The following is a 55,301-nucleotide window of genomic DNA, read 5'->3' on the forward strand; positions in this document are numbered from 1 at the left end:
GTCGACGGCCGCGGCTTCGACACGGAGCAGAACCGGCCGACCAATCTGCAGATCCCGTTGGTCCGCAAGTAACCCTGATATCAGGAACGAAGCGATGAACGCGTCGAACCAAGATCGCCGCGTCCAGTTCGTGCTGGACGCGTTCGATACCCTGTTCAACAAGCGCGACTATGCGGCCGCTGAGCGGCTCTGGTCGCCGCGCTACATCCAGCACAGCGCGCACATCGCGCCCGGCCGGGACGGGCTGTTCGATCTCGTCAAGGGCTTGCCCGCGACGCTGCGCTATGAGAACCATGTCGGCGCGGCGAGCGGCGATTTCGTCATTCTGCACGGCCGGTTCAGCGGTCATGGACTGCCGGCGGCATGGGTCGTCGCCGACATCGTGCGCATGGAGGGTGATGTGCTCGCCGAGCACTGGGACGTCATCCAGGATGAGGCGACGCGCGAACAGTCGCGCAGCGGACTGCCGATGTTCGGCGATCGCTTTCCCGGCTGAGCCGGTCCAGCGAGCGTGCACGGCGGCTGGGGAGACCGGACATGCAACTCGCGAAGAATGTGATCGACGTCGGCCTTTCCACCAACAATCTGGAGCCGATGCTGCGGTTCTGGCAGCAGGATGCCGGCGTTCGCTTCGACCACATGTTGCCGATCCGGCGCGGACAGAAGCAGTACCGGTACGACGCGCATGGGTCGGTCATCAAGCTCAACCACCATGTCGAGCCGCTGCCGGATGCGGCGCCGAGCGGCTATCGCGAACTGATCGTTGCGCGGGACGGCGTTGGAGCGCCGCAGCGGATGGCCGATCCCGACGGCAACGGCGTTTGCCTGGTGGCGCCCGGACATGACGGCATCACCCAAATTGCGGTATCCATGGCCGTGCGCGACCTCGCCGCGCATCGCAATTTCTACGGCGACATTCTCGGCTTCGCCGAGCAATCCTGGTCGGGCGGTCCGGCGTTTCGCCTCGGCGAGAGCCTGATCCTGCTCAGGGAAGATCGGGCCGCGACCGTCGATCCGGTTCGGGGCGCGCGCGGCTGGCGCTACATCACGCTGCAAGTCGCCGATATCGACGCCGTGCACAACGGACTGCGCGCCAAGGGCGTGCGCGAGGGCCTCGCGCCGGTGACGCTTGGCGAGGTCGCGCGGATTTCCATGATCCTCGATCCGGACGGCAACTGGATCGAACTGTCCCGCCGCGCATCGATCGTCGGCAGCCTGTCCGATCACTAGACGTCAATGCATCCGACCCCCGGGGCGACGCGGCGGAACGGCACCTCCGGGCGCTTCGCAGTCCAGCCCGGGCCATGAGATGCAAAATTCGAAGAGCAGCACCGGGCCCGGCGCGTCTGAATACAGCCCCCGGGATCGTATGCATGACAAAGGCACGGTAGGCCGGGCAAAGGGCGCATCTGAATATACGCCGGGCGATCGCATGAACGACAAGCGCAAGTAGAGGATCAAGCCTGCATCGAAGTCGCCGGTCTACCCGGCGACTTCAAGATTTGGCCCCTTGGTCGCAACTCCCCGACAGCTTCAGTGACGGTGCTTCCAGTTGCCCCGGCCGCGGTACCATCCGTAGTGATGACCGCGATTGCCGTGCCAACCGCCATGTCCGTGGCCGTGTCCATGGCCGCCCCTTACCTGAATGACGGCTGCGTCCTGGGCCGCAATCGGCGCTATTCCCAACCTCGCGGACGCAGGGCTGACAAACGCCAAAATCAATAACGACACCCCTGCAGTAATCCACTGAACATATCTCACCGAGATATTCCTCCTGCGCGGAATTGCGCGAACTCACAAGGCGAGCATAGCTCCGTTTGTTCCATCTACCTGCCGAAAATGTTCCGGATTTAGGTCAAGACAACCCCGACGAGGTCCGCATCCCAGATTTCTGCCTGCTAGGCGGTGCTGATGCTATGATCGGGTGAACAGATACTCCCTTTGATGATCGCTTTCATGCAGTCGATTTTCAGGCCGCAGCTGGTTCATCGATTTCCACGAGCGGCGATCGGCTCGGTCTGCCTTCTGCTGTTCGTCCGCTTGGCAAGCGCCGAACCCGTCGGCGACCCAGCCGTGACGCCGGCCGCGCAAGACGCAGGGCCAGCGCAAGCGGAAACGTCTCGTCCGAATACGAATATCGGAGAGCACAATGGTCAGGCCGATCGGTCGGCGTCGGACCATCAATCCTCATCCGTTCCGTCGCCACCGCCTTCGAAGCTCGACGGGCCGCAACAATACTGCAAGGCGTTGGAGCAGGCCGCATTGGAGAACGGCTTGCCGCCGGATTTCTTCGTCCGGCTGATCTGGCAGGAAAGCAATTTCGATCCCGGTTCGGTCAGTCCGGCCGGCGCCCAGGGTATTGCCCAATTCATGCCCGGCACCGCGCGCTGGCGCGGCCTCGCGGACCCGTTCGAGCCGTTGCCTGCCTTGCAGGAATCCGCCCGCTGGCTCCGCGAGCTGCGCGCGCAATTCGGCAATCTCGGCCTTGCGGCGGCTGCCTATAATGGCGGCCCGCGGCGCGTTCAGGATTGGTTGGCGGGACGTGGCAACCTGCCGGGCGAAACACGCGCTTATGTCAGGATCATTACCGGCAAGTCTGCCGAGGAATGGGCGCAGGGTTCAGTAGAGGACAGGGTCCACACGGACGCCGCCATGGCCTGCGGTGACATCGTGCGCGGCATGCTGATCAGGGCGCTGCCTGCGGCCCCAAGAGAGCCCGTGACAATTGCACAGCAAGCGGCGTGGGGACCCTGGGGCCTCCAATTGGCCGGCGGTCCGTCGCAATCCAGGGTTCTCGCCGATTACCAGCAGCTCCAGAAACGCTTCGCGCCCGTGCTGGGCGATCGCGCGCCGCTCATTCTGAGATCGCATATGGCCGGGCCAGGCTCGGCCACCTGGTATCTGCTCCGGGTCGCCGAGACGACCCGTGAGCGAGCCAACCAGCTTTGCGCGCGACTTGAGGCAATCGGCGGGCGCTGCCTCGTGTTTCGAAACTAGTGCCTCGTTATGCCCCGGTTGAGGCTGACCTGAAACAATGGCCCTTCGTCGGTGCGGACCTCGAACGCCAGCAAACTGTGTTTGTCCGAGGGCGGGTTGTCTTTCGCCATGCTGAGCAACGACTGCATTGCTTCGTGAGCGGCGGTTTCCTCGTCGCGCAGCTCGATACCCTGCCTGTCGGCATAGAGTTCCTCGCCGTTGCGGATGTCGAAATAATAGCGGGTTGCCAATTGCGGCTCCCTCTTTGCGATGGGAGCTGCCCAGGCTCTCGAGTGCCGGCGCGCTGAAATCACCCGGCAGCGCCGCACTCTGCGTCAGGAGGTCCGAATTTGCTACTCAACAATGATATCGATTCAAGGAACCGCTCACGCGCTCGCTCGGGCGGCCCGCCTATCGTCTTCCGGCAACGATCTCGAACGCTTGAAGCGCGGCAGATAAATCCCGGAACTGGCAATTGCACCTTGCATAGCTGAGATAAGTGTATACTTGTGTTGCATCGACTGGCCTTGAGCCTTGTAGATCGGTCCCAGAGGACCCTTTTCCAAAGACATCGTCGGATGAAAGGGCAGGCGCAGTGCTATCAGCATTGCAGCCGAAGCTTTCGTCACCTTGTTGATCGGCTGCCGTTTCACGGATGTACTGGAATGGCAGTGCGGCCCGCTCTGTCACCGATAGAGCGGGCATTCGTATTTGTGCGCTTGACGTGTCTTCTACCGCGAGAGGTGATCTGTTGCAGGTTCTTGTCAGGGACAACAATATCGACCAGGCACTGCGCGTCCTAAAGAAGAAGATGCAGCGCGAAGGCGTCTTCAGGGAGATGAAGCGCCGTCGCTCGTTCGAAAAGCCTTCGGAAAGAAAGATTCGGGAGAAAGCCGAGGCCGCGCGGCGAGCCCGCAAGCTTGCCCGCAAGCAGGCGATACGGGACGGATTGATTGCGGCTCCGCCGAAGAAGCCCAGATTGCTGGCGCCGAAATTCCCGGCACTCAGTCAATTGGCACCGCGAACCAGCGGCCCCCGAGAGAGTTAGTCCTCCGTACCGCAATCCTGTTGGAGGGAGCGTGCAAGATGAAGCAGCGACCTTATCGAGGCGATGGATGTCTCCAGGAACGCATCTCTGACGAACTCTGTCGTCGGCGAGCCGTAGACCGGGATGTTCGATCGAAGGACGAGATGCGACGGCAGCGTGCGCAGAATCTCGCCGGCACGGCCATCAACGCCATGACGGATCATTCGGCCAGCCGGATCGATCAGTCTGCCCGCAAGCATGATCTGCTGGACGGTCCCAGGGAGTTTCGCTCGTCTCGCCGGGATCGTTGACAATACGGCCGTGCGGCGGGTCGTGCGGCTATTTGCCGTGGCTGCGAAACCGGTTGGCAGGCGACGGGAGTCCTGGTCGGTGTCGACGGGATGGCGGAAGCCCGATCACTGATTTGCCCGACGGCGCAAGCCCCCGTCCTCATCTTCAGCTGTCATCGCCGGGCTTGCCGCCTCCGCTAAAGCTTCGGCACGCCACGGATCTGTGGCCTCGTCGAAGCCTTGGCGTAGACGGGACCGGGCGATCCAGTACGCGAGATCCTACCCCGCCAGCACCGCATCCGCGCCGGTCACGGCCTCGGCGCTCTCCGTCACGGTCTTCTCCAGCGACGGCGCCTGTACCGAGATGTTCTCGGCGAAGAAGCGCGCCAGTGCGACGTAGCGCTGCGGCTCGGCTTCGCCGTTCGCCTTGGCGGCCAGCGCCTCGCCGGCAAGCATGCAGCCGCCGAGCGTGGCGCCGAACAGCCGCAAATAGGGCGTCGCGCCGGCCAGCGCCTCGTTCGGCGCGGAGGCCAGCCGCTCGAGCAGCCATTTGCTGGTGCGTCCGAGCGCGGCATGGGCGTCGCGCAGCTTGGTGCCGGTGGTGCCGAATGCCGGATCATTGGAGGTTTCGACCTGCTTGATGGTGGCGGCGAGCTCGTCGAGCAGCGCCCATACCGAAGCGCCGCCATTGGCGCCGAGCTTGCGGGTGACGAGGTCGATCGACTGGATGCCGTTGGTGCCCTCATAGATCGAGGTGATGCGGGCGTCGCGGTAATGCTGCGCGGCGCCGGTCTCCTCGATGAAGCCCATGCCGCCGTGGACCTGCACGCCGAGATAGGCGACCTCGTTGCCGATGTCGGTGGAGAAAGCCTTGGCGATCGGGGTCAGCAATGCGCCGCGTGCTGCGGCGTCCGCGCGCACCTTGGCGTCCTTGGCGCGCACCGAGACATCGAGCGCGACCGCGGTGGCGTAGCAGATCGTGCGTGCCGCCGCCGTCATGCTGCGCATCTGCATCAGCATGCGCTTGACGTCGGGATGCACGATGATCGGATCCATCCCGTCGCCCTTGTGGTCGATCGCTTTGCCGATAGCTTTTCCTTGGCGACGCTCCTGCGCATAGGCCAGCGCCTGCTGATAGGCGCGGTCGGCAATGCCGACGCCCTCGAGGCCGACGCCGAGCCGGGCCTGGTTCATCATCGTGAACATGCAGCGCATGCCCGCGTTTTCCTCGCCGATCAGAAAGCCGATCGCGCCGCCCTTGTCGCCCATGGTCATGGTGCAGGTCGGCGAGGCGTGCATGCCGAGCTTGTGCTCGACGCCGCTCGCATGGATGTCGTTGCGCTCGCCGAGCGAGCCGTCGGCATTGACCATGAATTTCGGAACCAGGAACAGCGAGATCCCCTTGGTGCCGGCGGGCGCATCGGGCAATCGTGCGAGCACGAAATGCACGATGTTGTCGGTCATGTCGTGCTCGCCATAGGTGATGAAGATCTTGGTGCCCTTGATGCGGTAGGTGCCGTCACCCGCGCGTTCGGCGCGGGTGCGCAGCGCGCCGACGTCGGAGCCGGCGTTGGGCTCGGTGAGCTGCATGGTGCCGGTCCATTCGCCGGTGACGAGCTTCTCGAGATAGACCTTCTTCAACTCGGCGCTGCCATGGGCGTCGAGCGCCTCGATCGCCGACAGCGTCAGCAGCGGGCAGAGGCCGAAGGCGACGTTCGATGCGCTCCAGATCTCGGTGCAGGCGGCGTTGATCGCGAGCGGCAGGCCCTGGCCGCCGAATGCCTCCGGCCCGGACACCGCGTTCCATCCCGCGGCGGTCCAGCGCTGATAGGCGTCGGGCCAGCCGGGCGCAGTCGTCACCTGGCCGTTGTCGAGCTTGATGCCGTGCTCGTCGCCGACCTTGTTCAGCGGCGCCAGCACATCGGAGGCGAACTTGCCGGCTTCTTCCAGCACGGCAGCGGTGATGTCGCCGTCGAAATCGCCGTAGTGGCCGGCCGCCACGGCGGCAGCGAGCCCCGCGCCATGATTGAGGGACAGCAGGATATCGTTGATCGGCGCACGGTAGGTCATGGCGTTACTCCCGACGAGGCGTTTGGAAATTGTCTTCCCATGAAACCGGCGGCCTCTCAACTGTCCGAGCGGACATCGCCCGGTCTGTTTCGGCCACCGCAGCGTCGCCCTCTATAATAAGAGGTGCCGGTATCAACCTGCGGCTTTCGCGTCTTTTCGCGCGCCGCCCTGTTGAAAAGGCCGGACTCACCCTATAGACCGGCGTGGCCTTCGATCGGCGCGTTGGGGCGTAGCCAAGCGGTAAGGCAGCGGATTTTGATTCCGCCATTCGGAGGTTCGATCCCTCCCGCCCCAGCCATTCTAACGCGTTGATTTATCAGATCGTTCTTCCTTTGTTCGGTCCGGCATTCTGAATGCGGTCCGCCCCTTATTCTGAACATCTGTTTCCGCTTGGTTCGCAAGCATGTGCGCGTGACGTTTCCGAGTCGCCGACAGCATCCGGGCTTCGGTTCGTTTGGCATACCCGGCGTAGCTTTCTCGGGTTCGGTGTGCCGATAGGGCGCGGCCTTGTCCCTCGGTAAGTTCCGCCTCCTCGAGCTCAGTCATGCCGCCGTGCCGGCAAGCGTCCAGGGTGAACTCTTCGGGTAGGCCTATCTCTTTCCGCATGCGCTGGACGATCTTCTGCATGCCAGAGAACGAGTAGGGCTTGAAGACGGTCTTCTTACCCTCGTCCGAACCGCGGCGTTTGGGGACTATCTCCCGCAGGATCATCGGCACGCCACGGCGCGTCAGCTTGGCGAGCACTGACTCGGCCTCCTCATAGAATTTGACGATCTCCCCGGAGGGCAGTTGGTCCTCCAGGGGATGGTCGATTACGGCGCCGGTCTTGTGGTGCTCGATCCGGATCGTCGGTTTCGGGCCCGTCCGGTAGTCGGTCCATTTGATGTGGCCGGCAATCACGTTCTCTGGGCGCTGCAGCCACTCGAAGCAGATGACCGCCGCAGCGCCACACTCCGGCTCGCCGCGCTCCACGCAGCCGTGTGCGAACTTGTAGGCCTGTTCCCGCGTGACGGCATGCTTCACCAACTTGACCCGGGTCGCCATCGTGACGCCCAGCCAAGGGTTCGGGATGTCTGATGGAAACTCGGCCGGGTGCAGCCGATGCACCACACGCCAGGCTTTGCGGCAGAGTACGACCAGCTTTTCGGCGGTGCGCAGTCGATTGCCTTTGCGGCCCTTGACGAACGTATCGTACAGCTTGTCCGCGCCAAGCGGCGTCACAGACTTAATCGGCCAGGCGCCGACACGGTCGCCACGCTTGGTCAACGTGTCGCAGATCTCGCGCATGTTCCATTCGTAATTCCGGCGCGATCGCGGCTTGACCTTCTCGAGGTAGGCGCGGCTCTGTCTGTATTCTCGGAAGAGCCAATCGATCGTGCCGATCCGGGGTGCGGCTTCGCTCGACACGGGGAGTCCCTTGAGGGCGTCCATCCATTCATCGAACAGACCGTTCAGCGTCGCCGCCCGGCCCTCTGCGCCGCACGCTTTGGCGTAGTCGGAACCCAACGGTTCGTTCGGCACCGGACAGTCCATCTTCCGATATCGCGTGGGAAGGTTGTAGTAGAACGCTGTCTTTCCGGACGCCAGTTTCTTCGGGATGACGTGGCGGGGCAGCTCTACGTTCACAAATCCGCGGCGATGTCGGTTGCGAGGGCCATTTCCCGCGGCAGAATTGCCGCGTCCAGATCGTCCCTGAGCCATAGCTGCCGGCGCCCTTCCTTTACGCGGGGCAAAGGATACTCCTTCCCGACACGCTTGAGGAAGGCCTCAGCGGTTGGTTCGCCGCAATACCCGGCTGCGACTGCAGCTGACATACGACGTGGCCAGGAACCAGCAGGAATTACCGCAAAACGTGGCATGAACCGTCGAGACTTGAGCTACTGGAACGGCGTCCAGTCGTGTGGTGCCGATGCATCTTGCAGATCGCCGCCGACGCTCGAAACCGCGATGGCAGCGAGATCGCGCAACAAGATAGTAGATCGTATTAAAGGGATGGATTGCCGAGCCGCGTCGGGGTCGCAGCAAGCGCTTATGAGCTTATGATAAGTATTCCTGTGGCTGCGCGCCGCCAGCGAACAAAGCGTTTGTCTCAAGTAGGGTAGGGACCAAACCCTTTCGAGAGACTGTACCAAAGCACTCCGGATCACGACATCTAGAAAGTTCCATCGAGGACATGAACGTCGTTAGACAGGATGCAAGACGTTGCTCATCATGCGGACGTGGTTGTCGATTCTCCCGAGCACGGAAGCTGGCACGACGCTTCGCTCGGGCAGCTTCCACCAATGCTCGTTTACGGAAGTTACGACCTCTTCTACAGCCATCAGTACGACTTTTTCCGGAAGCCGCGCGCGGTTGCTGAATTTACGCCAGACGATCGGAGTGAGCGCCTTGAATGGCTTCTCGCCACCCAAGGAAAGCGCCATTTGGTCTTTCGGAAGATATGGCACTGAGGACAGCACGTCATATACGGGCGCGAGCGCAGGGGTTCGCCCGTCACCCGGATAGATTGTCGACCAATTCTTAAGGTGCATGTCGCCGTTTCCGATGAGTGCGGTAAATGCCAAGCGACGTACGAATTCAATCGCAGCGTCCATGGAGACTGCTGCGTTCAATGCACTAGCGATATCGTGGTACGAAGCTCCGTCGTACTTCCGTGAAGGCGGGAGACCGAAAATTTGAGCGAAGTCTTCAATGTGGATGCGTGCGCCTTCGGAGCCTCGGTCGAAGCGTTTGACGAGAAGCACTCGGCCGGTAGAGAGGGTATTGAACTCTTCGGGAATTCCCTCGAAAGCGGATTTCTCGACCAGCTCGCGTTCTGGCACGCTCATTCCTAGCGCCTCAGAAAGAGCCAGCATCGCAAATTCGTTTTCCGACAGCCCTATGTGATTGGTGGACGGGAATTTCGCGATGTATTGTGATCTTCCCCCGAAAAAGTGGACAGGGTTAAGTTGCTTTTAGCTCCATCTCGATCGGGGCGGTATATCCGATGGCGGAATGGAGTCGGGTTCGATTGTAGAAGCCCTCGATGAAGGCGAAGATATCGCGCAGGGCTTCGGCACGGGTCTTGTAGTTGCAATGATGAACGAGCTCGGTCTTCAAGGTATGGAAGAAGCTCTCCATCGGGGCGTTGTCGTAGCAGTCGGCCTTGCGGCTCATCGATGCGGTGATGCCGGCGGCCGACAGGATCGCGCGATAGTCCTGTGAGGCGTACTGCACGCCGCGATCGGAGTGATGGATCAATCTGCCTTCCGGATGCTGCTGCTGGATTGCCATCTTCAAGGCGGACGAGGCGAGTTCGGCCTGCATGTGATCCCGCATCGCCCAACCGACGATCTTGCGGCTGAAGAGGTCCATGATGGCCGCCAGATAGAGCCAGCCCTCCGCAGTCGGAATGTAGGTAATATCAGCGAGCCAGATCCGGTTTGGGGCCGCGGCTGCAAAATGACGTTCGACGAGGTTCGGCGCGATCGGCAGGCCGTGGCGGCTGTCGGTGGTCCGAACGCGACGCGGTGATGCCATGATGGCGCGGATGCCATGCCGATGCATCAAGCGTTCGATCCGGCCACGGCTGGCGCCACGTCCCTGTATCCGCAGAGCGGCATGGACCCGCGGACTGCCATAGCGTCCGCCACTGTCTTGATAGACCTGTCGGATCGCAACCAGGAGCGCGGCATTGGTGGTTGCGCGTGCGCTCGCTGGGCGTTCACGCCAAGCGTAATAGCCGGCCGCCGAGACCCCGAGCACGGTGCACATCAGCCGCACCGGATAGGCGTCGCGATGGTCCTCAATGAAACAGAAGCTCATGTCCGGGTTCCGGCAAAGATCGCGATCGACTTTTTTAAAATGTCCCGCTCCATGCGCAGCCGCTCGTTCTCCTCGCGCAGCCGGGCGATCTCAGCAGCCTGGTCCGCCGGCATCGGCGTCGCTTGCGTCGTGGGGCGCCGCGCCGCCGCTGCCGGCTCCTGCCGGAGCTTCTCCACCCAGCGCCGCAGCACCGAGTCACGCAGACCGAGTTCCTTGCCGACCGACGTGATCGACCGGCCACTCGACACCACGAGTTCAGCGGCCTGCCGCTTGTACTCCTCGGTAAACGACCGACGTTGACGCTCTTGCATCCGACACCTCCGGGCTCTCTGAGCCTACTACAGGTGTCCACTCATTCGGAGGAGGTTCAATTGACCCTGCCCGTCGCCGATGGACAGCGTCAGTCCTCCCTCCTTACCGGTGTTTTTCATTACGGAGAGTTTCATTTGGACGCCGGCTAGGGAGAAGCGTGCTTTGGCGGCGTCTGCGGCACCTGGAGGTGGCGACGTGACGCTCCCATCGCTCGGCAGTACGCGCACTGCACCCGGCAGATCGCCGCCGAGTGCCGTCAGCAAATCAAAATCGTTCCCCGATCGGACTTTGCCGGCGTGGTGCTTCTCCATCGCTTCGCGGAGCCTTTCTTCGGGGAGCATATTCGCGAAGAATGCGGGGAGGGCGTGTAGTGTGGGTTTGGGATCGCTGCGGAGCCCGCCGTTTGCGGACCTGAAGGATAGGCTCACGATGGGTGGCCTCGCGAGCTTTCGATATCCCGCCTCGAGGCTGAATGCGTTGAAGTCACCAGGAGTTCGGACGATCGTGCCGACCTTCAGGTCCTGCAAGAATACGTCCAGCGATTGAATTTCGTTCGGGGCACGGACTTTAGGCATGATCGTCGTCGTCAGGTTCAGCAGTGAATGCAGGGCGGTCGTCGTCTTCAGAAGGGCGGAGTAGCGCTTGCACTCCAGGCACCATCGCTTGCGGGATCAGCATCAATTCCATGCCTAACGCGCGCGCGACGTTGATAAGTGTTGTTGCGCGAGCCGCAGCTCCCCCCTTCTCGATGTCGCGATAACTGGGGCGGGAAATGCCCGCGCGCTTGGCCACCTGCTCCTGGGTCAGTTTCGACTGCCGTCTCGCATCGTGCAGGAGCTTTCCTAGATCACGAAGAGCATCGGGGGATTTCATGGTTGGTTTTCTTATCTTTTTGGAATTAATGATATTCAAAGTTACCATTATCTGGGACGATCAAGGATAAGGTAAGTTTACCTATCTTAAAGTCAATAATGATATCTAAACTTATCAAAACGTCTCGGCGCCGGAAGCGGTACATTGCCCCATTCGGCCCTAGGGGATTAGGTTCAAGGAACGGATTCTGGCGCGCACCGATCTAGACGGAGGCCGGATGGCGATGCCGGAGCTTGACGCGCATTGGCGCGAACTTGCAGCGGCTGGGCGAAGAGAACCTCACCTCTTTGAAGATTTTGGGACGCGTTTGCCAGCCAATCGTCGCGGGCACCGACGATCCCGACGCTGCACCAGAGTCGCGGCCCGCTGGATCACACCGGCGGGCTCAACGCGGGTTAGCCTACAGGGGGCGTGAGCCCAGACGACGGTGACGAAGGATCCTGCAAAATCCTGACATGTGGGAGTCAGCACAAAGCGTACCGTGGTTCATATCTCAAGCGGATGACTAGCTCGGGATTACGTCTGGGCGCCTTTATGCGAACAGATGATCTGTCGCGGGCGTTTCTCCGCGACTCATAAACTTGAGCATCTCGATCGCGAAACGCTCTTCGGATAGGCGCCGTTCGATGAAGTGAGTCTCGACGTCGCTAAGTTTGGTACGCAGCAACCCTTGGTAACGCTCGATGTTTTGCTCGTGCACGCGCAGCATCGCAATCTTTCGCTCTTCCATGTACGCCCCCTATGTTATCGGAGGTGCTTTCGCGCCGGTACCGTCACCGATTACATGCAAGAATCTACGCCACGATGACGGTCACTTCGCCGCGACCGTCAAATTCGGAGTATGTCTTTCGCCAAATGAGGCGGCCCCAACGACCTTGTGTGTGGGGGACCTGTAAGGTCGGTCACCGGGGCCACCTGGCCAGTCCCGCGTCAGTCGAGATTGGTCGACCTAATCGCACACCCGAACCGCAGCTAAGGCAAGCGCGAACTGAACAACATCGGGAAGAAATGGCAATTTGTTTGGACGCGATTCACTTATGCTCGCTGACGGGCGCGTGCCTCAGCGGGGTGATACTCAGTCGCCGTTTTTCTGTTGCGGGAGCAAGTGGCAATTCACGCCGCGCTGGGGCCGTTTATTTTTGAGCGGGCACTTTCTGCAGATATCAAGGACGTTTGTGGGGCGATCAATTTCTAACAGGAACGAAGGGCGTTCGGAGGCGCTTGTTGCATATCCGGTGCACATCAAACCCTCCCGTTCACCAAGGCGGAAGCGCGCAGCGCCTCTCAGTCACCGATAGCGGCCGGACCATTTCGTGGATCGACGCCGGTGCATGGGCCAGATGATGGCGCGGATCGCGTGCGAACAGAAGCCGCTAGGAATCGGTCGCCTATGGGCGGCGATCACCAATGGCGGGTCAATCGTCTAGCGCGGTTGGTCCGGATTTTCCTTCCACGTCGTCGAGTGCTCAGAAATCCACTTGGCCGCGTCGTGCTCCGTAACAAAACCCTTGATGACTTCTGTTTCGCCATCGGGCCATAGAATATCGATCCTCCAGCCGGTGCCGGGATTCTTGCAAGCCATGAAAGCTGGTCGCTGCTCGATCATCGGGGGACTATGCGCCGACGGTGGCCGGCTACAAGCCAGTGATCCTGCCACACTTCGCTTTCTGGCCCCGCAATCCTATTGGCGCTGAAATCCCGATCGACGCCGATCCTTTCCGTGATCGGGAGCTCCGGTAGTCATCCCTCGATAATGAGGCGACCCAGGAACGCATTGCAGGCCCGCTCGGCTTCAGCGAACGTGCTGAAGGGCGATCCGGACACTTGAGCCGCGGGCATATTCAGAAAGTCTGGGCGATATGACGCAACAAAACCGGGCTCTCCATGTAGGCCAGGTCCACTTCGGCTCTCGCTGCTGATAACGAATGAATAGTCGTCGCTGCTTGCGATCCAAATTTCCAGATCCTCAGCAGTATCCACGCGGCGAAAGTGCAGGGCCATTTCACCCTCCACCAGGCAGAGGTCCAGGCTTGGTCCTCCGCGGTCATCCAGATGACGCTTAACCTGCTTTTGTGCGGTTGGCCGCTTCAGCCTCCCGCGCCAGCCGCTCCACCTTTAGGCGCTCTCGATTGTCGTGGAGTGCTTTTTGCGCTTTCGCGTATTCGGTCATAGTTTCCTTCGTCCTGACCGCTTTAAATATCTTATGGGCTTCGCGTTCTGCAGCTGTCGACGCCCGGCGGTTTCGGTCGTTAATCATTGGTTGACCTCCCATTTGGGCTCGATGAGCTAACGCATAGATATGGCTTTCGATCCTGTCGGCTAGCGGGCAACTCGAGGTCTCCGGTTGCTGTCCACGACTACGAAACCGACCTCGTCCATTATGCCTATGCCCCATTTGGGCTCGAAGTGACCGCCAACGGCACGATCCTGATCGCTACCAAGCCAAGCGGTGGTGTGCCAGCGGCGGGGCGAATCTATTATTCGAGCGTCAGCGCGCCAAGCACGATTTCCTCGATCGATACCACCATCAAGTCCGGGTACTCCACCTGCCTGGCCGACGTTGCCTATTTCCTCGAGGAGGAGGACGGGAACGGTATTGCCAACCGCAGGAGCCAGGTTGCGGTCGTCGATTGCTCCGGCACACCAAGCGTGACACTGGTAGACCTTGCCACGCAGGAGGCCACCATCGTGTGTATCGCGCAGGGCGGACCTCCGGCCAAAATCTGGAACTCAGGCTCACACATCTTCGTGCTGTGAAATTCGACCAACAACAACACGACGGATCAGAACGAACACCAGTATCTCGGCCGCTTTGACCCCGTGGCGCTGGACGCTGCGGGCGGCAAATTCTTCTCTGAATTCATCTACGCCGAATGGGAGTATTTCTGCGAAAACGCGCGCTATTTCGGTGGCAAAAACTACATTATCATGTTGCAGCCGGGCAATTCTGACGGGCGCCTGCTCGTGATCGACGAGGATCTATCACCGGCCAGCGCGACGCTACTCCCGCTTGGCACGTTCCCCGTGCGGACCAACGACGATTGTGCCTCGGCCCTCAGTATCAACCTCGGCGAGATCAAGACGGGCAACCTATTCTACGGATCGACCGAGCCCAGCGAGCCGCGGCCCACCTGGCTGTCCTCCAGTGATGTCCGCAACAATGGCCATTCTGTCTGGTACAGTTTTGTCGCGCCCGCAACGACGACCTACACTCTTTCGGTCTCGGATTTGTCCGGCAATTCAACATTCAGCGTCGACGCCTAATACTGGGACGCCGCTCGGCTCGCTCACGCATGAAGCGGGTGCCGGAGCGACCTTCACATCTTCGCCATTGACGTCTCGCTCTCCGCCACGGCTGGGATCACCTACATGCTGTCGGTTCACCGTGAAGGCGGATCGTGGAGCGAAACCGAGGGCAGTTGCAGGCTTACGATAACCTAGCGCGGGATTCATCAGGTCGTGCGTGCAAATCCGGAGGGCAGTGCAAGGAGCGTTATGATGCCGAGACTGTTAATCTCCGCGTCACTTACGCCCCTTGCTTCCCCTTCGGGGGTTTTGCTGGGGCTGCCGGTCGGCTTCCTTGGGTCGGCTGCACCGGGGGCATCGGCACCTTGACCGGTTTCGGCGGCAGAATGGAGCCCTGGTTAATCCGATGACCGGCTAAATCGGGACCGATATTGATCGTCTTCTTCTCATCGCTCATTTTTAGACCTCTTCGCTTTGGTTTTGATAGATCGAAAAATATGCCTGAACCTCTTCGTCAGCTTGCTTCTCGAGGCGTTTATTTACCGGCAGCCCAGCTGCTGGAAATGCCTTCTGTAATGCGGCGGAAATTCTCTTCTTAAAAGCAAAGCGGAGATCGTGGATGTCTTCGTCATACACGAGCCCCTTGGATACGCGATACCAATTGTCCTCTGCCGCTAGACTTATTGCGTTCAAATCTTGAGACAGTCCCGCGAGTGCTCGCAAGCGAGTCTTGTAGGGTAGATACTCTTTCACCACCTGCAGAACCTGCGACCCGGCGACGATAAAGGCCCAAACGAAGGAATAATCCTTGAAAATGGCCCAACCGCCGATCGACGAACTTGCTGCGATTGCAAGCGTGGCCTTGATGGTGCGATCAATCGTTTCGGTTCTTCCGAGGCAAAGGTCAATGTAACGGGCGTCACGCTTGAGCGTCACCAACTCCTGCCAATAAATGCGTTGCATGTCCATGAGTGAACTTTCTACCTCCGCTCGGATAGTATGAGTCTGCATCTTTCCGGATCGGGATTGCTGGTCCGGCAGATCTCCCTCATTTTTTCGATGCTACAGTTCATCGAAATCGTGCTCGCCTCGATCTGGCTGCTTGCGATCTTAAGCGTTTTGGACGAAAGGCATGTGGCCCGTATATCCGCCGAAACCATTCTTCGAATTGACGGTGCCGCAGTCGCCGCGGCTAGTGCCGCTGCTGATAATCACGTCATCGCCGAAACGCGCGGAATCTGGCTCTCGCAGTCGCCTTACGATTTCGCTGTGGGCGGTCGCAATAAGGGCCGCGGTTGGATCTTTTTCTGATGACAAAAGATGGGGCAGTATGAAAACGGCCACAATGCCCGCGGCAAGCCCAAGGCAGCAATTGCCCGAGATCGGCTCATTGAAAATGCCCCATAAATAAAGCGAGCAGCCTACTGCAACTTGGGCGGGCAGGGAAGTGACGGCCGCGCCTCGGAGGCTGCCCAGTAGTTCTACGGTATCCGACGTTCACGCAATACGGCGTGCAGGTCCGCTACGAGTTTCATCAGGAGATCGCGTACCGATCGATTATGACGATCGAAAGCGATCTCATTCCGGAAACCGCAGGTCCTTGGGTGATTATCCGCATCGACTATAGCCTCCAAGCGAACACGCCGCACGGTGACTGGTTCGCGATTCTCGACGGCACCAATCTCGGCGCACCGGTGTTGCCGATACCGTAACGCGAATTCTGAATATGGAGCGCGCTGGCTTGCACAGACCACCGCGCTTCATCCTCGGCGTAGTCATCTTGGCGTCGGGGCCGCCCAGCTGGAGGTGATGGAATTAACAACACCAGCAGTGCGAGTCGCGATTTCCATTTCGCGGTGATCGCGCCAGTGCCACAAGCCCGTCGCCGCGGATATACCGGCGGCGGGCTCGTTCTAACTTTGTCAGTTGCCTGCGCCACCACAGCCTGCCAAGACGAGCGGTCACCTTCGGGAAATTGCAATGTGGAACGGGATCGCAGCGTGGGGAACGCTCATCGAGTTTATTGGCTTCGTGACGCTCGGTTACGAGGTGTGGCAGACAACCAAAATCACGACTATTGAAGCCGTTGATATCGCGCAAACGAAGACGGCGTTCGAGCAACTGATCATTTCGGACGGCCCCGAGGGGCGCGTCGATATTACAGGTGGCGTGCTCGGCAAGCAGATCGATGCCCGCCGGAAAGCCGTCGACGAACTGCGGGAGCGGATGACCCTCATCGTGCGCGGGCTGGTCATCAGCGCAGCCGGCGCCGCCCTTCAGGTGGTTGGCAACTTCGGCCAAGCGATGAACGCTAATTGAAAGCGCTCGAAGGTGCCGGCCGCAGTAGCCGGCTTAGTCGGGGAAACGGAGCGCCTTGCCAACAGCGATACTGAATCTCGCCCGCTCTTCATTGTGCGTGCTCAAGTTGTTCGACAGGCCAATGAGGGAGCTGCCCGCTCCGTGAGGATCATAGCCGAGCTTGCGCAGCACGACCGGGGCAAACCTTTCGCCTTCAGCATAGGCCAGCATCCGCGCGCCCAGCTCTAGTCCGGCTCTTATCCCGCCTGGCCGATACCATGTCGCCGTATCTCTTGCGGCTTCGGTCTTCCAGGGTGACAAATGGCTTCGGCAATTCCGTCTGGACATTGGCGAGGAACAACATTTGACGGCAAACTTCCATTCGTAAATCAAAAAAGGTCCTGATCGGTCGTCCAATAAATTCGGCAGCGAACCAGACCATCACACCGGTCGCTGCCAACCCCAAATAGGAAAGAATCGGGCCCATGATCTCCTCTTGGTGATGCCGTGCCAGCGGTCAAGTGAGCCGCTTCGGAGTTACTGTCGCGTCGGCTTTTCGATCGGACCTCTGTCCTGCTCGATTACCCCAATGATTTGCCCGAGCGATTGCCACACCAGCTTGGCGCCGATCTTGTCCATCACAAACGCGAAGGTTTGGCCGGTTGAGGTGGTGAAATCAAAAACGACGCCGTCTTCGTCGGTCTTCCGACGGCACCTTCTTTGATGTTATAGACACGTCGCGGATTGCCGCCGGCGTTGCGCCGGCGCTCGCATTCGCCGGCGATGTTCATCAGCGTAGGCATCATCTTGTCCAGAACATCAGCTGCAAGTTGGATGGGAAGTTCTGTCGTCAGGTCCTTGCCGACGAAAACGATCCGGGCAAAGTTGCCGTCGTTGCTGGCACCGATATCCTTGAAACCGAATGCTCTCGGCTCACCACGAGTGTTGATCCGCTTGCGGTCAAAGGCCATCGCTATTTCCTCTTTTCTTTCGACAGGCGCTTTCTCAGCGTTTCGATGGTCGCTCTGCACGCGGCCGGTGCCGATTCTCCGCTGTCCACGGTGACAGGCGCCGAGCTTTGCAGCTTCGCCGAAGGGATCTGACACAGCCTCCGCATTTCACGAATGGCGGCGAGCGTGGTGACATCCTTGCGGGCGATCCGCCAGATCTCAAGGCGTCCTCGCGACGCTTCCAGCCGGAGCCCGCTCACCGTCATGCCGCCACCATGGAACGCCAGCTCGGCGGCCACCGCAAGGCGCAGCGGTGTGTCGTCGGTGATAGAAGCGTCGTCGCTCACGACCTGTCACGAAGGCGATCGGCCTCATCAGGATGTTCGGTCCAGCGCGCGGCATACGCGTCCTTCGGCGCGCGCCGGACGAGCTCGAGACGAGCCGTCGACACTCCACGCCTGGCCGTTCGCACGTCAAAGTTGGTGCAAAACGTACGACCACAGCGGCAAAGTCAAGAAAGAGAGGGATATGCCGAGACCGACCATCAGAGACACCAAAGGTGGGTTGAGGCCATGCTGCACGGCGACGATCGCACCGCCAATTTGCGGACCCATTGCCGCCTCGAACAGTGTCACTCGCGTCGTTTCTTCGGGCGTAGACCAGCGCAAGCGCGGCCGGCGCAAGAGGCAGCTTGAAGCCACGGCCAGTCGCCAATGCGGTCCTAAGTCCGCCAGCTTGATCGAACCTGAGTTGCAGCCCGACCGAGACCAGCGCCAGCGGCGCGAGCGTGTCACCGAAACGCTTCAATACGTCGCCAAGCCAGCCGGGAAACTCAAACGGCATAAGAGCAAAAGCGACGGTCAAAGCGATCAGCGGCGGGACGCGGATAATCCGCTTGACGATCTCACGGTAGCGGTCGAAGTGTCGTCCAAGCGTGGTTACGAAGGATAGTTGGCTACCGCCGAGGGTGTAGCGCAGCCTGCGCTGCAACTATGCGCATCGTATACGAGCGAGCGGTTGGCCGCTCGAGAACACAATCAGCATTTTGATTGACAGGCGGTCAAACTTAGGGAACCTGAACTGTGGGACAAGAGAATCAAGCCGTCCGCTTTTGAGGCAACGTATTCCTCGGGTGGTATCTAGCTGCGTATCAGCGATGGGTTGCGACGGACAAAGTCGCGGCGCACAGTATCGTTCTCGCCCTTCTCTCGGTCATTGGTCTTCTAACCGGATTTCTCGTCTATTGGTTGGAGCACGTTCGATCGATGAGGAGCGAAAACCGGTCCTAAGTCTCAATCGTGGACCTGCCAGAGCCGTCCGCGTTCTCCTTGCTGATCGCGACGAAGATTGCGGTCGCTTAGCTTATCGAAAGGTTGTCCCGCGAGCAACCGATAAGGGATTCTCAACGTTCGCTGTTGTCAAGATCCGTGGCCCTGCAACTTTGGCGTGGCCCGCTCACAGATCCTGCAAAGCAAGGAGCCGCTCGCGCCATTCATGCGGTCGACGACTTGGCGAAAACTTGGCCCCTCGAACAGATCCTCGTATTCGTCGCGCAGCAGGTTTCCCAGAACGTGGCGTCTCTCGAAATCCATGCAGCAGAGTGTCACGTCGCCGTTTGGCAGAAGGACATTGCGATACTCTCGCTTTTCGGTACATGCGAGAGGCCCCCGGATTGGCGGCCGTGGCTTTGCGATTTTGGGATCGACGCTTCCTGCCCGGCTGATCAATGATCGTGAGCGAACGAGCGCTTCGGCGGGGATAATAGGGGCGAGATCGGGGTGAATATCACCCAAGACCAGGAACCGAATCGAGGGAATATCGGCGTTGATCAATTGACGCATCAAGTTGAGATACGGCTTCGTCACCAAGCGGCTATTCATGTATTGGCCGCTATCGAAAACATGGACCATGAAAGCTCTAAAGCGCAGCGCTTGTAAACGTCGCAGCTCGTGCTCGTCCATTCCAATGAGTGTCGTGTAAATCCGGATGCCGTGGCCGCGCGTGTAAGCGTGCTCGACCATTTCGGTGCAATCCCGATTGAGCCAAGGCTCGGAGTAGCCAGAAAAATGTATGTCGACGTCTTTGGGTACACGCGAGAGACATTGCTTGAATTCTTCAAGCCCAAGATCGCCGGCGTCGGACACGGTTCTTTGGCGCTCGGCAAACTTCTGCTGCGGGCAATATGCGCACCTGATAATGCAGTTGGTGGCCGTCGTTATCTCTAAGACCCTGCCGCGGGGAATATACGAGCTGGATGGATGTGAAGCGTCCATTTTCGTGCTTCTCTTTGCGGCGCGCCAAAGCGGAGGTCAGCCACTTTGGGAGCATGGCGCGCCTACGCTTGTGTACGCCTTTGAATACGCCACATATGGCGATGCGCAATTGTGAGTCGATTGGGCGTTCCCTGACCTTTGAACTCTCGCTCCATCCGATCGCTTACCGATACGCCGCGAACTGCATCTCGCGATCGTCGTGGACGACGGCGTTCGAAATATGCGCTGTCGGTGGCCAGTCGGGCTCCGGGAAATCAAATTCGATCTCAACTGTTTCCCCGTTGCTCTGGATCATGCGCGCCAACGCGCCGGTCACGGCAGCTGTGGGTAAGTGAGACTCCAAGTCGCTGTAGGTCTTTTTTCCGTCGATCCAATCGCGAAACAGCGTGGATTCAGCCGCATACGAGAAGGAATTGCCGTAAGGTTGCGTGATGCGCTCCTCGGTCGTGAATTCCTGCGTACCGGTCACGAGCGCATTCGACCGTGACGTCACGATCCCAATATTCCTCCCTCGTAAGTCCGCTTGGCCTTTCCGCGACGAAATGGGGATCTTCGTCACATGCCCGTTCATGGCGACAAGAGTTCCTAGGCGGACATCGACATCTGTGCAGTGTAGTCTGCCATTGATGTTGTAGGGCACCTCCGGGAACGCGCCCCATGACCGCATACCCGGCGTGGTCTGCTCGAGAGCGATGGTTCCCAGGCACAATGTTACCTGGCTTCGCCGAAAGCAGAGCGCAAACGATGCCACGATATCGGTCTCGCCATAAGGAAGTCCTGAATCGAAGCTCGCCATGTGTTCCAGATAGTTGTCGAGACGGCTCAATACGCCGAGAGGTAACCGCTTCTCTTGATCCTTTGGAAACGCAGAGAAGCCGGTGATGCGGAGGCAGAGTTCATCCTCTGCGTATATCCGACGGTTCATTTGGAGGAGCCGGGTTATGAGATCAACATAGTGGTAGGCGCCGTGCATGAGCATGCCATAGCCGTATTTATAGGGATGATCCTCTCTAAGCGCGTATTCATAGGGAAGATTCCAGACCCCGGAAGCGGTCTTCAGGTTGATCGATGTGATCGGAACGTTCAACTTCTTCATCATCACTGCAATTTGGGAACGAATGCGGTTTTCATAGATCTCGTGATGACGGTCCAGCACGATCAGGCTATGTTGGCCTCTGGCTCGGTCGGTGCATTCGAGTAGGTTCTTGGTGCGTTGATAGATCGAGCCGCCGTCGAACACGCCATCCCGCATCGGTACCAATAACGGCTTCGTCGTCAGCGTGTCGTAACCCTCCAGCATGCAATGACGCAAATAGCTCTCATGTGCCTGGGGCTCTGTTGCGATCACGATCTTTAGAGGACCGTTGCTGTCTGTGGCGCGGTTCCTAAGGAATGGAGCAATATAGATTAAGGACGCTTCGGGATCGTCAAGCAGGAGCCGATCGGGGATGAACACAGTATGGGTTGGCTGCGCGGGCAGGCCGGCCAGTCTACGCAGGACGGTTTCTCGTTGAGATTCGAGATCGACAACGGAATACCCCCCAATCGCGCCTAGTTGCATTGCGGCACGGATGCATCGCGAGTATTTGTAGCCCGAGACGGGGCCAAAACCCACGATTACAAGATGGCGGGACATCAACAAGGGCCCGTTGAACCGAGATCTGCTCGCGTCATTCGTGGTTCAGGAGACGCCATGCCGCGAGGTGGCAACAGATATGGCGCGCAAACGGCAATCCGCAATGCATGATGAGCACCGTCGACTTCGTAATTCGTTGCATGTGTCATCCATTGTAGCGGCGGAAGCCCTCGTCCGAGATGGGCCGCGCAGTGTTGCTCATCGGACTCTCAGTGCTTTCATGGATCCGGTTATGCAATAAGAGTCTCTTGGGGCTCCCTTGTCCAGCTACCAAGAACAGCAGCTTGTGTGCGCCGTGCGCCTGTCCGACTGTCGATGCTGAACATCGTGTCGCAGACCAGAACTGGAATCGTCCACGCTGGATCACGGATCGATCTCGTCCCGGCCGCTATTGGAGTTGCATTGTTCCAACTATACCCTGATGGCGTCACGATAGCGGTCGCGTGTTACAACGCCGGCTCCTATTTGGCCGAGTGCATCGCATCCATTCTTGATCAGCCATTTCAATTGCCACATGAAGTGATTGTCATAAACGACGGCAGTGACGATCCGACGACTTTGCGGATCGTCAGGCGCTTTGAAGACAACAAGGCGATACGTGTCATTCATCACGATCGAAACGTGGGTCTGCCGTCGGCGCGCAACTCCGGTCTGTTTGCCGCGCGTTGTGATTATGCGATGTTCGTCGATGCCGATGATTGTCTGAACACGGCGGCGACCGTGTTGAAGGAGGGATCTTACCTCGATCGCGCAGTGACGGCGTTGCAATCCAACCCCGCGCTCGCCTTCACCCATTGTGCAACCCTCATGTTTGGAGATTGCTGCGGCTTCACGAGCTCTGCCTATCCGCTAACCGAGGAACTGGTCGCGGCCAAGCATCATGTCCCGGCGTCGATCGTCTTTCGAACCGAGGATGCCATCGAACTCGGTGGGTTTAAGCCGAACATAGTCAAATGGACTGACTGGAGCTTCGGGGCATCGCTCCTTTCGCATCGGCTAAGCAAGGGGTTGACCAACGAAATCGCTTACTTCGCCACTCCCTACTATCTGTACCGCACTTATCAGGCATCCCATAGGGTATCCCAACAATCCGTCTCGGAGCTCGAGATGATTCGAAGAACAGTCGAGAGTTTCCGGCCGCTATTTACCAAATACTACCCCGGTTTGGACGATACAGAGGTGAGCGAGCGCGTTTGGGCGGCGAAGCCCTCCCTGCTTGAATGTCTCGCCCATATGGCCAAATCGGACTTGGCTCGCGCGATCCAGCTCATCCGTGAGCGCGATCTCGATCGTCTGGCCGGCGACCGCAGTAGCGCGCTTGCCCCGTGAGTGTGGCGAGGAAGCGAAGAGCGATTGTCGCATCGGCGGTCGCGTGTCGGTTCAGTCATCGCGTTGTGGTCGATTCACGATCGACATTCGGGGGCTCGCTCGCAAGGCAGGTTCTGTCATCGACGAGCGGCTCGCTGTTTGGCGTTACATCTGCTATGCATACGCGCTTTGGAACAGAGCCCGGCTCTCACGCTTTGCACGATGACAGAATCAACGTTCATGAAGACCTCGGGCGCCAGACTGGCGCTCCTGTTATATTTGTACGTCTCCTTCATGCTTGTCGGAGCGGGCATCGTCCTTTCGTCCTGGGTTGCCTTTCACTACGGCGGGACTGGGTTTGTTGGCTGGGTCCTCATCTTTACCAGTGGCTCAACTCTCGTTCTGGCGCCGGTCGCTGGCCATATCGTGGACAAGCACGACAAACGCGTCGCTGCGACCGCCGGTCAAGCGTTACGTGCGGCTGGGTTCGTGACGCTCGCCTTGCCGGAGCTGGTCGGCCACGGCATCTCTCCACGCATCGCCTTGATCGCCTCGGGCGCCATCGGAGCGTTCGGGTTTTCTCTGCAGATGGGCGCGATTACCGGGCTGGCGCGGATGAGTGTTACCGCGCAGGACAGACCGAGACTGTCATTTCAGATGTCGCTCGCAAAGCAGATCGGGATCGCGGCCGGCACGGGTCTCGCCGGTCTGTCGATCGACAAATGCGGCTCGTCCGCAACGGCCCTGTTCTTATCGGTGCTGGCGCTGTGCGCGGCCTTATGCCTGGAATTGATGCGTTCCCCTGCGTCGGGTACTCCTGTGGTCACAAGCACGCTTGGACTGTCCGGCGCCTCTCGGCAGGCGCTCGGATATCTTCGGCGCGACGTCGGAGCACTGACGGCGGCGATCGCGGTTGGTCTGGCATTCGCGATCATTCAGACGACGAACCTTTTGCTGCCCGGGTTCGTGGTGAACAGGCTTGGGGGCAGCACCAGTCTGTTTGGAGCCTTGGAGATGATCGCGGCAACAGCGGGATTTGTCGCCGTTGCGATTTCTGCAAGTCCCTCCTCAGCAGAAAGACTGAGGCAAAGGGTTATCCCATTGCTTGTTGCCGCCGGCCTGTCACTTCTCCTGTTCTCATTTGCGAAGCAGAAGGTGGCAGCAATTGCAATCTACGCCTTGGTCGGAGTTCTCTGGAGCCTTTCTCGCGCGGCGGCAGATGCCGCGCTGCTGACAGTCGTGGAGGCGGCATTTATTGGTCGGGTGCAAGCTCTAACAACACTAGTTACCGCAGCCGCCGGCGCGGTCGTCTACAGCCTGCCAACGATATTCGGGAAGCTTACCGAGGCGCAGCTCTATGCGCTGTGCGGCTGTGTGATAGCGGCAAGTGCCGGGAGCCTTCTGCTGTTCGGACGCTCGGCAGGGAAGGGGTGCTGTTCAGAGTAGATCGCTGGAAGACATAGCGACGGGGGCGGCGAGGGTGAAGATCAGATCCGGACATCTCCTTGCAAGCAGGATTAAGAGGTCATCAACGGCATGCATTCAGACGGAGTTGCTCGATCGGTCGCCGATGACAATCGCACGTTGCGCGTCGTGGTCATGTGAGTGGAACTGAAGCGACTTGTATATGCTGCCAAGATGCGCTAGTCGGAAGCATGGATATTCATACACAATGTAACGAAGTTGTAGGCCGTCCTCTCCCGGGGACGTGAGTCGCGGTTACCGAACACCGCCTTCCGATCCTCGCTTTGCGGATGGATCGGGATTCTCCATCTGCGGTAATGATGGAGAAAACCATGCTTGAAAAGACCTTCGATCCCAAGAGCGCCGAGCCCCGCCTGTACTCCAGTTGGGAAGCTTCGGGTGCCTTTGCGCCCACGGGCGATCCGGGCGCGGAACCGTTCTCTATCGTCATGCCGCCGCCGAATGTGACGGGATCGCTGCACATTGGCCATGCGCTCAACGGTACTCTGCAAGATGTGCTGATCCGCTTCGAGCGAATGCGCGGTAAGGCCGCACTCTGGTTGCCGGGCACTGATCACGCCGGTATCGCGACGCAGATGGTCGTCGAGCGCCAACTCGCGCAGGAGGGAAACATCGACCGCCGCGAGATGGGCCGAGAGGCGTTCCTCGCCAAGGTCTGGGAGTGGAAAGCCAAATCCGGCGGCAAGATTGTTCACCAGCTGCGCAAGTTGGGCGCTTCCTGCGACTGGAGCCGGGAACGGTTCACGCTCGACGAGGGCTTCTCGCACGGGGTGCGCAAGGCATTCGTCAGCCTCTACAAGGAAGGCCTGATTTACCGCGACCGGCGCTTGGTGAATTGGGATCCTCAGTTTCAGACGGCCATCTCGGACCTCGAGGTCGAGCAGCGAGAGGTTGACGGACAGCTCTGGCATTTTGCCTATCCGTTGGCAGATGGCTCCGGCGAAATCACTGTTGCCACCACCCGTCCCGAGACCATGCTGGGTGATACTGCCGTGGCAGTGCACCCGGATGACGAGCGCTACAAACATCTCGTCGGAAAGCTGGTCATCCTGCCGATAGTCGAGCGGGTGATTCCGATCGTGGCCGACGCATATGCGGATCCGGAAAAGGGATCTGGCGCGGTCAAAATCACGCCGGCACATGACTTCGATGACTTCGAGGTCGGCAAGCGCCATGGCCTGCCGATGATCAATATTCTCGACGCGTTTGCGCGCATTAACGAGAATGCTCCCCAGGCGTACCACGGGCTCGACCGCTTCGCTGCGCGCAAGAAGGTGATCGAGACCCTTCAAGGGCTCGGTCTGCTGCGCGGAACCGAGAAGGTTCGCCACATGGTGCCCCACGGCGACCGTTCAGGAGTGGTGGTTGAGCCTTTTCTGACCGACCAGTGGTTCGTGAACGCCGAAGTGCTGGCCCAGCCCGCTATCAAGGCCGTGCTCGAAGGCGATACGGTCTTCCTGCCCAAGCCGTGGGAAAAGACCTACCTCGACTGGATGCGCAACATTCAGCCCTGGACCATCTCGCGCCAGCTCTGGTGGGGCCATCGCATTCCGGCTTGGTTCGGCTCGGATGGCACCATCTTCGTCGAGGAAACGGAAGAAAAAGCCAGGGCTCAGGCCCGCGCGCACTACGGCCGCGACGAGCCGCTCACTCAAGATGAGGACGTGCTCGATACCTGGTTCTCCTCAGCGCTATGGCCATTCTCGACCCTCGGTTGGCCCGAAAAAACAACGGATCTAGAGCGCTTCTATCCCACGAACACTCTCATCACAGGTTTCGACATCATACCTTTCTGGGTCGCTCGGATGTTGATGCAAGGCCTGCAGCTGACGGGCGAGGTCCCGTTCAAGCGGGTGTTCATCAACGCGCTTGTGCGCGATGCAAGTGGCGCGAAGATGTCGAAGTCCAAGGGAAACGTGTTGGACCCGCTGGAGCTCGTGGACGAGTTTGGAGCCGACGCCTTGCGCTTCACCTTGACCGCCATGTCGGGAGCTGCACGCGACATCAAGCCCTCGCGGCAGCGCGTTGAAGGCTATCGCAATCTCGGCACCAAGCTATGGAATGCCACGCGTTTCGCCCAGTTGAACGGCTGCGCGCGCGAAGCGGGATTTTCGCCGGATCGGGCGACGATGCCGCTGAACCGCTGGATTGTTGGCGAGACGGTCCATACGGCGAAAGCCGTGACCGACGCGCTAGCGGAGTGCAGCTTCGGTGAGGCTGCGGACGTGCTCTACCGCTTCATCTGGAATGTGTTCTGCGACTGGTACATCGAGCTGATCAAGCCGACGCTGAGCGGTGCAGACATTGCAGCGCGCGACGAGACCCGCGCGGTCACCGCTTGGGTGTTGGACGTCACCTTCAAACTGTTGCATCCGGTCATGCCTTTCCTGACTGAGGAGCTTTGGGCCCAGACGAGCGATCTTGGCGCGCCGCGCGAGCACCAGGGCTTTCTCATGACCGCAGCCTGGCCCCAGCTTGCGGAGAGCCTGATCGATCGGGCTGCCGATGCCGAAATCGGGCTGATCATCGACGCCATTTCAGAAGGCCGATCAGTGCGCCAGGAGCTGAATGTCCCTACCTCAGCGCGTCCGCCGCTTCTGGTCGTCGAGGCCTCCGAGACGCAACGCAAGGCGATGAAGGCCAGCGCGCCGCTCATCGCGCAGCTGCTCCGCGTCTCCGAAGTGCGGTTCGTCAGAGCGGTGCCCGCGGGAGCGATTTCCTATGTGATCGCCGGCGCCACGCTGGCGCTCCCGGTCGCGGAATTCATAGAGCTGACGGCAGAGCGTGAGCGCCTCGCTAAGGAGGTGGCGAGCCTGGGCGTGGAGGCCGACAAGCTTTCCAGGAAGCTCGCCGATGTAGACTTTGTCGTTCGCGCTCCGGAACGGGTCGTTGAGGATACGCGCGAACGTCTCGCGGCGACCGAGGCCGCCAAAAGCAAGCTTGAGGCCGCGCTCGCTCGACTGTTGGACGTCCTCTCCTGACTGGAGGACTCTTTGATCTTCCCCCGAAAAAATGGACAGGGTTAAGCTGCTTTTAGCTCCATCTCGATCGGGCTGACATGGCCGATGGCCGAGTGGCGCCGGGTTCTGTTGTAGAAGCCTTCGATGTATGTCGTGCATGCCCGGTCATCTGGCCGTCTGCGGTGATGTCAGCCACTCGGTCATGTGAGCGGCGGCATCGTCCTGCCGCGCTTTCCTGAGCAAGGCCTCCCGCTCCCGCCATGGCGGAAACTTGCTTCGCTCGCTGGCGTAGTTTCTTGGCTTCCTGAGCAAGGCGTTCTTCAAGGGGGAAAACTTGCCTATGCTGGCGGCGCTTCATGGTCGCTCCACACACAGCGATCCTGCAGGGTACCGAGTCGAAATCCGCGGAAAGCGAAAAAGTCCCCGATGGACGGCCAGCCAGGCACCAGGCGCCCTCAGGAGTGCTCTGCGATGCGGCGATTACCAAGGCATGGTGCCGCTTCCACCCGGCTCCTTCGGACAAGCCTGCGACGCCTTGAGACGAAGCGGGTCGCTCTCTCGTTCAGTGGCGGACGCCATCCCAGCATATTCTGCCCAGCCACCTTCGCGACACAGATCGCGTCAGCTTCTCGAAAGGTAGCCCCGCTATCCAAGGGTCCGAAATGGGCTGTGGGGGTTCTTAATTGGAGACCAGCTATGGACCTTAACACTATCGATCGGTTGTCACCAATCCGCGAAGAGGGGACGAGCCGGCAAGACGGTTCCGGTTCTACGGGCTTTCAGCAACAGCTGAGCGCGCTAAGGACGCCCAGCGGGGCGGGCAATTCGCAGGGCAACCCGTCGTCGGTCGGGGCGCAAAGGCCTCTGCCGCGCGCTCGCCTGAACCTTCCGTATCGTGAGTCCGCGTTGCGGGATGGTCCTGACTTTGTGCGAAGGGACGCCCCGTCGGCGGAGATCGTCGCGGCGCTGGCAGGGGCGGAGACGCGCCTCCCGCGCACTCGCCTGAACCTTCCGTATAATGAGTCCGCATTGCGCGACGGTCCTGACTTTGTGCGCGATCCGTCGCAGGACAACCCGTCGCTGGACTTCAGCACGCCGCCCGGCGCGTTGCTGTCCGGGATAGCGACAGGTGACCTGGAGTCTCGCATGAATCGTCCCTATAACGAGTCCGCGCTCCTTGTCGATGCTCGCTTTGCGCCGCTTCATGAGACGATCAACAGAGCCGTCCAGGAGAAAGCCGAGGCATCGTCGCCGGCAACCTCATCTGAACCATACTCAAGGCACCACTGGCGAAATATATAATCGCCAAGCGCCGCATCTGAGGCAGCTAATCAAGCGATCTGCACAAGTCAGTTTCCCAAGGCCAGCGCTCGCCGCGGTGTCCTGCGACGGCGAATGCTCACCCTTGCGCTCGCGTGAGTAGCACATCGCCCCCGATGGGCACGCGCCACCAAACGGCCGATCGTCTCGGACGTAGATCCAGCATCGCCTCGTGTCAGTCTTTCCCTTGGCCAGGACCGGCACCGTCATATCATCGGGATGCTCGGCCGCCACGACATGGGCTTCGATCAAGGCGAAGCAAGGGATCAAGCGCCGTGCAGACCGACCCTGCGGCATCGGCCATTGTCGATAGCGCGCCCGGCGCACCTTCGAGAGCGCAGCGCTCGGCCTGTCGGTTTAAGGGTAAGACCGTATGTCCGCCTCTGCCGATGAGGTGGCTCGCCCTACACTGCGCGTCCGAGGATTACTCGGGCGAACCGAGCCGATCCTCATCACAGGACGAGCCGTGGCAGATTATAGGGAAGCATTTGTCGGAATCGATGTGGCCAAGCTGAGAAATGCCGTCGCAATTGCGGATGCAGGCCGGGAGGGGGAGGTTCGGTTCTTCGGCGAGGTTGATGCTTCGGCCACCAACATGCGCCGCGTCTTAGGGCGGATCGCCAACCGGTTTGACCGCGTCCACTTCTGTTACGAAGCCGGCCCGACTGGCTATGGTCTTTATCGCCTGATCTGGTCGCTCGGCCACCAATGCACGGTGGTGGCGCCGTCGCTGATCCCAAGGAAGCCGGGTGATCGTGAACACGAACCGCCGGGACGCCGTTTCTCTCGCGCGGCTGCTACGCGCCGGCGAGCTGACGGCTGTGTGGGTTCCCGATGAAGGTCACGAAGCGATGCGCGACCTCGTTCGCGCTCGATCGGCAGCGGTTGAGACGCTGCGGATCCACCGGCAGCAGGTGAGCGCCTTCATGCTCAAGCATGGCCGCACCTATCCCCGCAAAAAGGGCTGGACGATGCGCTATTTTCGTTGGCTCCAGGAACAACAGTTCGACCACCCCGCACATCAGATCGCGCTACAAGAAATGGTCGAAGCAGTTCGCGTCGCCAGGGACCGGGTCGACCGGCTCGAGCGCACGATCGAAGAGTTCGTCTCGACCTGGTCTCTGGAGCCGCTCGTGCGGGCGCTTCAAACATTGCGCGGCGTCGATCTGGTCGTCGCAGTGACATTCGCGACCGAGGTCGGTGACGTGAGCCGTTTTGAGGGCCCACGTCAACTTATGGGTTACCTCGGTCTGGTGCCAAGCGAGCGATCGACGGGAAAGGCTGTCAGGCGTGGCGGCATCACCAAGGCCGGCAACGGCCGTGTTCGCCACATGTTGGTCGAAAGCGCCTGGACGGCACCGTCAAGTTAACGAATTAGAGCGGCCGAGGGGGTAGACGACGGGCATGCCGACCACCCGGGACCCTCTTTATCGGCGCCATCGCTTCCCACCGGAAGTGATCAGCTATGCCGTTTGGTTGTATTGCCGGTTTCTCTTGAGCTTGCGCATGGTCGAGGAAATGCTGGCGGCGCGTGGCATTGGCCTGACCTATGAAACCGTGCGCCAGTTGGGACGGAAATTCGGCAAGGCGTTCTCCGATCGGATCCGCCAGCGCGCTCCCGCCCGCGGTGACAAATGGCATCTGGACGAAGTCGTTATCTCGATCGCGGGCGAACAACATTGGCTCTGGCGCGCTGTCGACCAGAATGGCTTCGTTCTCGACGTCTTGATCCAGCGCCGAAGAGACTCGCGCGCTGCGCAGCGGCTCATGAAGAAGCTCTTGAAATCCGCCGGCACGCCGCCGCGCGTGATGATCACGGACAAGCTCCGTTCGTACGGCGCTGCGAGGGCGAAGATGGGCTTTCACGTCGAACATCGGCAGCACAAAACTCTTAACAATCGGGCCGAGAATTCTCATCAGCCGACGCGGCGACGCGAGCGGATCATGAAGCGTTTTCAAATCGTCCCGTCAGGCTCAACGGTTTCTGTCAGTTCACGATCAGGTCGCGAACCTTTTCCACATCCCCTATCCCGGAGCCGTCACTGCCGACTTCCGTCGCGCTTCGCGCGAGCGAGCCTTTGCGACTTGGCGCGAGATCTCAACGACAAGCGCTATCGCCTAATCTCGAACCTTTGAGAAGCGCCTCCTTCAGCTCGGCGGTCGATTAAGTTGACGATGCCCTAGGCACATGCCGGCCGTGAAGCTGCTCTGCGACGCCCATACAGCCCTTGTGGCTGCCAAGGAGGCCGTGGATACGCAGAAGGACACAGCACGCGCGGCGCTGGACGCACACACCAACGGCGTCGTCAAACCGTACGAAAACCGCATCAATGCGTTTCTTGACGCCTTCAACGCAGGCTTCACGATCACGGAGACCAAGCACGGATATCCAGGCGGTATCGCGACCTCGAGCTATCAGCTCGTGATCAATAACGTCCCGATCGATATCGGCGACGGGAAGACCTCTGCCGGCGAACCGAGTTTCAAGAATACGCTCAGCGCCGGTGACCGGACCACGTTGGCGCTGGCGTTCTTTCTGGCCCATCTGGAACGCGACCCCGAGGCTGCCAATACAATCGTGATGTTCGATGATCCGTTCAACAGCCAGGATGCTTTCCGCCGCCGCCAGACCGTGCACGAGATCATGAAGATGGCCGCCAGTTGTCGCCAGCTCGTCGTTCTGTCGCACGATGCAACGTTTTTGAAGGAGTTGTGGGATAAGGCGCCGCACTCCGAACGCGCCTGCCTTGGCATATCGGACCAGCGGTCCTTGGGCTCGAAGCTTTCGGAGATCGATCTTGAAAGGGCCACTCAGGGCAGAACTGCAACCGATATTGATGACCTGCAAACCTATCTGATGAACGGCGCCGGCACGTTGATTGATGTGATCAGAAAGATGCGCGGCGTGCTTGAGACCTATTGCCGAACGACCTACCCATCGAGCTTCCTTGCCACTGACTGGCTAGGCGACATGGTCGGCAAGATTCGGACAGGCGGAGCCTCGCATCCGGCCCAAGCGCTTTATGATGAACTTGACCAGATCAATGGCTACACGAGTCAGTATCATCACGGGGAAAATATGGGTGATATCACGCCGGATCAGATCGACCCGGTAGAACTGACAGGGTATGTGCGGCGAACCCTCCGCATCGTAAATGCTCTGCAGGCGTGACTGGCTACCGACACCTGGATCGCGTTAAAGCCCTGCCTGCGGCTCGACGTATTCGCCTCGGCGCCCGTCGGGCAGCGGGATTGAGCGCCCGCCATGCGCCGGCAATTGGCTTGGCATACCCTAAGCCGGATGTCCGGCTTAGGGAGCCGAAGGACTAACAAGCAAGGCGAGGATACGATGCGGTTCACGAAGTCGGAGGGACTGACTGCGTCTGAGAAGATGCTCGCACAGTTGTGCGACAAATCCTTCCTTTTCTGGGCACGCTCGAGGGCGGCGCATTCTGTAACTATTTGATTTTTCGAAGCTAATGGTGGACGCGCAAGGGATCGAACCTTGGACCTCTCCCGTGTGAAGATCAGGCGGCAAGTAGGTGCGGATCTCGTCAGCGTGATTACGGGCGCCATCAGGCGAATGCATTCGATCAAGACCGCAGGATGATCCTTTACGCCCGTTTTCCCATCGGCACCACGTTTCCACCACTTCGCGGCACCAGGGACACGACTGCCGCCCTTGCGAGGTCTTCCAAGGCGGTCGCAATGTATTTCGCGTAGTGCCGCTCGATCATTTTGACTGAGGTGTTGTGCAGTTTGGCGACCTGTTGGATGGGCAAGCCCTTTCGGAGACCGCGCACGATGCTGGAGTGCCGCAAAGCATAGGGAATCACCTGCGGCATACCGGCGCGCTCGCGAATGGCCTTCCAGGGACGTGCCAGTTCGCCTCTTTTCCACGGACCGCGTTCAGCTTTCTTCCACGCGATACCCCTCGGCTCCTGTTCATGGATCCATCGCTCGAAAAGAGGTGCATCGCTTGGCCGCCCGGCGATTGCGGGCAAAAGCACCTCAATCACATCGTCGCCCACGGGGACCGGGTCTGAGCCGCCATTGCCGCCACGCCCTTTGTAGGAGCCCGGCACCATCAGACGCCGTGCAGAAACCTGTACGTCGCCCACGCGCATTCGCCTGACCTGGGCATACCGCGCGCCGGTCGCGGCCAGACATACGACGATCCGATATAGATCGCCATCAAATCCTTGCTCCTGATCGACTTCACACGCAGCTTGAAGGATGGCGCCAACCTCCTCATCCGTGAGAATCTGGTTATCCCGAGCAATCGCCACATCATCATCATCATCGATCCGCTCTGCTTTGAAGCCGGCCTTCACAATGGCAAGGAACGTCGGGTTTAGTTTCTTCCGATCTGCGGAAAGCCGCGACCACGCGGCATTTAGTGCGGCCTTGAGGTCATTGACGAACCGCTGCTTGGTCGTGACCTTTAAGTCCTCTGGCAAACCCTCACGCCACGTTATCAAGTCGTCCTCTTTCAAGGCATGCAGATACACCGATGCGAGAGCAGCAGCTTCAGCAGCTTCCTGATTGCCGCGCTTTTCTTGACCAAGAACGTAGCGCCGCAGCTTGGTGCCGGCGTCGGATCGGACGTCGCGACCTGTTCGACGTCTTTCTCGAGCGTCGCGTTCCTTGACGTAGGATTCAACGGCCGATCGCACGGTGGGAGCCGGGCCCGCCGCGTGCGACGCGGCTTCTGTTCTGGCTCGGGCTACGGCCTCCCGTGCCATTCCCGCGGCCTGTTCGAAGGTCAGGATCCCGTCGGCGGGCTTGTCATTGATGTCGTTGGCGATGCCGACTTGGGCCTGCTTGTAGTTGCCGCCCTCGTAGTGATTACGCCAGCGGACAAGCCAGATGCCGCTCTGTCTTCCTTTGCGATAGCCCAGATGCGCTTCCGCATCGAGGCGACGCCAATGCACGCCAAACTCGAGCCTGGAGCGTGCTTTAGCCGTCGTAACTTGAGCCTCGGAGAGTGTTTTCGACATAGCGTTCGTCAGTTTACGTTGAATATCCGTTGAATATAAACCCATGTACATTAGCGAACAACACCGGACGACTGGCACTTAACTTATTGATAATATTGAACGTGTGCGAACGGTGGCGAACGGAGAAGGACCCATTATTTGGCCCTCTCAAGGCCTAAGCCACCTGCGCAACTTCCTGATAGCTCGCCGGTGGCCAGCGATCCGCCCAGGGGCGGGCCGCCTCGAGCTGATAGGCTAGGCCGAACAGCGTGGCCTCCGCGCCTGCGCGCGCGGCGAAGTGGGAGCCGATCGGCAGGTTGTTCGCGCTCCAGTACAGCGGAATGCTCATCGCCGGTATGCCCGCCGCGTTGATCAGCGGGGTGAAGTCCGAATCATCGACGGCGCGCTCGAACAGAGTGTCGAACGGCAGGTCTGTTGCGTGTTCGCCCAGAAGCTTCGCCGGATGACGCGCCACAGGCGACAGCAGCACATCGTAGGCTTCAAAAAATGCGTCCAAGGCTCGGCTGGCTTGCGTCAGCTCAGCGACCGCACCAGCGATCCGCTCCGGCGAAAGCGCCGCCCCTCGGCTTGCGAGCCCCAGCGTCCAGGGCTCAAAGTGTTCGGTGTCGGCGTCGCATCCGATCCATGCGCAAGTCGCTTGGACTGCGCTGGCGGCCAGCACCATCCATGCGTCGAGGAAGGCTTCGATCGCTGCCGGGCCGGAGAATGGCCACGCCGTCGGCTCCACATGGTGGCCCAGGCTCTCGCAAAGTCGGGCAGTGGAGACCAGCGCGTCATCCACGTCGGTGGCAGCGCGGTTGCCGCTGAAGCCCTCCTGTATCAGACCGACGCGAAGCGGTTTGCTGATCGGATCGCGCACGAACCCCAACGGGCCGAGCTTGGTGTCCGGGTCTTCCGTGAGGCTAAGCATGAGCGCGCTATCGCGCACCGACCGGGTAAGGACATGATTGACTGCGACGTCGGGCAAGTCGAATGGCATGGGTGGAGCGCCATCGCTTCGATTGCGGCCACGGCTCGGCTTGAGGCCGAAGACGCCGTTGTGGCACGCGGGATGACGGATTGATCCGCCCCCATCGCTGGCATGCGCGATCGGCGTCATCCCGGCCGCGACCGCTGCTCCAGCACCTCCCGAAGAGCCACCGGGCGAGCGCGTAAGGTCCCACGGATTATGGGTAGCGCCGAACAGCTTGGGTTCGGTCGCGTCGATCAGCGCGAACTCCGGCGTGTTTGTGCGCCCGACCGTGACCAGACCGACAGCCTCCAGCGCCAGCGCGTAAGGGGAACTGGTCGGCGGGATGAAGCCGGCGAGCGCGCGGCATCCAAATGTGTTCGGCGTGCCCGCCACCGACAGCACATCCTTGATCAGAAACGGAACACCAGCGAGAGAACCTGACAGAGCGGGGCTCGCAGCGCGCTTGCGCGCCTGGGCGTAGAGTTTGTGGGTGACTGCGTTGAGCGCCGGGTTGGTCGCCTCGATCCTTGCGATGGCGGCTTCAACAAGCTCGCTTGCGCTGATCTGGCCGGATCGAACCAGATCGGCCTGGGCGATAGCGTCCAGCCTTGCGAGCGCGTCATTGCCGCCCGAGTGAACCTGGCTCTGCGACATGCGTGCCCACTCATTGTTCTTGCCGAGGCAGTTCAGACTATCGGCCCATGCGGGGCGCGGGCAAGTCCGAGTTGGCGGAATGGCCAAATGACCGCTTGTCCGCCAGGCCACGCGGCGCGCGGCGCACGCTTCAAAGGCAACCGCGCCCGCCTCGCGCTCGGCCGTCTTCAATGTCTTCCGACATGTTGAGAGGAATGACTTGTCGCAATATCCTCACTCGCTCCAGAGGGGCTCAAATGATGCGAATTGCGAGCTGCCAATGCGAACAGTTTAACGTTAGAGGGGCGACCCTGCCTTAGTTTCAGTGTGCAATTGCATACGATGGTCTGTCCACACGTAGGACTTATGCCTCTTCCGCCGCACGCTCATGCGCCGAGCGTCATCGCTGCCAGCCTTTGCCGTTACGCCACGGCATTCTTCTTCGGCTTGCTCTTGGCCGGTTTTGCCGTAAGCCGGATTCCCATTGCCCCGATGATCCGCAGGATGGTTGCGAACTCCGGGTTGCCATTCTCGCCAAGCGTCTTGTAAAGCCCCTCTCTGGTCACGCCAGCGGCCTTGGCAATCTCGCTCATGCCCTGTGCTCGGGCGACGAGATTGAGGGCGTCACGAACCTCTGCAGGATCGCCATCGGCGAGAACAATGTTCAGATACTCAGCTCGCGCCTCCGCTGTCCGAAGGTATTCGGCGGCATCGAACTTCTTCAGTTTGCTGACTTTCATCCTCAGTCCTCCAATGTCTCCGCGATTTCCTTGGCCTTCCGAATGTCCTTGCTCTGGGTCCGCTTGTCGCCGCCGCAGAGCAGGATAACGACGACCTTGCCGCGCCGAGTGTAGTAAACCCGGTATCCCGGTCCGTGATCGATGCGAAGCTCGCTGACTGCGCCTCCGACCGATTTAGAGTCTCCGAAGTTTCCAGCGGCAACCCGTTCGATCCGGCGAACAATCTGCAAGCGGGCGCGCTGATCGTTCAGCGCCGCAAGCCAGTTGGTGAAGTCAGACGTTTGGCGAACGTCGATCATGTAGTGATTGTAATCCATGGATTACAAGTGCGCAACCGAAGATGTAATCTATAGGTTACAAATGCGATGTGCCTTTTCCCGGCATAGGCCCATATGTGCTCGCCGGTGCAAAGTTCGGAAATGGCATAACCCATTGATCCGGCTTGCGCCGGCTACTGTGCATGGGGTTGTTTTCGACATTTTTGATGAGGCGGTCCCCGAAGGGCACCGGAATGTCGACAATCGTCCGCGCCCGGCGGTTCACGAAGGGGAATGGTGGACGCACAAGGGATCGAACCTTGGACCTCTCCCGTGTGAAGGGAACGCTCTCCCGCTGAGCTATGCGTCCGGGATCTGACGTTCCAAAGGCCGCTGGTCGGCGGCCGGTCGAAAAGTGGCGCTTCGTCAGAGCGTGCGATTTACGAAGTGCTGGGTAGGGGTGTCAAGCCAAACCCTGCGGGAATCAGGCGCCTTGCTGGCGGGCACGGGAGGCGTGTGACTGCAGGGCCCGGATGCGCTCGGCGAGCGTGCCGCCGCCTTCGGGCATCCCGCTGCCCGGCGGGACGCCATTTGCGACACCGTTGGCGGGCTTGGCGGCCGCCTTGGCCGGCACGGTCGGCTCCGCGGCCAGCATGGCCTCGATCGCCGAATTGGGGCCCTCGAGCTGGATCGCGAGCTTGGCCACCTCGGCGGCGATGTCGTTGATGCGCTCGCGCAGCAGCGCGTTCTCCATCCGCTCGGTCGCCCAGGAGCTCTCGGCCTGCTGCTGGATCGCGTTGATGTCGCGCTGCAGCTTGCCGCGATCGTCGCGGGCGATGCGCAGCTGCTCCTCGACCGCCGCCTTCTCCTGGCGCAGCCTCTCGAGCACGGACGATTTGCCGCCGCTTGTCGCAGCGATCTCCTCGCGCAGCTCCTGCATCGTCCGCTCGGCGGCGGCGTTGGCCTGCTTGAGCTGGCCGTTCTCGAATTCGCGTTCGGCAAGCAGCTTGCCCTGGGTCGCAAGCCGGGTCTCGAGGTCGGTGACGCGGTTGCCGAGCATCTCGGCTTCCTTGACCTGGACGATCAGCTGGCGGTCGAGATCGGTGACGCGCTGGCTCAGATTCTCGACCCGGCCGCGCGCGTCGGCGAGATCGCGCGTTGCGGTCTCCGACTGGTTGCGCTCCTGGGCGAGGCGGGCTTCGGTTGCGGCAAACTCCCTGGCGGCATCGCCGACACGGTTCTTCAACTCCTCGACCTGGGTCCGCACCGCGACCAGTTCGATCTGGCGGCTGTTCGCCGTCATCGAGCGGTCGCTGAGCTCGGCGTTGATCTTGCCAAGCTCGCCCTGCTTGTCGGTCAGCGCCTGCTCGGCGTTGCGCAACAGCTCGGTCTTGGCGGAAAACTCTTCCTCGGTGGCGCGAAGCTGCTCCTTCATCGCCTTCTCGCGCGCCTCCAGCGCGAAGATCGCGGCGTTCTTCTCGCCGAGCTCGATCTTCATGCGGTTGATCGCATCGGTTTTCTTGCCGAGCTCGGCGAGCTGGCTCGTGGTCTTGCTCTTGAGCTGGTCGACGCTCATCTCGAGCCGGCGGGCCGACATGGCGAACTCGGCGCGGAGCTGGTCCTTGTCGGCCTGGATCTCGGCCATCGACAGCGGGGTGGCCGCCTCCATGCGGCGCGTGGTCAGCCGCACCGCCCGGTTATGCACCAGCGGAACGATCATCAGGCCACACAGCATCGAGATCAGGAAACCGATCGCCGCGTACATGATCGGCTCGATCATGAAGGGTCACTCCAAAGAAAGCAGAAGGAAAGAAGGATTTGTTAATCACAATGCCACGGCGGGCCGGCCAAAGGCCAGCCCGTTTGCCGCGTTAACCTGAATCGCTAACCGTCCCGGAGCGCCCGGCACAATCACCCGATCGGCGCAGCGACCTAGAACGGGTTCCAGGTCGCGCGCGGGGTGAATTTGAGATAGCCGACGCTGGCACCGAGCCGCAAGCCGATGCCGGAGCGAATCGGCACCAGCACGATGTTGTTGGCGGTCAGCGCCGTCATGCCGAAGCCGCCGACGATATAGGCCGAGCCGTCGATGCCGACGAAGCGCTGATAGATCGCCTGCGTCGAGGGCAGGTTGTAGACCAGCGTCATGGTCCGGGCGCCGTCGCCGCCCCAGTCGAAGCCGACCGAAGGACCCTGCCAATAGACCCGGAGGTCGCCGGCGTTCTTGGTGTAGAGCGTGCCTTCGCCATAGCGTAGCCCGGCCACGAAAGCGCCAGAGCCTTCCTCGCCGAGCACATAGCCGTTGGGCAGGCCCCATTGGCTGACCGCGCGCTCGATCACCGAGGCGAGCCCGCGCGAGACGTTGCCGAAGAACTTGTGTCCGGCGCCGACCAGTTCGTCGGGCCCGTAAGTATACGGGGTCTGTTCACGCTGCGGCGGTGGATATTGCGGTGGTGGGGGCTGCTGCGCGGACGCCCCTGCGCTCCAGCACATCAGCGCGGCAAACGCGACCGCGGCAAGGCGTGATGCGAAAGTCATTAAGAACCCCTGCTATCGAAATCCGGGCGTTGCCCTTTAACCTGATGCCAACAGGCACGGCTCTAGGTTGCGCCCGGTGTCCCCTCGACTCGGATGTTATCGGTATCAACTATGACGGCACAACGGCAGGAAAGATATGGATCGTGCCGGGGCATGGCGTTTTTCGGCCTGTTGGCGGGCATTTTGACGGCCATCGGGCCCTCTTTGCCTGTTCAGGCCACGACGACCGAGCGCGTGGTGACGAACCGCTACTCCGGCCTCGCGATCGAGGGATTCGATCCCGTCGCCTATTTCACCGATGCCGCCGCCACCCAGGGGCGGCCGGAATACGAGGCCGCCGACAGCGGTGCGATCTGGCGTTTCCGCAACGAAGGCAACCGCGCCTCGTTCGTGGCGCATCCTGAAATCTACGGCCCGCAGTTCGGCGGCTATGATCCGACCGATCTGGTGCGGGGCGTGACTTGCGCCGGCAATCCGCGCTTCTGGGCCATCGTCGGGAACAGGCTTTATCTGTTCAACCGGGAACACAGCCGCGACGCCTTCGCTACCGATCCCGCGCGCTTCCTGAAGGAAGCCGCGGCCCGCTGGCCGGAGCTGGAAGAAAGTCTCGCGCAGTAATCACAATGCTGCGGACGGGTCGCCCCACGCAATGAATTCGGGCACCAGAAAGTCTTCGCGGCCGAGCCCGAAATGCAATTGGCGCCCCTTCGAATCGGTGACTTTGCCGCCGGCCGCAACCACGACCGCGTGACCCGCCGCTACGTCCCATTCTGACGTCGGCGAGAGGCGGGGATAGATATCGACCTCGCCCTCGGCGACCCGGCCGAACTTGACCGCCGAGCCCAGCACGGCGCGGACCGCGCCGCCGCGTTCGTCGATAAAGGCTTCGGTGCGCGCATCGCCGTGTGAGCGGCTGACCGCAACGGTCCAGGGTGCGCCGCGTGGCGGGCTGGGACGGGTCTTGATCGGCACCGCCTGCGAAACCTTGCCATTCTGCAGCGTCAACCGCTCCGCACCCTTGCCGACGATGCCGCGCCAGATCAGCCCCAGCGCGGGCGCACCGACGATGCCGAGCAGCGGCACGCCCTGCGTGACCAGCGCCACATTGACGGTGAACTCGTTACGGCCGGCGACGAACTCCTTGGTGCCGTCGAGCGGATCGATGAGGAAGAAACTGTCCTTGTAGGGCGGCGTCGCCAGATGGACGCGCTCCTCCGACAGCAGCGACACATGCGGCGTCAGCCGCGTCAGCCCTTCGACGATGATGTGGTCGGCGGCGAGATCGGCCTCGGTGACCGGCGATCCGTCACTCTTGCCCGTGACGTTCATGGCGGATCGGTTGACCGCAAGGATAGCCTCGCCGGCCTGGATCACCAGTCCGGTCAGCGATTCGAGCAGCGTGGCGGCGGCTTCGCAGCCGATCAGGGACGGCTGTGCCTTATTCATGGGCGGGTCTCATATCCTGTTTGTATTCCCTGAGATCGTGATGCGATGCAAGGCATCGCATCTCGATCTCATCCCCTTGTTTGAGCATAATCTTTTCGGAAAACCGGTTTCCACTTTGCGCTAACGCGGCCGTTCCGGTCCGGATCATGCTTTATCAGTCCCGCCGCAAGCTGGCAGCATCCGTCTGCGCGGTGTATCAAGCCGACAGGCATGCGTGATTCGCACTCCTCCCGCGGCGTGCGGCTTTCCAGGAAACAATTGATGTCTGGCACTTCGTCTCCCGGTCCCGCTCCCGACGCACTCGAACTCGCGGCGCTGTTGTGCTCGCGGGTCTGTCACGATCTCATCAGTCCGGTCGGCGCGATCGTCAATGGGCTTGAGGTGCTTGACGACAATCCCAAGCCCGAAGACCGCGATTTCGCGCTCGATCTGATCCGCAAGAGCGCCAAGACCGCTTCGGCGCGGCTGCAGTTCTGCCGGCTGGCGTTCGGTGCCGCGGGTTCCTCCGGCGCGCAGATCGACCTCGGCGATGCCCAGAACATGGCGAAGGGGCATATCGAGGACGGCAAGGTGACGCTGACCTGGAATTTGCCGCGGCTGCTGCTGCCCAAGAACCGGGTCAAGCTGCTGTTGAACATGCTGGTCATTGCGCAGCAGACCATCCCGCGCGGCGGCACGCTCACCATCGATCCGGTCGGCGAGGGCGAGACGATGAGCTTCCGCATTCTGGCCGCGGGCCTCCATGCGCGGGTGCCGCAGAACATCGTCGACCTGCTCAATGCAAGCTCGTCGAACACGGTCGATGCGCATGCCGTGCAGCCGCATTACACGCGCCTCTTGGCCGAAGCCTGCGGGTTGAAAGTGACGCTCGCGCTCGACGGCGACAAGGTCGTTATCTTGGCGTCCTGAACGCGGCCGCGGGAACATCATTAAGCAAAGGTTACGTCCGGCCGCGCGATTCGATCGTGCGGCCTTATCTCTTTGTTGATCCCGTTCTTTTCCAATTACTCAACCAAACTTAAACGCTTTGCGGAGAAGCTGACCTAAGTTCCGGCCGGCGCGTCGATGTCGCGCGCCGCAGCGTTTTCGGCGTTTTTCGAAGGTTGGTTTCATGGACGATCTGTTGCGCGAGTTCCTGACGGAGAGCAGCGAGAGCCTGGACACGGTCGACAACCAGCTGGTGCAGTTCGAGCAGGATCCGAACAACGCGAAGATCCTGGATAATATTTTCCGCCTTGTGCATACGATCAAGGGCACCTGCGGCTTCCTCGGGCTGCCGCGGCTGGAAGCGCTGGCGCATGCCGGCGAGACCCTGATGGGCAAATTCCGCGACGGCATGCCGGTGAAGGCGGAAGCCGTGACGCTGATCCTGTCCTCGATCGACCGCATCAAGGAGATCCTTGGCGGGCTCGAGGCGACCGAGGCCGAGCCTGAGGGCAACGACCGCGATCTGATCGATCAGCTCGAGGCGATGGTCGAGCGCGGCATGGCGGCCATGGCGGCCGGTGAGGCTGCTCCTGAAGACATACCTGTCGTTGAATCTCCATCCGTGCAGGCGGCGATGACAGAAGGCACGCTGGTGGTGCAGACGCTGGAGCGCCCGCTGCGCCCGGGCGAGGTCTCGCTCGACGAGCTCGAGCGCGCCTTCCGCGAGACCGAGGCCGAAGTCGCAGCACCGGCACCCGCGCCGGTCGCGAAGCCCGTGGCCACAGCCACCGCAGCCGAGCCGGCCGAGGCCGCAAAGAAACCGGCCCGCAAGGCCGCCACCGAGGATGTCCAGGAAGGCGACAAGATCGCCAACCAGTCGATCCGGGTCAACGTCGACACCCTCGAACACCTGATGACCATGGTCTCCGAGCTGGTCCTGACCCGCAACCAGCTCTTGGAGATCTCAAGGCGCAACGAGGACACCGAGTTCAAGGTGCCGCTGCAGCGGCTCTCCAACGTCACCGCCGAGCTGCAGGAAGGCGTCATGAAGACGCGGATGCAGCCGATCGGCAATGCCTGGCAGAAGCTGCCGCGCATCGTCCGCGACCTCTCCGGCGAACTCGGCAAGCAGATCGAGCTGGAGATGCACGGCGCCGACACCGAGCTCGACCGCCAGGTGCTCGACCTGATCAAGGATCCGTTGACGCACATGGTGCGCAACTCCGCCGATCATGGCCTCGAGACCACCGCCGAGCGGGTCGCTAGCGGCAAGCCCGAACAGGGCACCATTCGCCTCTCCGCCTATCACGAAGGCGGCCACATCATCATCTGCATCGCCGACAATGGCCGCGGGCTCAACACCGAGCGGATCAAGGCCAAGGCGCTCCAGAACGGTCTCGTCACCGAGGCCGAGCTCGAGAAGATGACCGAGGCCCAGATCCACAAGTTCATCTTCGCGCCGGGCTTCTCGACCGCCGCCCAAGTGACCTCGGTGTCCGGCCGCGGCGTCGGCATGGACGTGGTGCGCACCAATATCGACCAGATCGGCGGCACCATCGACATCAAGAGCGTGGCCGGCGAGGGCGCCTCCGTCACCATCAAGATCCCGCTGACCCTGGCGATCGTCTCCGCGCTGATCGTGGAAGCCGGCGGCGACCGCTTTGCCATCCCGCAGCTCTCGGTGGTCGAGCTGGTGCGGGCCCGCGCCAACTCCGAGCACCGCATCGAGCGGATCAAGGACACCGCAGTCTTGCGGCTGCGCAACAAGCTGCTGCCGCTGATCCACCTCAAGAAGCTGCTCAAGATCGACGACGGCGCCACCTCAGATGCCGAGAACGGCTTCATCGTGGTCACCCAAGTCGGCAGCCAGACCTTCGGCATCGTGGTCGACGGCGTGTTCCACACCGAGGAGATCGTGGTCAAGCCGATGTCCACGAAGCTGCGGCACATCGACATGTTCTCCGGCAACACCATTTTGGGCGATGGCGCCGTGATCATGATCATCGACCCCAACGGCATTGCCAAGGCGCTCGGCGCGTCCGGCTCCTCGGCCCATGACATGGCCGACGACAATGCCGCGGCGCATGCCTCGAGCGGCGAGCAGCTCACCTCGCTGCTGGTGTTCCGCGCCGGCACCTCGCAGCCCAAGGCGGTGCCGCTCGGCCTCGTCACCCGGCTGGAAGAGATCGCAACCGACAAGATCGAGCTCTCCAACGGCCGCTACATGGTGCAGTACCGCGAGCAGCTGATGCCGCTGGTGCAGATGGCCGGCGTCGAGGTGCAGACCCAAGGCGCGCAGCCGATCCTGGTGTTCGCCGACGACGGCCGCTCGATGGGGCTCGTGGTCGACGAGATCATCGACATCGTCGAGGAGCGGCTCAACATCGAGGTCGCGGGCTCCCAGGACGGCATTTTGGGCTCGGCCGTGATCAAGGGCCAGGCCACCGAGGTGATCGACGTCGGCCACTTCCTGCCGATGGCGTTTGCCGACTGGTTCTCGCGCAAGGAGATGCGGCCGTCGGCCTCGGCGCAGTCGGTGCTGCTGGTCGACGACTCAGCGTTCTTCCGCAACATGCTGGCGCCGGTGCTCAAAGCCGCCGGCTACAAGGTGCGGACCGCGCCGAACGCCCAGGAAGGGCTCGCCGCGCTGCGCTCGGGACAGGCCTTCGACGTCGTGCTGACCGACATCGAGATGCCCGAGATGAACGGCTTTGAGTTCGCCGAGAACATCCGAAGTGACCACAACCTCATCGGGCTGCCGATCATCGCGCTGTCGGCGATGGTGTCGCCGGCGGCGATCGAGCGTGGCCGCCAGGCCGGCTTCCACGACTATGTCGCCAAGTTCGATCGTCCCGGGCTGATCGCGGCGCTGAAAGAGCAGACCGCCGAACTGCGCCGGGCCGCCTAGAGCATGATCCGGAAAAGTGGGAACCGGTTTTCCGATCGGATCATGCTCAAAACAAAGGGATGCAAGGAACAGAACTGATGACGAGCAAGATCGAGACCAGTGAAGGCGCGATGGCCGAATACGTCACCGCGGTGATCGGCGGGCAGCTGTTCGGCCTGCCGATCTCGCGGGTGCAGGACGTGTTCATGCCGGAGCGGCTGACGCGGGTGCCGCTGGCCTCGAGCGAGATCGCCGGCGTGCTCAACCTGCGCGGCCGCATCGTCACCGTGGTCGACATGCGCGCCCGGCTCGGCCTGCCGAAGGCCGACGACGGCAAGCCGCCGATGGCGGTCGGGGTCGACCAGCGCGGTGAATCCTATGGCCTCTTGATCGACCAGATCGGCGAGGTGCTGCGGCTGCCCGACGACAGCCGCCAGGACAATCCGGTCAACCTCGATCCCCGCATGGCGAGGCTCGCCGGCGGCGTTCACCGCCTCGACGGCCAGCTCATGGTCGTCCTCGATGTCGATCGCGTGCTCGAACTGGTGCCTGATGCCAAAGCGGCCTGAGACGGGCCGACTGAATCGAAGAACTGAAACATCCCTCCGGGGATGAGGAAGTAGAGGTCGCAGATGAGAACGTGTCTTGTTGTCGATGACTCAAGCGTCATTCGCAAGGTTGCCCGCCGTATCCTGGAGGGGCTCGATTTCCAGATCGTCGAGGCCGAGGACGGCGCCAAGGCGCTCGAGGCCTGCAAGCGCGCGATGCCCGAGGCCGTGCTGCTCGACTGGAACATGCCTGTCATGGACGGCTACGAGTTCCTCGGCAATCTCCGCCGGATGCCGGGCGGCGATCAGCCGAAGGTCGTGTTCTGCACCACCGAGAATGACGTCGCGCATATCGCACGCGCGCTGCATGCCGGTGCCAACGAATACATCATGAAGCCGTTCGACCGGGACATCGTCACCGCGAAGTTCCAGGAAGTCGGTTTGATCTAAAGCATGATCGGAAAAGTGGGAACCGGTTTTCCGAGAAGATCATGCTGATTTAGGTTTCTACGTTCGATCCGGCGGCAGAAGCCTTCGGCTCAACGGTTGTTGTGCGTCGTGTTGCGTCGCTGGTGAAGTCATGAGTGTTGCGTTGACAAGTACTGCGGTCCCGACATCGACCCGTTCCGACAAGGTGCGGGTGATGGTCGTCGACGATTCCGTGGTCATCCGAGGGATGATCTCGCGCTGGATCGGCGCCGAACCCGACATGGAGGTCGTGGCCTCGCTGCGCACCGGCCTCGATGCCGTGAACCAGCTCGAGCGCTTCAACCCCGACGTTGCGGTGCTCGATATCGAGATGCCCGACCTCGACGGCATCTCGGCGCTGCCGCAGCTCTTGGCGAAGAAGCGCGACCTCGTCATCATCATGGCCTCGACGCTGACCCGCCGCAATGCGGAGATCAGCCTGAAGGCGCTCTCGCTCGGCGCGTCCGACTACATTCCGAAGCCGGAGAGCACGCGCGAGGCGACCGCCGCGGAAACCTTCCGCCACGACCTGATCCAGAAGATCCGTCATCTCGGCGCCAAGGCACGGCGCAGCATAGTGCATACGGCGGTGAGCCCGCCGCTCGCGCCCGGACACGACAAGCCGCGCCCGGGGCTGGCCCCCGCAGCAGCGCCCGCGGCGCCCGCCCAGATCACGCGCCGTTCGTTCGGCCTGCTGCAGCCGAAGGTGCTGCTGATCGGCTCCTCCACCGGCGGCCCGCAGGCGTTGATGTCGCTGGTCGCAGAGATCGGCCCGGTGATCGACCGCGTCCCGGTGCTGATCACCCAGCACATGCCGCCGACCTTCACCACCATTCTCGCCGAGCATCTGGCGCGCACCAGCAAGCGGCCGGCGCATGAGGGGATCGACGGCGAGAGCATCAGGCCGGGTCAGATCTATCTGGCGCCGGGCGGACGCCACATGCGGATCGTCCGCCACGGCATCGATGCCACGATCGCGCTCGACGACGGGCCGCCGGTCAATTTCTGCAAGCCCGCGGTGGATCCGATGTTCACCTCCGCGATCGATGTCTGGCAGGGCAGCATCATGTCGGTGATCCTGACCGGCATGGGCTCCGACGGCATGCGCGGCGGCAAGGACATCGTCGCCGCCGGCGGCAGCGTGATCGCCCAGGACGAAGCGAGCAGCGTGGTGTGGGGCATGCCTGGTGCCGCGGTCCATGCCGGCATCTGCGCCGCCGTGCTGCCGCTCAATCAGATCGGATCGAAGCTTGTTCGCGTGTTTGCGGGAGACCGTCCGTGACGCCGCTGGACTACGAGTATCTGCGCAAGCTGCTGAAGGAACGTTCCGGCCTCGATCTGTCGGCCGACAAGCAATATCTCGTCGAGAGCCGCCTGCTGCCGTTGGCGCGCCGGTCCAACCTCGCCGGCATTCCCGAACTGGTCCAGAAGATGAAGGGCGGCGCCGAGATGCTGACGTCGGAGGTGGTCGAAGCGATGACCACCAACGAGACCTTCTTCTTTCGCGACAAGATCCCGTTCGATCATCTGAAGGACGCGGTGCTGCCGGCGCTGGCGCAGGCGCGCGCCGCGCGCCGTAGCTTGCGCATCTGGTGCGCGGCCTCGTCGACCGGGCAGGAGCCTTATTCGATCGCGATGCTGCTGAAGGAAATGACCGCGCTGTTCACCGGCTGGCGCATCGAGATCGTCGCCACCGACCTGTCGCAGGCGGTGCTGGAAAAGTCGAAGGCCGGCCTGTTCAGCCAGTTCGAGGTGCAGCGCGGCCTGCCGATCCAGCTGCTGGTCAAGCACTTCGTGCAGAAGGGCGAGCTCTGGCAGCTCAACGCCGATATCCGCGGCATGGTGCAGCATCGTCAGCTCAATCTGCTGCAGGACATCTCGCATCTCGGCACTTTCGACGTGATCTTCTGCCGCAACGTGCTGATCTATTTCGATCAGCAAACCAAGGCAGGGATCTTCGGCAAGATCTCCCGGATGCTCGAGCCTGATGGCGTGCTGGCGCTTGGCGCGGCAGAATCCGTGGTCGGCATCACCAATCTGTTCAGGCCCTATCCGGACCGCCGCGGGCTCTATCAGTCCAGCACCGCGCCAGTCGCGCGCGCGGGCGCCGCGCATGTGCTGAAGGCGGTCGCGTCCGCGGCGCGTTGAGGCCGACTCTTTCCGGCGCGAAGCTGCCTGACCCGTCATCCTGAGGCGCGCCCCGCTCGCACCTCAGGATGACGGGCCGCGAGAGGCGTGTGCGGCTACAACCTTACAAAATCGCGTGCGGCAGGAAGCGCGATGTGTTGCCGGTGATCGGGTTCTCGTCCTCGCGGATCGACAGCCCGCAGGGCGTGTGGTCGACCAGCCAGCTGCCGAGCACGGGGTACTGTCCGGAGAAATTCGGCAGCGGCGCGAGGGCCTGCCGGATGAAGCCTTCGGCGCCGTAGGGACCTTGCTCCGCGACCAGCGTGATGCCGGCGCTGACCAGTTCGACATTGGCGCCCTCGCGCGAGTAGATCGGCTTGCGCACGAACGAGGTGCCGAGTTGCGCAGCCTGCGGATCGTCCTCGAAATAGGCCGGCAGCAAATTGGGGTGGTTCGGGAACAGCTCCCACAACAGCGGCAGGATGCCCTTGTTGGACAGGATCGCCTTCCATGGCGGTTCGATCCATTGCGTCGGCGCCGAGCCGAGGTTCTTGCCGAACGCGTCGTGGAACATCCACTCCCATGGATAGAGCTTGAAGGCGAGCGCGATCGGGCTTTCGTCGAGGTCGACGAACTGGCCGTCGCTGCGCAGCCCGATCTGCTCGATGTCGAGCAGCGTGGTCTTCAGCCCGGCCTGCGCTGCGGTGTCCTCGAGATAGGCGAGCGTGCCGGCATCCTCGGCATTGCCGGTCAGCCCGGTGAGATGCAGCGGGTGCGTCGCGCCGATCGTCTTCCAGGCCTCGATCAGCGCCTCGTGGATCGAGTTGAACTGGTCGGCGCGCTTCGGGATGATGTTGCGTTCGATCGCCTGTTCGAGCCAGGTCCATTGAAACACCGCCGCCTCGAAGATCGAGGTCGGCGTGTCGGCGTTGTATTCGAGCAGCTTGGCCGGGCCGCTGCCGCTGAATTTGAGATCGAGCCGGCCGTAGAGGCTCGGCTCCTTGCGGCGCCAGCTCGCCGCGATCAGGTCCCAGAACGCTTCCGGAATTTTCAGCCGGCGCAGATATTGTTCATCCTTGATCGCGCGTCCGGCGAGCTCGAGGCACATCGCGTCGATCTCGCCGGTCGGCGCCTCGATATCGCGCTCGATCTCGTCGAGCGTGAAGGCGTAGTAGGCGCGCTCGTCCCAGTAGCGTTCACCGTCGATGGTGTGGAAGGTGAATCCGGCGCTTTCGGCGGTTGCCTGCCAATCGTCGCGCTCGGAACATACGATGCGTTGCATGAAGGGGTCCGTGATCTTCAGACGATGCGTGTCGGCTCGGTGTCAGCCGCCGCCATGCGAGGGACCGTTGTCGTAGCGGGCGATGCTGCGTGGCGCACCGCCGAAGCCGCCGGAGGGTGATATCTGCTCGGGCTTCCGCTTGGCTTTGTGCCCGGCATGGTGATGACTGCGGGCCTGGCCTGGCGTCAGGCCGATCGAGGCTGCGCCGATCGCGACGCTTCCCATCAATTTCAGCCAGACCCGTCGCGAGCGTTTCATGGACGCGATCCTTGCCTTCTGCGGAGCCGCGCCGAGTGTCCATCAGCTCCGATCGCCGGGCAAGCGAAAGCGCATGACGACACGGCAAAGTGCTTCTCAGCCACCGCCGAAGCCGAACGCATGCGCGAACGAGCCGAAGCCGCCGCGGCTCACCGACGAACTTGACGATGAACTCGACGAGGATGAAGGTCCGCCGGACGAGGAGCTGCCGCTGTAGAAGCTGCTGCGCGACGAGCCGCCGCCACCACCACCACCGCTGCCGCCGGACCCGGACGACGAGCTGCGCGGCGCGCAATCGGCGCCGGGTTGCAGGGGGGCCGGCGCGGTGACGCCCGGTGGCGCCTGGATGGGTTGGCAATTCTGCCGCGGCATCAGCGCGTAGGCGCCGCCGCCGACCGCGAGCGTGCCCATCATCAGCAGCGCGACATGATTGGAGCGCTTGGAAGGCGGCTCCGGTCGCGTCGCCACCGCCGGCACGCTTGGCCGCCGTTTGCCGAATTCCGGGTTTGGTTTGCGCGCCATGGTTCGGCTCAATGGCTCAGTAGATCATGCAGGCCGCGTTCAGCGCGCCCGCGGCCAGCGAGGACAGCCCGAGCCAGATCGCCGCCGCCATTTCGCCGGAGGCGATCCGCGCCGACAGGTTCGGCACCGGGATCTTCACGATGTAATAGACGATGATCTGCACGATCAGCGCGATGATGCTCCAGATCAGGCAGTCCACCACGTTGGCGGAATGGGCGATGGCGCTGACCACCGGCAGCACGAAGCCGAGCAGGCTCAAGCCCAGCGCGATCGCCGCCGCCGGATCGTTGTCGCGGATCAGCTGGAATTCGTCATGCGGGGTGACGCGGGTGTAGACGAAGAGGTAGGCGACCACGGCAATCAGCGCCGTGCAGAAATAGACCAGGAACGCCGGCAGGCCGGCGAGGGATTGCAGGATCATGTGATGCGCCCGAACAGCCCTAGATGGTCATCCTATAGCTGATTGGTCGCGGTTCGCGAAGCTTCGGTTCGATCCAACCTGTGGGCGACGGTGTCCGTGGACGGCCGCCGGAAAATTGCTGCGCGAGGATGTGAGCCGCTTCACAGCGGACCTTGCGATAGTCGCCTATACGATATGCAACCAGAAGTGCATGTCGCGAATGGGTTCGGTGATCCCGATGACGACCAGCTTTGGCAACGACATCCTGCCGATGTTTCGACCGGGCGACATCGCCTGCATGACCCCAAAGGGCGTTCGGCTCGGCGACGCCGACTGGATCTGCGACCCGGCCGCTAATGATGACTTTGCCGATCACGCCAATGCACGGCGCGTCTTCGCTGCGCTGTCGTCCGGCTTCATGCCGCCCGGTCACCGATGGTCGCAGGACGCGCTCGATGTCTATGCGAGCTGGATGGGGGACGGATTCCAACCTTGAACGGATTCCAACCATGAACCCGATGTGGAGAGCAAGATGAGAAGGTCGATCGACACGCTGCTCGTCTGTGGTCTGCTGGTGCTTCCCGCGCTTCCGGCCGCAGCGCAATCGCCGCCGAATCCCGCGATGACCGCGCCGGATCAGGTCGCCTGGCAGCTCTTCATCCAGGCCAACACTCGCGCCGGCGGCAGCAATTCGACGTTCGAGACCTGGGCAAGCGATACCGATCTGTTCCAGCCCAATCCGCAGTTTCCGGCGGCCGCGACGCCGCCGTCGCTGCGCCCGCCGATCCTGCCGCAAGTGGCGCGCGAAGGCGTGCAGCAGAGCGGCGGATTGCTGCCGGCGCTGCCGCCGGGCGCCGCGCAGGGGCAGATGGAGGAGACCCGTCACAACAAGCCGACGTTCGACTTCATCGTCCAGAACAACCTCTACAAGCTGTCGGGTGTGAAAGCCGCATTCGGCAAGGCGCTGTCGTTTCCGGTCGATTCCATCGAGGTGAAGGGGAATTGGCTGCCGGTCAGCGACATTCCGCAATTCACCAACAACAAGGTGACGGTGGCGCAGGTGCCGCAGCTCTATCACGTCAACAGCGCGGCCGGCGTGCAGTACGCCCTGGTCTCGATGCATGTGATCAGCAAGCAGGTGCCGAACTGGACCTGGGCGACATTCGAGCACCGCTTCAATCCGGGCCGCTGCGACATCATCGGCTGTCGTGACAATTTCGGCGCGCAGACCGCGTTCGTGCCGTCGAACCGGACCGCCGGCCAGGGCTATCCGGATTGCGCGAAGACGGCCGCGCTGACGGCGATGCTGTCGAGCGCGGACATCGATCCGGTCTACAACAATTACTGCCTGAAGGGCTCGCAGGTGGATTTCGTCGACAATGTCGGGCTCGACATCAGGGTCGGCAATTCCGTCACCGAGGACGGCTTCGTCGCGACGTCGTCCTGCATCACCTGCCACGGCCGCGCGGCCTTCAAGGCCGACGGCACGCCGTCGTCGCAGGCGGGATTCCTGTCGTTCGGTCCGAATGGCCCGGTTGCTCCGCTCGGGCCGCTGCTGCCCGAATGGTACTGGAAGTTCTCGGGCCAGCCGCCGATCTTCGAAGGCAAGCCGGGACTCACCCGCATCGCGACCGCGGCAGACTTCGTGTGGTCGATCCCGTTCTGTGCCTACGACGATACGCAAACTCCGGCGCAGCCGACGCCATGTAGCGGCAAGTGAGATCGCATCGATGGCGGGCACCTCCGAGCGCAGGGTTCCGCTAGCCGGCAGCAACCGTGCCGCGCCTGTCGGTGCGACGCTGGTCGGTGATGTCGATCCCGACGAGCGGATCCCCATCGTGGTCTATGTGAAGCGGCGCACCCCCGACAAGTTTCCGACGGGCAGCGCCGGGGATCTCGCCCGGCTCGCCAGGCCGATCACGCGGCACCAGCTTGCGACGCAGCGCCATCGCAGCCATGCCCGCGCCGTCGCCCGCGTGGTGCGGCTGGCGGCAGAGCGGGGCTTGACCGTCGGCCGCAGCGATCCGGTCGCGCGCACGGTCGAGTTGGAAGGCACGGCGCGGCAGATGGCCGAGATCTTCGGCGCGACGCTTCGCACCTACCGCGACGGCGAGCGCACGTTTCGCGCGCGCGTCGGCGGCCTGACGGTGCCGGCCGAGATCGCGCCATGGACCCGGGCCATTCTCGGCTTCGATCAGCGGCCGCTGCGGACCAGGACGCCGCTTGCGCAGGCCCAGGCCGACACGGGCAGTGGCAGCGGGCTGTGGCCGACCGACATCGCGGCCCGCTACGGCATTCCGCTGGATCGCGACGTGTCGTCGATCTGTGTCGGCATCATCGCACTCGGCGGCGGCTATCTCGCGAGCGATCTCGCCATGGCGGTGGCCGGCATGAACCGGCCGCCGCCAGTGGTCGTTAACGTGCCGCCGACCGGCAATGATGGCAGCTTCGGCAGCAACGATATCGCCGATCAGGAAATCGCGCTCGATCTCCAGGTGCTCGCCGGCCTGCTGCCGAAGGGCAAGATCGTGGTCTACTTTGCCGAGAACTCCGCTGCGGGTCTGACCGACGCGATCCATCAGGCGGTGTTCGATGAAGAGCATGCGCCGCAGGTGGTCTCCGTCAGCTGGGGCAGTGCCGAGAAATATTGGACCGGGCCGGGGCGCGACGCGATGCAGGCCGTGCTGGCCGATGCCGCGCGGCTGCGCGTCAGCGTGCTGTTCGCCTCCGGTGATCAGCTCGCGACGAGCGGCCTGACCGACGGCAAACTTCATGTCTGGTTTCCCGCCTCGAGCCCCTATGCGACGAGCTGCGGCGGCACCCAGCCCGTATCTGCCGCTGGCAATGGGGCAGCCGCAGCGGAGGCGGTCTGGAACGCCGGCGCGGTCGGCACCGGCGGTGGCATCAGCGACGCGTTTCCCGTCCCCGATTATCAGTCGCATTTGACGCTGCCGAAATCGCAGAACGACGGCGCTATCAGGCGCGGCGTCCCGGATGTCGCCTGCGCGGCCGCGGCGACCCCGGGCTACCGCATCATGGTCAACGGACAGGCGATGGCGATGAGCGGGACCAGCGCCGCGACGCCGCTATGGGCCGCGCTGGTTGCGATAGCTGTCGCCGCCCGCGGCGAGCAGATCGGCTTTCTCAACGCTGCGCTTTACGCCAACCCCGGCGCATTCCGTGCGGTCGTGCAGGGCAACAACCGCGTCGGCGGCAAGGGCTACGATGCCGGCCCCGGCTGGAGCGCCTGCACCGGGCTCGGCGTTCCGAAGGGCGCGGATCTGCTCGCCGCTTTGACCGCGATCCCGGTGGCGTAAGCCCCAAAAACAAAAACCCCGCCATTTGCGGCGGGGCTCAAGTCGAAAGCGAAGTCGGAACGCTGCGGGCCAGAAGGTCAGGCGGGAATGCGCTCGTCGGCCTCGTGCGGCTCGCGCAGCACGTAGCCGCGGCCCCACACGGTCTCGATGAAGTTGCGGCCCTCGGAGGCGTTGGCGAGCTTCTTGCGGAGCTTGCAGATGAAGACGTCGATGATCTTCAGCTCCGGCTCATCCATGCCGCCGTAGAGATGGTTGAGGAACATTTCCTTGGTGAGCGTGGTGCCCTTGCGGAGCGAGAGCAGCTCCAGCATCTGGTATTCCTTGCCGGTGAGGTGCACGCGCTGACCGCCGACCTCGACCGTCTTGGTGTCCAGATTGACCACGAGATCGCCGGTCTGGATCACCGACTGGGCGTGACCCTTGGAGCGGCGCACGATGGCGTGGATGCGGGCGACCAGCTCGTCCTTGTGGAAGGGTTTGGTCATGTAGTCGTCGGCGCCGACGCCGAGACCCTTGACCTTGTCCTCGATGCCAGCGAGGCCGGAGAGGATCAGAATGGGAGTCTTGATCTTCGAAACCCGGAGCTGCTTGAGCACGTCGTAGCCGGACATGTCGGGCAGGTTGAGGTCGAGCAGGATGATGTCGTAGTCGTAAAGCTTGCCGAGATCGACGCCTTCTTCACCGAGATCCGTCGTGTAGACGTTGAAACTCTCGGATTTGAGCATCAATTCGATCGACTGCGCGACGGCGCTATCATCTTCAATCAGCAAAACGCGCATGCCAGTCCCCTATAGTCGCCGCTCCGGGCGTCAGGTCGGCCGCACTTGCGGCACTCACAAAACGCCTTTGAACAACTGATTCGGATCCTGACGAGATATGGTTAACAAAAACTGATTCCTCGACGCAAGCTCTAACCGTGCAATTTTTGTCGAATCGCCCTAAGATATTGCGTAGAAGAAGCTTTTCCTAACCGCGCTCGTTCAGTTTCCACATTAAGAGCCGGGCCTAACCGACTCTCGCGACTCGCCCTTCTTCTGATGGGCGAGCGACCTCAGTCACCAAAGACAGTGACGCAATGATTAATGATGCGGGTAAACACGAAGTTAAGCGGCCGGCGCAAAATTGCGGAAACTTAAGGTTTTCGCAATGAAGGCGCTCGCGGAGCAGATCGCGGACATCGACGGCGTCAATATTTATGGCCGTGTGGTCGGCGTCCGCGGGCTCATGGTCGAGATCGCCGGCCCCATTCACGCGATGTCGGTCGGCGCCCGGATCGTGATCGATGTCGGCGCAGGCCGCTTCATCCCGGCCGAGGTGATCGGCTTCTCCGGCGAGAACGCGGTGGTGATGCCGTTCGGCGGGCTTGAGGGCGTCAGGCGCGGGTGCCGCGCGGTGATCGCCAATGCGGCGAGCCAGGTGCGGCCATCGCCGGCCTGGCTCGGCCGCGTCGTCAACGCGATGGGCGAGCCGATCGACGGCAAGGGGCCGCTGCAGCAGGGCGCCTCGCCGATGTCCTACCGCAACTCGCCGCCGCCGGCGCATTCGCGCAGGCGGGTCGGTCCGCCGCTCGACCTCGGCGTGCGCGGCCTTAATACCTTCCTGACCTGCTGCCGCGGCCAGCGGCTCGGCATCTTCGCGGGCTCCGGCGTCGGCAAGTCGGTGCTGCTGTCGATGCTGGCGCGCAATGTCGATGCCGCGATCTCGGTGATCGGGCTGATTGGCGAACGCGGCCGCGAGGTGCAGGAATTCCTCCAGGAGGATCTCGGCGAGGAGGGGCTGGCGCGCTCGGTCGTGGTGGTCGCCACCTCGGACGAGCCGGCGCTGATGCGGCGCCAGGCGGCGTATCTGACGCTCGCCATCGCCGAGTATTTCCGCGACGAGGACCAGGACGTGCTGTGCCTGATGGACTCGGTGACGCGCTTTGCGATGGCGCAGCGCGAGATCGGCCTCTCGGCCGGCGAGCCGCCGACCGCCAAGGGCTACACGCCGACGGTGTTCACCGAATTGCCGAAGCTGTTGGAGCGGGCTGGGCCGGGCAGCGGCGTCGGCACCATCACCGCGATCTTCACCGTGCTGGTCGACGGCGACGATCACAATGAGCCGATCGCGGACGCGGTGCGCGGCATCCTCGACGGCCATATTGTGATGCAGCGGGCGATCGCCGAGCGCGG

At 61.8% G+C, this 55,301-nt stretch carries 56 protein-coding genes, 2 tRNA genes and 5 pseudogenes (2 of these 63 cut by a window edge); 31 read left to right on the forward strand and 32 right to left on the reverse strand.

Translation table 11 applies throughout. The features are described from left to right. The 4 genes from AAFG07_RS11185 to AAFG07_RS11200 all read left to right on the forward strand — a co-directional run. Positions 1-72: the final stretch of a hypothetical protein gene (locus AAFG07_RS11185; protein WP_342727313.1), read on the forward strand. It extends 597 nt beyond the left edge of the window; the window shows 72 of its 669 coding nt (coding positions 598-669); the start codon falls outside the window, past its left edge; it ends in the stop codon at positions 70-72. A gap of 22 nt (positions 73-94) precedes the next feature. Further along, the gene (locus AAFG07_RS11190) at positions 95-496 is read left to right on the forward strand and encodes a nuclear transport factor 2 family protein (protein ID WP_342727314.1); all 402 of its coding nucleotides are present in this window, start codon (positions 95-97) and stop codon (positions 494-496) included. Positions 497-537: 41 nt separating this feature from the next. Continuing rightward, on the forward strand, positions 538-1,230 hold the full coding sequence (locus AAFG07_RS11195) for a VOC family protein (protein ID WP_342727315.1): 693 nt from the start codon (positions 538-540) through the stop codon (positions 1,228-1,230). A gap of 726 nt (positions 1,231-1,956) precedes the next feature. Then, on the forward strand, positions 1,957-2,997 hold the full coding sequence (locus AAFG07_RS11200) for a lytic transglycosylase domain-containing protein (RefSeq protein ID WP_342727316.1): 1,041 nt from the start codon (positions 1,957-1,959) through the stop codon (positions 2,995-2,997). Here the strand turns inward: AAFG07_RS11200 and AAFG07_RS11205 are convergent. After that, positions 2,994-3,227 (reverse strand): hypothetical protein, encoded by a 234-nt coding sequence (locus tag AAFG07_RS11205; RefSeq protein ID WP_342727317.1) that lies wholly within the window; start codon positions 3,225-3,227, stop codon positions 2,994-2,996. The genes AAFG07_RS11200 and AAFG07_RS11205 overlap by 4 nt on opposite strands. Before the next feature lie 135 nt (positions 3,228-3,362). Then, entirely contained in the window at positions 3,363-3,629 is a 267-nt protein-coding gene (locus AAFG07_RS11210) for a hypothetical protein (RefSeq protein ID WP_342727318.1), read from the reverse strand. 98 nt (positions 3,630-3,727) lie between these two features. On the opposite strand from AAFG07_RS11210, the gene rpsU reads away from it, so the two are divergent. Further along, positions 3,728-4,024: a 30S ribosomal protein S21 gene (gene rpsU / locus AAFG07_RS11215; RefSeq protein WP_092124744.1), complete on the forward strand. Its 297-nt coding sequence runs from the start codon at positions 3,728-3,730 to the stop codon at positions 4,022-4,024. A 38-nt stretch (positions 4,025-4,062) separates the two neighbouring features. After that, entirely contained in the window at positions 4,063-4,314 is a 252-nt protein-coding gene (locus AAFG07_RS11220) for a hypothetical protein (protein ID WP_342727319.1), read from the forward strand. Positions 4,315-4,572: 258 nt separating this feature from the next. Here the strand turns inward: AAFG07_RS11220 and AAFG07_RS11225 are convergent, their stop codons facing one another. Next, on the reverse strand, positions 4,573-6,363 hold the full coding sequence (locus AAFG07_RS11225) for an acyl-CoA dehydrogenase (protein WP_342727320.1): 1,791 nt from the start codon (positions 6,361-6,363) through the stop codon (positions 4,573-4,575). A gap of 223 nt (positions 6,364-6,586) precedes the next feature. On the opposite strand from AAFG07_RS11225, the gene AAFG07_RS11230 reads away from it, so the two are divergent. Continuing rightward, a tRNA-Gln gene (locus AAFG07_RS11230) sits at positions 6,587-6,661 on the forward strand. Positions 6,662-6,663: 2 nt separating this feature from the next. On the opposite strand, the gene AAFG07_RS11235 is transcribed toward AAFG07_RS11230, so the two are convergent. From AAFG07_RS11235 to AAFG07_RS11270, 8 genes and pseudogenes are all read right to left on the reverse strand, one after another. After that, on the reverse strand, positions 6,664-7,989 hold the full coding sequence (locus tag AAFG07_RS11235; RefSeq protein WP_342727321.1) for a hypothetical protein: 1,326 nt from the start codon (positions 7,987-7,989) through the stop codon (positions 6,664-6,666). A gap of 557 nt (positions 7,990-8,546) precedes the next feature. After that, positions 8,547-9,275, reverse strand: a pseudogene (locus AAFG07_RS11240) (HipA domain-containing protein); the annotation flags it as partial. A 31-nt stretch (positions 9,276-9,306) separates the two neighbouring features. Next, a protein-coding gene (locus AAFG07_RS11245; protein ID WP_342727322.1) for an IS3 family transposase occupies positions 9,307-10,478 on the reverse strand; the annotation gives its coding sequence in 2 pieces (ribosomal slippage) (positions 9,307-10,187 and positions 10,187-10,478; 1,173 coding nt in all). Positions 10,479-10,541: 63 nt separating this feature from the next. Further along, a pseudogene (locus AAFG07_RS11250) lies at positions 10,542-11,054 on the reverse strand (HipA N-terminal domain-containing protein); the annotation flags it as partial. Then, positions 11,047-11,352: a helix-turn-helix transcriptional regulator gene (locus AAFG07_RS11255; protein WP_342727323.1), complete on the reverse strand. Its 306-nt coding sequence runs from the start codon at positions 11,350-11,352 to the stop codon at positions 11,047-11,049. The gene AAFG07_RS11255 and the pseudogene AAFG07_RS11250, both read right to left, overlap by 8 nt. 532 nt (positions 11,353-11,884) lie before the next feature. After that, positions 11,885-12,082, reverse strand: coding sequence for a hypothetical protein (locus tag AAFG07_RS11260; RefSeq protein ID WP_342727324.1), 198 nt, complete (start codon positions 12,080-12,082; stop codon positions 11,885-11,887). Positions 12,083-12,775: 693 nt separating this feature from the next. Beyond that, positions 12,776-12,958, reverse strand: coding sequence for a hypothetical protein (locus AAFG07_RS11265; protein ID WP_342727325.1), 183 nt, complete (start codon positions 12,956-12,958; stop codon positions 12,776-12,778). 453 nt (positions 12,959-13,411) lie between these two features. After that, positions 13,412-13,609 carry a hypothetical protein gene (locus tag AAFG07_RS11270; RefSeq protein ID WP_342727326.1) on the reverse strand — a complete coding sequence of 66 codons (198 nt, stop codon included), beginning with the start codon at positions 13,607-13,609 and terminating at the stop codon, positions 13,412-13,414. 149 nt (positions 13,610-13,758) lie between these two features. Here AAFG07_RS11270 and AAFG07_RS11275 point away from each other — a divergent pair, with 149 nt between their 5' ends. Continuing rightward, a complete protein-coding gene (locus AAFG07_RS11275) occupies positions 13,759-14,109 on the forward strand; it encodes a hypothetical protein (RefSeq protein ID WP_342727327.1) in 351 nt (116 codons plus the stop codon). Between the two features lie 63 nt (positions 14,110-14,172). Next, positions 14,173-14,616, forward strand: a complete 444-nt coding sequence (locus AAFG07_RS11280; protein WP_342727328.1) for a hypothetical protein — start codon at positions 14,173-14,175, stop codon at positions 14,614-14,616. A 262-nt stretch (positions 14,617-14,878) separates the two neighbouring features. Here AAFG07_RS11280 and AAFG07_RS11285 read toward each other — a convergent pair whose 3' ends face one another. Both AAFG07_RS11285 and AAFG07_RS11290 read right to left on the reverse strand, forming a co-directional pair. Next, entirely contained in the window at positions 14,879-15,055 is a 177-nt protein-coding gene (locus tag AAFG07_RS11285) for a hypothetical protein (RefSeq protein ID WP_342727329.1), read from the reverse strand. A gap of 2 nt (positions 15,056-15,057) precedes the next feature. Then, positions 15,058-15,567 (reverse strand): hypothetical protein, encoded by a 510-nt coding sequence (locus AAFG07_RS11290; protein WP_342727330.1) that lies wholly within the window; start codon positions 15,565-15,567, stop codon positions 15,058-15,060. A 30-nt stretch (positions 15,568-15,597) separates the two neighbouring features. Here AAFG07_RS11290 and AAFG07_RS11295 point away from each other — a divergent pair, with 30 nt between their 5' ends. From AAFG07_RS11295 to AAFG07_RS11305, 3 genes are all read left to right on the forward strand, one after another. Continuing rightward, the gene (locus AAFG07_RS11295) at positions 15,598-15,909 is read left to right on the forward strand and encodes a hypothetical protein (RefSeq protein WP_342727331.1); all 312 of its coding nucleotides are present in this window, start codon (positions 15,598-15,600) and stop codon (positions 15,907-15,909) included. Positions 15,910-16,109: 200 nt separating this feature from the next. Beyond that, entirely contained in the window at positions 16,110-16,310 is a 201-nt protein-coding gene (locus tag AAFG07_RS11300; protein ID WP_342727332.1) for a hypothetical protein, read from the forward strand. Positions 16,311-16,578: 268 nt separating this feature from the next. Beyond that, positions 16,579-16,917, forward strand: a complete 339-nt coding sequence (locus AAFG07_RS11305) for a hypothetical protein (protein WP_342727333.1) — start codon at positions 16,579-16,581, stop codon at positions 16,915-16,917. Between the two features lie 33 nt (positions 16,918-16,950). On the opposite strand, the gene AAFG07_RS11310 is transcribed toward AAFG07_RS11305, so the two are convergent. From AAFG07_RS11310 to AAFG07_RS11320, 3 genes are all read right to left on the reverse strand, one after another. Next, positions 16,951-17,127, reverse strand: coding sequence for a hypothetical protein (locus AAFG07_RS11310; RefSeq protein ID WP_342727334.1), 177 nt, complete (start codon positions 17,125-17,127; stop codon positions 16,951-16,953). A 407-nt stretch (positions 17,128-17,534) separates the two neighbouring features. After that, a complete protein-coding gene (locus tag AAFG07_RS11315) occupies positions 17,535-17,867 on the reverse strand; it encodes a hypothetical protein (protein WP_342727335.1) in 333 nt (110 codons plus the stop codon). A gap of 2 nt (positions 17,868-17,869) precedes the next feature. Then, positions 17,870-18,193, reverse strand: coding sequence for an excisionase (locus AAFG07_RS11320; RefSeq protein WP_342727336.1), 324 nt, complete (start codon positions 18,191-18,193; stop codon positions 17,870-17,872). A 181-nt stretch (positions 18,194-18,374) separates the two neighbouring features. Between AAFG07_RS11320 and AAFG07_RS11325 the strand changes: the two genes are divergently transcribed. Next, on the forward strand, positions 18,375-18,797 hold the full coding sequence (locus tag AAFG07_RS11325; RefSeq protein ID WP_342727337.1) for a hypothetical protein: 423 nt from the start codon (positions 18,375-18,377) through the stop codon (positions 18,795-18,797). A gap of 467 nt (positions 18,798-19,264) precedes the next feature. Here AAFG07_RS11325 and AAFG07_RS11330 read toward each other — a convergent pair whose 3' ends face one another. Together AAFG07_RS11330 and AAFG07_RS11335 are read right to left on the reverse strand one after the other, a co-directional pair. After that, positions 19,265-20,119: an SPASM domain-containing protein gene (locus AAFG07_RS11330; RefSeq protein ID WP_342727338.1), complete on the reverse strand. Its 855-nt coding sequence runs from the start codon at positions 20,117-20,119 to the stop codon at positions 19,265-19,267. A gap of 163 nt (positions 20,120-20,282) precedes the next feature. Further along, positions 20,283-21,755: a hypothetical protein gene (locus AAFG07_RS11335; RefSeq protein WP_342727339.1), complete on the reverse strand. Its 1,473-nt coding sequence runs from the start codon at positions 21,753-21,755 to the stop codon at positions 20,283-20,285. 315 nt (positions 21,756-22,070) lie between these two features. On the opposite strand from AAFG07_RS11335, the gene AAFG07_RS11340 reads away from it, so the two are divergent. The 4 genes from AAFG07_RS11340 to AAFG07_RS11355 all read left to right on the forward strand — a co-directional run bounded on the left by AAFG07_RS11340 (position 22,071) and on the right by AAFG07_RS11355 (position 28,810). Then, positions 22,071-23,084, forward strand: coding sequence for a glycosyltransferase family A protein (locus AAFG07_RS11340; protein WP_342727340.1), 1,014 nt, complete (start codon positions 22,071-22,073; stop codon positions 23,082-23,084). Between the two features lie 219 nt (positions 23,085-23,303). Then, complete coding sequence (locus AAFG07_RS11345; protein ID WP_342727341.1) at positions 23,304-24,509, forward strand: MFS transporter; 1,206 nt, start codon at positions 23,304-23,306, stop codon at positions 24,507-24,509. A gap of 350 nt (positions 24,510-24,859) precedes the next feature. Next, on the forward strand, positions 24,860-27,529 hold the full coding sequence (locus tag AAFG07_RS11350; protein WP_342727342.1) for a valine--tRNA ligase: 2,670 nt from the start codon (positions 24,860-24,862) through the stop codon (positions 27,527-27,529). Positions 27,530-28,204: 675 nt separating this feature from the next. Beyond that, positions 28,205-28,810 (forward strand): hypothetical protein, encoded by a 606-nt coding sequence (locus AAFG07_RS11355; RefSeq protein ID WP_342727343.1) that lies wholly within the window; start codon positions 28,205-28,207, stop codon positions 28,808-28,810. Between the two features lie 93 nt (positions 28,811-28,903). On the opposite strand, the pseudogene AAFG07_RS11360 reads toward AAFG07_RS11355, so the two are convergent. Continuing rightward, positions 28,904-29,192 (reverse strand): annotated as a pseudogene (locus tag AAFG07_RS11360) (transposase); the annotation flags it as partial. A 9-nt stretch (positions 29,193-29,201) separates the two neighbouring features. On the opposite strand from AAFG07_RS11360, the pseudogene AAFG07_RS11365 reads away from it, so the two are divergent. The 3 genes and pseudogenes from AAFG07_RS11365 to AAFG07_RS11375 form a co-directional block, all read left to right on the forward strand. Continuing rightward, positions 29,202-30,183, forward strand: a pseudogene (locus tag AAFG07_RS11365) (IS110 family transposase); the annotation flags it as partial. A gap of 49 nt (positions 30,184-30,232) precedes the next feature. Beyond that, positions 30,233-30,950, forward strand: a pseudogene (locus AAFG07_RS11370) (IS6 family transposase). A 66-nt stretch (positions 30,951-31,016) separates the two neighbouring features. After that, positions 31,017-32,000: an AAA family ATPase gene (locus AAFG07_RS11375; RefSeq protein ID WP_342727344.1), complete on the forward strand. Its 984-nt coding sequence runs from the start codon at positions 31,017-31,019 to the stop codon at positions 31,998-32,000. 442 nt (positions 32,001-32,442) lie between these two features. Here AAFG07_RS11375 and AAFG07_RS11380 read toward each other — a convergent pair whose 3' ends face one another. From AAFG07_RS11380 to AAFG07_RS11410, 7 genes are all read right to left on the reverse strand, one after another. Then, entirely contained in the window at positions 32,443-33,828 is a 1,386-nt protein-coding gene (locus AAFG07_RS11380; protein WP_342729123.1) for a tyrosine-type recombinase/integrase, read from the reverse strand. Positions 33,829-33,982: 154 nt separating this feature from the next. Beyond that, positions 33,983-35,605 carry an amidase gene (locus AAFG07_RS11385; RefSeq protein ID WP_342727345.1) on the reverse strand — a complete coding sequence of 541 codons (1,623 nt, stop codon included), beginning with the start codon at positions 35,603-35,605 and terminating at the stop codon, positions 33,983-33,985. A gap of 230 nt (positions 35,606-35,835) precedes the next feature. Next, entirely contained in the window at positions 35,836-36,153 is a 318-nt protein-coding gene (locus AAFG07_RS11390) for an addiction module antidote protein (RefSeq protein WP_342727346.1), read from the reverse strand. A gap of 2 nt (positions 36,154-36,155) precedes the next feature. Continuing rightward, on the reverse strand, positions 36,156-36,452 hold the full coding sequence (locus AAFG07_RS11395; RefSeq protein ID WP_342727347.1) for a type II toxin-antitoxin system RelE/ParE family toxin: 297 nt from the start codon (positions 36,450-36,452) through the stop codon (positions 36,156-36,158). A 253-nt stretch (positions 36,453-36,705) separates the two neighbouring features. Continuing rightward, a tRNA-Val gene (locus tag AAFG07_RS11400) sits at positions 36,706-36,780 on the reverse strand. A 114-nt stretch (positions 36,781-36,894) separates the two neighbouring features. Next, complete coding sequence (locus AAFG07_RS11405; protein ID WP_342727348.1) at positions 36,895-38,190, reverse strand: hypothetical protein; 1,296 nt, start codon at positions 38,188-38,190, stop codon at positions 36,895-36,897. A 152-nt stretch (positions 38,191-38,342) separates the two neighbouring features. Then, on the reverse strand, positions 38,343-38,948 hold the full coding sequence (locus tag AAFG07_RS11410) for a DUF1134 domain-containing protein (protein ID WP_298366658.1): 606 nt from the start codon (positions 38,946-38,948) through the stop codon (positions 38,343-38,345). A gap of 153 nt (positions 38,949-39,101) precedes the next feature. On the opposite strand from AAFG07_RS11410, the gene AAFG07_RS11415 reads away from it, so the two are divergent. Then, positions 39,102-39,566 (forward strand): YHS domain-containing (seleno)protein, encoded by a 465-nt coding sequence (locus AAFG07_RS11415; protein WP_342727349.1) that lies wholly within the window; start codon positions 39,102-39,104, stop codon positions 39,564-39,566. On the opposite strand, the gene cysQ is transcribed toward AAFG07_RS11415, so the two are convergent. After that, positions 39,567-40,394 (reverse strand): 3'(2'),5'-bisphosphate nucleotidase CysQ, encoded by an 828-nt coding sequence (cysQ, locus tag AAFG07_RS11420; RefSeq protein ID WP_342727350.1) that lies wholly within the window; start codon positions 40,392-40,394, stop codon positions 39,567-39,569. 261 nt (positions 40,395-40,655) lie between these two features. On the opposite strand from cysQ, the gene AAFG07_RS11425 reads away from it, so the two are divergent. The 6 genes from AAFG07_RS11425 to AAFG07_RS11450 all read left to right on the forward strand — a co-directional run bounded on the left by AAFG07_RS11425 (position 40,656) and on the right by AAFG07_RS11450 (position 47,372). After that, on the forward strand, positions 40,656-41,303 hold the full coding sequence (locus AAFG07_RS11425; protein ID WP_342727351.1) for a histidine phosphotransferase family protein: 648 nt from the start codon (positions 40,656-40,658) through the stop codon (positions 41,301-41,303). 202 nt (positions 41,304-41,505) lie between these two features. Further along, positions 41,506-44,229: a hybrid sensor histidine kinase/response regulator gene (locus AAFG07_RS11430; protein WP_342727352.1), complete on the forward strand. Its 2,724-nt coding sequence runs from the start codon at positions 41,506-41,508 to the stop codon at positions 44,227-44,229. A 77-nt stretch (positions 44,230-44,306) separates the two neighbouring features. Next, positions 44,307-44,777 (forward strand): chemotaxis protein CheW, encoded by a 471-nt coding sequence (locus tag AAFG07_RS11435; protein ID WP_342727353.1) that lies wholly within the window; start codon positions 44,307-44,309, stop codon positions 44,775-44,777. Between the two features lie 63 nt (positions 44,778-44,840). Beyond that, positions 44,841-45,206 (forward strand): response regulator, encoded by a 366-nt coding sequence (locus tag AAFG07_RS11440; protein WP_018273268.1) that lies wholly within the window; start codon positions 44,841-44,843, stop codon positions 45,204-45,206. A 130-nt stretch (positions 45,207-45,336) separates the two neighbouring features. Continuing rightward, complete coding sequence (locus tag AAFG07_RS11445; RefSeq protein ID WP_342727354.1) at positions 45,337-46,506, forward strand: chemotaxis response regulator protein-glutamate methylesterase; 1,170 nt, start codon at positions 45,337-45,339, stop codon at positions 46,504-46,506. Then, positions 46,503-47,372 (forward strand): protein-glutamate O-methyltransferase CheR, encoded by an 870-nt coding sequence (locus AAFG07_RS11450; protein WP_342727355.1) that lies wholly within the window; start codon positions 46,503-46,505, stop codon positions 47,370-47,372. Before AAFG07_RS11445 ends, AAFG07_RS11450 begins: the two co-directional genes overlap by 4 nt. Positions 47,373-47,475: 103 nt before the next feature. Here AAFG07_RS11450 and AAFG07_RS11455 read toward each other — a convergent pair whose 3' ends face one another. The 4 genes from AAFG07_RS11455 to AAFG07_RS11470 form a co-directional block, all read right to left on the reverse strand. Continuing rightward, entirely contained in the window at positions 47,476-48,633 is a 1,158-nt protein-coding gene (locus tag AAFG07_RS11455; protein ID WP_342727356.1) for a glutathionylspermidine synthase family protein, read from the reverse strand. A 42-nt stretch (positions 48,634-48,675) separates the two neighbouring features. Continuing rightward, positions 48,676-48,891, reverse strand: a complete 216-nt coding sequence (locus tag AAFG07_RS11460) for a hypothetical protein (protein ID WP_342727357.1) — start codon at positions 48,889-48,891, stop codon at positions 48,676-48,678. A gap of 96 nt (positions 48,892-48,987) precedes the next feature. Further along, positions 48,988-49,413, reverse strand: a complete 426-nt coding sequence (locus AAFG07_RS11465; protein WP_342727358.1) for a hypothetical protein — start codon at positions 49,411-49,413, stop codon at positions 48,988-48,990. Between the two features lie 16 nt (positions 49,414-49,429). Further along, positions 49,430-49,834: a DUF350 domain-containing protein gene (locus tag AAFG07_RS11470; RefSeq protein ID WP_024583958.1), complete on the reverse strand. Its 405-nt coding sequence runs from the start codon at positions 49,832-49,834 to the stop codon at positions 49,430-49,432. A gap of 217 nt (positions 49,835-50,051) precedes the next feature. On the opposite strand from AAFG07_RS11470, the gene AAFG07_RS11475 reads away from it, so the two are divergent. The 3 genes from AAFG07_RS11475 to AAFG07_RS11485 are packed head-to-tail and all read left to right on the forward strand — an operon-like array spanning position 50,052 to position 53,130. Continuing rightward, the gene (locus AAFG07_RS11475) at positions 50,052-50,309 is read left to right on the forward strand and encodes a hypothetical protein (RefSeq protein WP_092116416.1); all 258 of its coding nucleotides are present in this window, start codon (positions 50,052-50,054) and stop codon (positions 50,307-50,309) included. Positions 50,310-50,345: 36 nt separating this feature from the next. Continuing rightward, the gene (locus tag AAFG07_RS11480) at positions 50,346-51,533 is read left to right on the forward strand and encodes a hypothetical protein (protein WP_342727359.1); all 1,188 of its coding nucleotides are present in this window, start codon (positions 50,346-50,348) and stop codon (positions 51,531-51,533) included. Positions 51,534-51,543: 10 nt separating this feature from the next. Further along, entirely contained in the window at positions 51,544-53,130 is a 1,587-nt protein-coding gene (locus AAFG07_RS11485) for a S53 family peptidase (RefSeq protein ID WP_342727360.1), read from the forward strand. A 77-nt stretch (positions 53,131-53,207) separates the two neighbouring features. Here AAFG07_RS11485 and AAFG07_RS11490 read toward each other — a convergent pair whose 3' ends face one another. Next, positions 53,208-53,909: a response regulator transcription factor gene (locus AAFG07_RS11490; RefSeq protein WP_016848562.1), complete on the reverse strand. Its 702-nt coding sequence runs from the start codon at positions 53,907-53,909 to the stop codon at positions 53,208-53,210. A gap of 367 nt (positions 53,910-54,276) precedes the next feature. Here AAFG07_RS11490 and fliI point away from each other — a divergent pair, with 367 nt between their 5' ends. Beyond that, positions 54,277-55,301: the 5' portion of a flagellar protein export ATPase FliI gene (fliI, locus tag AAFG07_RS11495; protein WP_342727361.1), read on the forward strand. The gene runs 301 nt beyond the window's last position; 1,025 of the gene's 1,326 nt are visible here — the first part of the coding sequence; the start codon lies at positions 54,277-54,279; its stop codon lies beyond the right edge, outside the window.

The sequence above is a fragment of the Bradyrhizobium sp. B097 genome (genome assembly GCF_038957035.1).
Classification (GTDB): Bacteria; Pseudomonadota; Alphaproteobacteria; order Rhizobiales; family Xanthobacteraceae; genus Bradyrhizobium.

Excerpts from the sequence above, each read along its gene's own strand:
- AAFG07_RS11190 (WP_342727314.1), top strand. The coding sequence starts at position 95 with ATGAACGCGTCGAACCAAGATCGCCGCGTCCAGTTCGTGCTGGACGCG.
- AAFG07_RS11195 (WP_342727315.1), top strand. The coding sequence starts at position 538 with ATGCAACTCGCGAAGAATGTGATCGACGTCGGCCTTTCCACCAACAAT.
- AAFG07_RS11200 (WP_342727316.1), top strand. The coding sequence starts at position 1,957 with ATGCAGTCGATTTTCAGGCCGCAGCTGGTTCATCGATTTCCACGAGCG.
- AAFG07_RS11220 (WP_342727319.1), top strand. The coding sequence starts at position 4,063 with ATGAAGCAGCGACCTTATCGAGGCGATGGATGTCTCCAGGAACGCATC.
- AAFG07_RS11225 (WP_342727320.1), bottom strand. The coding sequence starts at position 6,363 with ATGACCTACCGTGCGCCGATCAACGATATCCTGCTGTCCCTCAATCAT.
- AAFG07_RS11255 (WP_342727323.1), bottom strand. The coding sequence starts at position 11,352 with ATGAAATCCCCCGATGCTCTTCGTGATCTAGGAAAGCTCCTGCACGAT.
- AAFG07_RS11260 (WP_342727324.1), bottom strand. The coding sequence starts at position 12,082 with ATGGAAGAGCGAAAGATTGCGATGCTGCGCGTGCACGAGCAAAACATC.
- AAFG07_RS11265 (WP_342727325.1), bottom strand. The coding sequence starts at position 12,958 with ATGATCGAGCAGCGACCAGCTTTCATGGCTTGCAAGAATCCCGGCACC.
- AAFG07_RS11270 (WP_342727326.1), bottom strand. The coding sequence starts at position 13,609 with ATGATTAACGACCGAAACCGCCGGGCGTCGACAGCTGCAGAACGCGAA.
- AAFG07_RS11285 (WP_342727329.1), bottom strand. The coding sequence starts at position 15,055 with ATGAGCGATGAGAAGAAGACGATCAATATCGGTCCCGATTTAGCCGGT.
- AAFG07_RS11290 (WP_342727330.1), bottom strand. The coding sequence starts at position 15,567 with ATGGACATGCAACGCATTTATTGGCAGGAGTTGGTGACGCTCAAGCGT.
- AAFG07_RS11295 (WP_342727331.1), top strand. The coding sequence starts at position 15,598 with ATGAGTCTGCATCTTTCCGGATCGGGATTGCTGGTCCGGCAGATCTCC.
- AAFG07_RS11305 (WP_342727333.1), top strand. The coding sequence starts at position 16,579 with ATGTGGAACGGGATCGCAGCGTGGGGAACGCTCATCGAGTTTATTGGC.
- AAFG07_RS11310 (WP_342727334.1), bottom strand. The coding sequence starts at position 17,127 with ATGCTGGCCTATGCTGAAGGCGAAAGGTTTGCCCCGGTCGTGCTGCGC.
- AAFG07_RS11315 (WP_342727335.1), bottom strand. The coding sequence starts at position 17,867 with ATGGCCTTTGACCGCAAGCGGATCAACACTCGTGGTGAGCCGAGAGCA.
- AAFG07_RS11325 (WP_342727337.1), top strand. The coding sequence starts at position 18,375 with ATGCCGAGACCGACCATCAGAGACACCAAAGGTGGGTTGAGGCCATGC.
- AAFG07_RS11330 (WP_342727338.1), bottom strand. The coding sequence starts at position 20,119 with ATGGACGCTTCACATCCATCCAGCTCGTATATTCCCCGCGGCAGGGTC.
- AAFG07_RS11335 (WP_342727339.1), bottom strand. The coding sequence starts at position 21,755 with ATGTCCCGCCATCTTGTAATCGTGGGTTTTGGCCCCGTCTCGGGCTAC.
- AAFG07_RS11340 (WP_342727340.1), top strand. The coding sequence starts at position 22,071 with ATGCTGAACATCGTGTCGCAGACCAGAACTGGAATCGTCCACGCTGGA.
- AAFG07_RS11345 (WP_342727341.1), top strand. The coding sequence starts at position 23,304 with ATGAAGACCTCGGGCGCCAGACTGGCGCTCCTGTTATATTTGTACGTC.
- AAFG07_RS11350 (WP_342727342.1), top strand. The coding sequence starts at position 24,860 with ATGCTTGAAAAGACCTTCGATCCCAAGAGCGCCGAGCCCCGCCTGTAC.
- AAFG07_RS11355 (WP_342727343.1), top strand. The coding sequence starts at position 28,205 with ATGGACCTTAACACTATCGATCGGTTGTCACCAATCCGCGAAGAGGGG.
- AAFG07_RS11375 (WP_342727344.1), top strand. The coding sequence starts at position 31,017 with ATGCCGGCCGTGAAGCTGCTCTGCGACGCCCATACAGCCCTTGTGGCT.
- AAFG07_RS11380 (WP_342729123.1), bottom strand. The coding sequence starts at position 33,828 with ATGTCGAAAACACTCTCCGAGGCTCAAGTTACGACGGCTAAAGCACGC.
- AAFG07_RS11390 (WP_342727346.1), bottom strand. The coding sequence starts at position 36,153 with ATGAAAGTCAGCAAACTGAAGAAGTTCGATGCCGCCGAATACCTTCGG.
- AAFG07_RS11395 (WP_342727347.1), bottom strand. The coding sequence starts at position 36,452 with ATGATCGACGTTCGCCAAACGTCTGACTTCACCAACTGGCTTGCGGCG.
- AAFG07_RS11405 (WP_342727348.1), bottom strand. The coding sequence starts at position 38,190 with ATGATCGAGCCGATCATGTACGCGGCGATCGGTTTCCTGATCTCGATG.
- AAFG07_RS11410 (WP_298366658.1), bottom strand. The coding sequence starts at position 38,948 with ATGACTTTCGCATCACGCCTTGCCGCGGTCGCGTTTGCCGCGCTGATG.
- AAFG07_RS11415 (WP_342727349.1), top strand. The coding sequence starts at position 39,102 with ATGGCGTTTTTCGGCCTGTTGGCGGGCATTTTGACGGCCATCGGGCCC.
- cysQ (WP_342727350.1), bottom strand. The coding sequence starts at position 40,394 with ATGAATAAGGCACAGCCGTCCCTGATCGGCTGCGAAGCCGCCGCCACG.
- AAFG07_RS11425 (WP_342727351.1), top strand. The coding sequence starts at position 40,656 with ATGTCTGGCACTTCGTCTCCCGGTCCCGCTCCCGACGCACTCGAACTC.
- AAFG07_RS11430 (WP_342727352.1), top strand. The coding sequence starts at position 41,506 with ATGGACGATCTGTTGCGCGAGTTCCTGACGGAGAGCAGCGAGAGCCTG.
- AAFG07_RS11435 (WP_342727353.1), top strand. The coding sequence starts at position 44,307 with ATGACGAGCAAGATCGAGACCAGTGAAGGCGCGATGGCCGAATACGTC.
- AAFG07_RS11440 (WP_018273268.1), top strand. The coding sequence starts at position 44,841 with ATGAGAACGTGTCTTGTTGTCGATGACTCAAGCGTCATTCGCAAGGTT.
- AAFG07_RS11445 (WP_342727354.1), top strand. The coding sequence starts at position 45,337 with ATGAGTGTTGCGTTGACAAGTACTGCGGTCCCGACATCGACCCGTTCC.
- AAFG07_RS11455 (WP_342727356.1), bottom strand. The coding sequence starts at position 48,633 with ATGCAACGCATCGTATGTTCCGAGCGCGACGATTGGCAGGCAACCGCC.
- AAFG07_RS11460 (WP_342727357.1), bottom strand. The coding sequence starts at position 48,891 with ATGAAACGCTCGCGACGGGTCTGGCTGAAATTGATGGGAAGCGTCGCG.
- AAFG07_RS11465 (WP_342727358.1), bottom strand. The coding sequence starts at position 49,413 with ATGGCGCGCAAACCAAACCCGGAATTCGGCAAACGGCGGCCAAGCGTG.
- AAFG07_RS11470 (WP_024583958.1), bottom strand. The coding sequence starts at position 49,834 with ATGATCCTGCAATCCCTCGCCGGCCTGCCGGCGTTCCTGGTCTATTTC.
- AAFG07_RS11475 (WP_092116416.1), top strand. The coding sequence starts at position 50,052 with ATGACGACCAGCTTTGGCAACGACATCCTGCCGATGTTTCGACCGGGC.
- AAFG07_RS11480 (WP_342727359.1), top strand. The coding sequence starts at position 50,346 with ATGAGAAGGTCGATCGACACGCTGCTCGTCTGTGGTCTGCTGGTGCTT.
- AAFG07_RS11485 (WP_342727360.1), top strand. The coding sequence starts at position 51,544 with ATGGCGGGCACCTCCGAGCGCAGGGTTCCGCTAGCCGGCAGCAACCGT.
- AAFG07_RS11490 (WP_016848562.1), bottom strand. The coding sequence starts at position 53,909 with ATGCGCGTTTTGCTGATTGAAGATGATAGCGCCGTCGCGCAGTCGATC.